A 56,597-nucleotide genomic window follows, 5' to 3' on the forward strand; every position below is an offset into this window, starting at 1 on the left:
CGTACGCCTTGAACTCGCCGAAGTACTTCGTGATCGCTGCGGTCAGCGACGTCTTGCCATGGTCAACGTGGCCAATCGTGCCAATGTTAACGTGCGGCTTGTTGCGCTCAAATTTGCTCTTTGCCATGGGTACGTTTCCTGTGGTCAAGTATGAATAATGATCAGCCGGCAGGGCCGGTTTGTGGAGCCGTTTAAGGGTTTCAGGGGATTTGCGCAAGACTTAATTGCGCGCGCCCGGACCGGCCGCCGCTGGCCTTTTCCTGCCGATATATAAGAAGCGCGCGACGCCGCTACAAGATTCGGTGCTATCGAGCTACGAATCGTAGCCGCAGCAAAACATTCAAACGCTTAGCGATGAACGTTGACTTGCTACATTAATTCGAAAAGAAGGAGGAAGCCGCTATTGGAGCGGGTAGCGGGAATCGAACCCGCGTATTCAGCTTGGAAGGCTGCTGCTCTACCATTGAGCTATACCCGCGGGCCTTCGATCCAGAAGCAGAATGGTGGAGGGAGTTGGATTTGAACCAACGTAGGCTGAGCCAACGGATTTACAGTCCGTCCCCTTTAACCACTCGGGCATCCCTCCATTATTCTGTCGGGATCTTTCGACCAAGCATTTGAGATCGTGAGACAACCAGCGACTTGGCCGTGCCGCTCTCGATCTGTGGCCGGGTATATGACTGCCCCGTTTCGTCCTGTCAACACGGGTCAGTGGAAAATTTCCGATTTTCTCCACAGCCGTAAAAATGGACCCGGCGCTGAAAACCGTTTCGCCCCACGCGCAACCTCTCTATAAGACGCCAATGAGCAAAGATCGCACCGGCGACAAGAGCGCCAAGGACACCCATTACGCCAACCTTCGGCGCGCGCATCGCGACGCCAAGCGGGAACGTGGCGAAATCCCCACGCCAAGAGAGGACAAGCGCCGCAAGGCGCCGGCCGACTGGAAGCCGCAGCCGCTCTCGCCCGAGCAGGTTCTGCTCTATGGCCTGCACACGGTTCGCGCGGCGCTGGACAATCCGGCGCGCGCGGTCATCCGCCTCAGCGTTACGCCGAACGCGGCCGCCCGCCTGGAACTCGGCGAGCTTTCGGCGCTGCCCTTCCCGGTCGAAACGGTGACGCCGCAGGATCTCGACAAGATTCTCGGTCCCGACGCGATCCACCAGGGCGTGATGCTCGAGACCCGCCCGCTGCCGCATCGCCGGCTCGAGGCTCTGCGCGACTGCCCGCTGATTCTCGTGCTCGACCAGGTGACCGATCCGCACAATGTCGGCGCCATCATGCGCTCGGCCGTCGCCTTCGATGCCGGCGCGCTGATCACCACCATGCGCCACAGCCCGACCGAATCGGGCGTGCTCGCCAAATCGGCCTCCGGCGCGCTTGAGATGATCCCCTATATCCAGATCACCAACCTTGGCGATGCCATCGAGGAACTGCATCGGCTGGGCTTCCAGACGATCGGACTTGATTCGGAAGGGCCGCAGCCGCTGGAAGGGACATTCAGCGGCGAAAAGATCGCCCTCGTTCTCGGCTCAGAGGGCAAGGGGCTTAGGCAGAAGACCCGCTCGATCGTCAACGATCTTGCCCGGCTCGACATGCCCGGCGCAATAAAGTCGCTGAACGTATCGAACGCAGCGGCGATCGCGATGTATGCGGCGCGCCAGCATCTGAAGCGCTGACATCACCAGGTGTTCCGGGCGGCCTCACCGCAAAAACACGGCGGCCGCATCCTCCGCAGCTCACAGACAACGGCGCCAAAGCCGAGGCGGTAACGCGAAACAGCGCCTGTGAAAATTTCCGCTCCGGTGGGATCGCGGAGCGCTGCGCCGTGCAGTTTCGAAAAAGATCGGAATGAGGACGGCAAGCCGCTCTTCCGCGTCAGAAACGGATCGATTGCCCCGCAAGGCTACCCGGTGTGCTCATGCCGGCCGTAGGGCAGCCTTCACGCAGTTTCTTCCAGGTCGTGACGTTGAGGTTCATCTCGCAGCGCGCGAGGTAGGCGTTGCCGTCGACACGCAGACAAGCGACCTGCCCAAGTTCGTATTTGGAACCGTCTCGATTGCGGCAGGTGCAGCCATGATCCGGCGGCGCAGCAAGGGGCGCTTCGGCGGCGAGCAAAAAGGCCACCGCAGCGGTCATGCCCCAAAGGATCGTCCGCCCGTCCATCATGAGGGCATTATAAAGCAGATATCGATGTTCGAAAACGGACAATGCCGGCTGCTTGCGCAACCGGCACCGTCCGCACGTGGGGCATACGCCCCTCCCACCGGATCACCTCGGTGATCCGCTGAATTTGGTCTTAGCTCGCCAGGCGAAGCACGCTGCCTTCGGAGATGGTCTTTTCGGCCTCGGCGATCGCAAACTGCTTGCTGTCGGCGCTGAGGTTCAGGCCTTCGGCGCGCACGAATTCGACATCGGTGATGCCAAGGAAACCGAAGACCGTCTTCAGGTAAGATTCCTGGTGATCCATGACGGCTGCCGGGCCGGCGGAGTAGTGGCCGCCGCGGGTCGAGGCGACGATGATCTTCTTGCCCTTGGCGAGGCCTTCCGGACCATTCTCGGTGTAGCGGAAAGTCTTGCCGGAGACGGCGATGCGATCGATCCAGGCCTTCAGCTGGCTCGGAATGCCGAAGTTGTACATCGGAGCGCCGATGATGACGGTGTCGGCGGCGAGGAATTCTTCCAGCATGTCGCGGCCAAGCTTGACGTCGGCAGCGAGACCCGCGTCGACGCCTTCGAGGTCGGCCGGGGCCATGATCTGGGCGCCGGTCAGATGGGGCAGCGAGCTGGCAGCGAGGTCGCGATAGGTCACCTGCGCATCCGGGCGGTCAGCCTTGACCTGCGCGGCAAGGGCAGCCGTCAGACGGCGGGAAACCGAGTGGTCGCCAAGGATACCGGAGTCGATATGAAGAACGTTCATGGGAACACCTTTGTGTTTACGTTGCGGTGATCCACATATGAGGGGAAAACAATGGCCCGATAAGCCAGCGGATATTTGACATACTGTTTCCAGACGGAAACAATCATACCCATCATCCGCACCTCGGAGACAGGACAATGCAGGATCTGAACGACCTCGGGCTTTTTGCCGCCGTCGTGCGAAACAACGGCTTCAGTGCTGCGGCACGGGACCTCAATATACCCAAATCCAAGCTCAGCAAACATGTGGCCCGCCTCGAGGAGCAGCTCGGTGTGCGGTTGCTGGAGCGCTCGACCCGCAAGCTGCGTGTCACCGATATCGGCCGGGTCTTCTATGAGCATTGCCAGAGCCTTCTCGACGGGGTGGCTGCCGCCGAAGCCGAGATCGCCGCCGTGCGCGCGGAGCCCTCGGGCACGGTGCGGCTCGCCTGCCCGCTCGGTTTCACCCCTATGCTTGCCGACATCCTGCCGGCGTTTCACCGCCGCTACCCCGGCGTCCGGCTGCTGATCACCGCCACCAACCGTCGCATCGATCTGATAGAAGAGCGGGTCGACGTGGCGCTGCGCGCCCGCGGGCAGCTCGATACGGACAACCAACTCATCATCCGCAAGTTCGGCGAGGTTCGCGAGCGGCTTGCAGCCAGCCCCACCTTCCTCGCCCGCGCCGGCGAGATCACGATCGAGAACCTCAGCCAGCACGCGACGCTGTCGATGAACGAACAGCACCCGACCGATGTATGGCGGCTGGTTTCGATCGATGGCAACACGACGGAAATCACCCATCGTCCGATCGTCGGCTGCAGCGATTTCCTGATTCTCGAACGCGCCGCGATCGAAGGGATGGGGGTCGCCCTCTTGCCTGACCATATCTGCGAGCGCGCTTTCCGCGCCGGCGTCCTTGCGCCGGTGCTGCCGGAATGGACGTCGAACGACGTCGTCGTGCACCTCGTCTTCCCGTCCCGCCAGGGCATGTTGCCGGCGACCCGGGCGCTGATCGACTATCTCGCCGAGAACCTGCTCAACGCCCTGCAGAAATGCCGCGAGGTTCCGGTGCGCATGGGACCGTCCTTCGACATCTGATGCCGCCGCGCTGCGGCTTTTCCGATCAGCAGCGGCAGATCATCAGCACGTTGCCGCCGGGATCGCGGATCGTGAACCATTGCCCGGACTGCACCGGCGTCACGATCTCGAGACGCACGGAGAGCGCCGGACCAAGCGATGCGGGAGCCGGTGATCGATCGAGCGTTGACCGCTTACTCCGACCAAGGCTCCGCATCTCATCGGCGGCAAAACTCGCCGCCGTCCGCAAGCTCGGCAAAAGACTTGGCGCCGACGTCATATCGATAGGCAATGACCTCCACTGTGCAGGCGTCCGTCGATCGCGCGCAAGCCTCCATCGAAACGCAGAGATGGTCGTTAGCACCCCAGACCTTCGCAGGGGGATTGTCATAGATGCCTTCGTAGATCGTCTGCGTCCGCTTGCCGCCGTCACGCCACTCAACCACGATCTCCGAACGAAAGTGGTCATAACCGATGTTGCTGTATCCCACGGAATAGCGGACCGCCCCCAAACCGGAAACTTGGGTCGCGCCCGAACTCATCTCCGCCCAATCGGATCCCTCCTGCGCGTTGGCAGGGCTCCAGACGACAAACCCACAAAGCAGAACGACCGCCCATCTGATCGGCGCCAGTGCCGCGGGGTTGGTAAGGCTGCTTTTGGCGGCAGCCGAAAGAACGTGTTCGATGACCAAGACCTTTCCAAGAGAGCCAGCTGACGAATGCTCGTCCTCCGTTCATCGGCGCTGGAGAAACAATCGGCGGTGGCCGAAACCACTGATTCCCTATATTTCAGGAGGATGAGAACTCTTGGAAGACTGATCATCTCCGCCGTCCTGGCGTTCCTTGTCAGCCTTATCGTCGCGGGGTGTTCCTGCCCGTCTACGGCATATTCGAGGGCGGGCCGTACAACTGCCTGAAGGATGGCATTGCGGTATGCATCGCCGGCATACCGCTGAGCGCGCTGATCTATGGGCCGCTATTTTCGATTGCCGGCGTTCTGATCGGCACACCAGTGTTCATGGCCATCTTTGCGATGCGTGACTAACTGCTCGCTTTGCGCCGACGGTGTACCCGCGGCAACACGCCGAACCTGAAATTCCGGCTCGAATAGCCGCCAAAAATTCGGAAAAAACAATGGGGAAGAAATGAAGTGGTGCCCCCAGAGAGACTCGAACTCCCGACCTACTGATTACAAATCAGCCGCTCTACCAACTGAGCTATAAGGGCACTTGCTTTGGTGGGAGTTACCATAATCTCATGTGGTGTAAAGCAAAATTGCGAATTCTCCCAATTTTTCAGATGCGTTCGGTTCCGGGCCATGCCAGAAACGATAGAGAGAGATTGCCGCTGGCGGCGCATAACATATCGAGCGGACTAGAGTTTCATGGCCCGAACGTTCACTTCCCTAGCCTTTCTCGCCTCGTCCGCGGAAGAGGCACAAAAGGCTGCGGCTGATCTCAAGGCGATCTATGGCGACCATGATCCGTCGAAGGCCGATGTGATCGTCGCGCTTGGCGGCGACGGCTTCATGCTGCAGACGCTGCATCAGACCATGAACAGCGGCAAGCTGGTTTACGGCATGAACCGTGGCTCGGTCGGGTTCCTGATGAACCGCTACAGCACGGAGAATCTGACGGACCGAATCTGCCAGGCAGTCGAGAACGCGTTTCATCCGCTGGAGATGCAGACGACCGACGTCTATGGCGAGAGCTTCACGGCACTTGCGATCAACGAGGTCTACCTTTTCCGCCAGTCCTACCAGGCGGCGAAGCTCCGCGTCCTGATCGATGGCAAGACAAGGCTGGAGGAGTTGACCTGCGACGGCCTGCTGGTCGCCACCCCTGCCGGCTCCACCGCCTACAATCTCTCCGCCCACGGGCCGATCCTGCCGCTCGAGGCCCCGCTTCTGGCGATGACCCCGGTCAGTGCCTTCCGCCCGCGCCGCTGGCGTGGCGCGCTTCTGCCGAACCATGTCACAGTCGAGATCGAAATCCTTGAGGCCGACAAGCGGCCGGTAAACGCGGTGGCCGACCATCAGGAAGTGAAGTCCGTGGTCAAGGTGAAGATCGCCGAATCGGAAAACATGACGGCGCGCATCCTCTCGGATCCCGATCATTCCTGGTCGGACCGCATCCTGGCCGAGCAATTTTCGAACTGAGCGCACGTTCTCCGCGCGACCTATGGTATCATCATGTCGGCCAGGTTTCCGCCGGCCCGCAGCAAACGGCAACCGAGCCGCCGCCTTAAGGACGACGACCCAATGCACAGATCCGCCCTCCTCGCGCTGTTCCTGTTTCTCAGCAGTGCCGGCGCCAAGGCTCAGGATGCCAACATCGTTCCGCCTGAGGCGACCTTCGTGACCAGCACCGGCTACTGGGAGGAAAGCGGAGAGCCGCTTTCATCCCTCGATCCAAACGCGGCCGCCGAGAAGCCGGGCGACGCCCGGCGCGGTTACTACAAGCTGATCGCGCTTCGCCAGGCGGATGGAACCGCCCAGATCCACCTGCAGCAGGTGGAAGCGACCCCGGCCGGCCCTGTGGTGATTTCGTCGGCGGAACTCGAAGAATTCTCCGCGCTCAAGGCCTACGTCACCGACGTCCGCCCGGAGACCTCGACCGGTGTCACCGCGCAGCCCGGCATGTTTGCGACCGTCTATCTGAAGACGGACCCGTCGGTGAAAGAGCCCGAGAGCTGGACCGTGCTCATCGACGATCTCGGCGACATCAAGATCGAGCGTGCCTCCAACTGAGCAAAAGAAAGGGCCGGATGCGAACACCCGGCCCTCTTCAATTGCACTGGTGCAGACCGTTGTCTGCCTTAGTTCAGATCATCCACGACGGCATCCGCGCCGCCGCTGACGCGGTGCGCAAGGGCGGCCTCCATGAACTCGTTGAGTTCACCGTCGAGAACGTCGCCCGGTGCCGTGCTTTCAACGCCGGTGCGCATGTCCTTGACCAGCTGATAGGGCTGCAGAACGTAGGAGCGGATCTGGTGGCCCCAACCGATGTCGGTCTTCGACGCGGCTTCGGCGTTGGCGGCCTCTTCCCGCTTCTTCAGTTCGGCCTCGTAGAGGCGCGCGCGCAACATGTCCCAGGCCTTCGCCCGGTTCTTGTGCTGCGAACGTTCCTGCTGGCACTGCACGACGATGCCCGACGGGATGTGCGTGATGCGCACGGCCGAGTCGGTCGTGTTGACGTGCTGACCGCCGGCGCCCGACGAGCGGTAGGTGTCGATACGGCAATCGCTCTCGTTGATGTCGATCTGGATCGAATCATCAACGACCGGGTAGACCCAGATCGAGGAGAACGAGGTGTGGCGGCGCGCGTTGCTGTCGTAGGGCGAGATGCGAACCAGGCGGTGCACGCCCGATTCGGTCTTCAGCCAGCCATAGGCATTGTGGCCCTTGACGAGCAGCGTCGCGGACTTGATGCCGGCCTCTTCGCCGTCCTGGATTTCCAGAAGCTCGACCTTGTACCCCTGGCGCTCGGACCAGCGGGTGTACATGCGCAAAAGCATGTTGGCCCAGTCCTGGCTTTCGGTACCGCCGGCACCCGAATGCACTTCGAGATAGGTATCGTTCTGATCCGCCTCGCCCGAGAGCATGGCTTCGACCTGCTTCTTCGCCGCTTCGTTTCTGAGATCCCGCAACGCCTGTTCGGCGTCGGCGATGATGGCGGCGTCGCCCTCTTCCTCGCCGAGTTCGATGAGTTCGATGTTGTCATTGAGTTGCTGCTCGAAACGGCGCAGGCCATTGATGCCGTCATCGAGTTGCTGGCGCTCGCGCATCAGCTTCTGCGCTTCCGAAGCGTCGTTCCAAAGCGCCGGATCTTCCGCTTTGTTGTTCAACCAGTCCAGTCGTCTTACCGCCTGATCCCAGTCAAAGATGCCTCCTCAGCAGGCTTATGGCCTGCTTGATTTCGTCGACAATGTTCTCGATTTCGCTGCGCATGATCCTGCTTCTTGTGAACCGATAGGAAAGTGAGCGTCAAATAGCGATGCCCACCGCTGATGTAAAGGCGGCGGGCATCGCGTGAAGGGGATAAGGATTAGAACAGGCCGTTGGAACCGGAGGTCACTGCCTGGTTCGCCTGCGGCGAGTTCTTGAGGATCTCTTCTGGCGGCACGTACTGGTCAAGACCGCCGATGACCGAGAAGGTGTCGGCCGGGCCGGTGCCGGGCTTGAAGGCCTCGATGATCGTGTCCGGCTCGCCCTCTTGGGCGGCCATGCCGGTCTTGCGGTTGACGGCGACCATGCTCATGCCCTCGGGCACGACGAACTTGCTCGGGCGCGTGCCCTTCACCGCTTCTGTCATGAAGTCGTTGAAGATCGGCACGGCGAGGCTGCCGCCGGTCGCGCCGCGGCCAAGCGGGGCCGGGTTGTCGAAGCCGAGATAGAGGCCTGCAACCATGTCCGGCGTGTAGCCGACGAACCAGGCGTCCTTTTCGTCATTGGTGGTACCGGTCTTGCCGGCAACCGGACGATCGAGCTTGATCTTGCCGGCAGCCGTGCCGCGCAGCACCACGCCCTCCATCATCGACGTGATCTGGTAGGAGGTCATCGGGTCGAGCACCTGCTCGCGGTTGTCGGTGAGAACCGGCTCTTCCTGGCTCTGCCAATCGCCGGCGTTGCAGTTGTCGCAGGTGCGGTCCTCGTGACGGAAGATCGTCTTGCCGTAGCGGTCCTGAATGCGGTCGATCAGCGACGGCTTGATCTGCTTGCCGCCGTTGGCGAGCACGGAATAGGCCGAGACCATGCGTAGAACAGTCGTTTCGCCCGAGCCCAGCGACATCGCAAGCAGCGGCGGCATCTTGTCGTAGATGCCGAAGCGCTCGGCATATTCGGCGACAAGGTTCATGCCCATGTCGTTGGCAAGGCGAACGGTCATCAGGTTACGCGACTTCTCGATGCCGAGACGCAGCGTCGACGGACCGGCCGAGCCACCGCCGTAGTTTTCCGGGCGCCAGACCTGGCCACCGGCGACGATCTCGATCGGCGCGTCGAGAATGACCGATGCAGGCGTATAACCGTTGTCGAGGGCGGCCGCGTAGACGAAGGGCTTGAACGACGAACCCGGCTGGCGCATCGCCTGCGTCGCGCGGTTGAATTCCGACTGGCCATAGGAGAAGCCGCCGACCATCGCCAGAACGCGGCCGGTCTGCGGGTCCATGGCGACGAGGCCACCCTGCACCTTCGGCGGCTGGCGCAGGCGGTACTCGCCCTTCTCCGGCAGCGGCTCGACATAGATGACGTCGCCGGCGCCGAAGACGCCTTCAGGCGATTTGGCCGACTTGCGGTCGCCGCTGGCGGAACGGTAGGCCCACTGCATGTTCTTGGCGGAGATATGCCCGGTGACACGCTCGGCGACGATCTTGCCCGAGGCTTCCTTCTCCGGCTGAATGCCGATCTCCGCGCCCTGTCCATCGACGGAGAGAACGACGGCAAGCTTCCACTCCGGCACGTCGTTGAAGGCAACGACAGCGCCCAGCGGCTCGCCCCAATCGCCGCCGATTTCGATCGACTTGACCGGGCCGTGGAAGCCGCGACGCTCGTCGTAGCTTAGCAGACCCGCCTGCAGCGCCTTGCGCGCGGCGATCTGCAGCCGCGGATCGAGCGAGGTGCGAACCGACAGGCCGCCTTCATAGAGGGCGTTATCGCCGTATTTCTGGATGATCTGCCGGCGGACTTCCTCGGCGAAGAAGTCGGAGGCGAAGAGATGCGCCCCGCCGCGACGCGGGTTGACGCCGAGCGGCTGCTTCTTGGCTTCTTCGCCATCGGCCTTGGTGACGTAGCCGTTCTCGACCATGCGGTCGATTACCCAGTTGCGGCGCTCAAGCGCCGCTTCGGTCTTGCGGAACGGATGATAGTTGGCCGGTCCCTTCGGAAGGGCTGCGAGATAGGCGGTCTCGGCAATGGTAAGCTCAGTCACAGACTTATCGAAATAGGTCAGCGCCGCACCGGCTATGCCGTAGGAATTCAGGCCGAAGAAGATCTCGTTGAGATAGAGTTCGAGAATGCGGTCCTTGGTGTAGGCCTGCTCGATGCGGAAAGAGAGGATTGCTTCCTTGACCTTGCGGTCGATCGTCTGGTCGGACGAGAGCAGGAAGTTCTTGGCCACCTGCTGCGTGATCGTCGAGGCGCCGACCGGGCGACGGCCGGAGCCGAAGTTCTGCAGGTTCACCGCGATGGCGCGCGCAAGACCGGTGATGTCAACGCCCGGGTGCTGATAGAAGTTCTTGTCTTCAGCCGAGATGAAGGCCGCCTTGACGCGATCCGGGATGGCCTGGATCGGCAGATAGAGACGCCGCTCACGGGCATACTCCGCCATCAGCGCGCCGTTGCCGGCGTGGAAGCGCGTGGTCACCGGCGGCGAATATTTCGCCAGCACCTCGTAATCCGGCAGGTCCTTGGTGACGACACCAAGATAGAGCGCCACGGCCCCGGCCACACCCAGCAGCAGAAACGCGCCAATCCCGAAGAAATATCCAATCAGCCTGATCATCAGTCAGATACCGGTACCTTAATTATCGTCCAATTGCCGAACCGCCCGACTGACAGTCCATGCTCTGTCCTGCCGGCTTCTATACAGCGGGCCGACCAAACTCTTTCACGAGAAATCGTCTGGCGTCGCAACGCCCCACCTAGCCCAGCTCCTCATATGGCGGGGAACTCCGAGCTTCAACTCGTTTCTCAACAAATCCGGGCGCAATTCCGGTTAGGTCCCGGATTGTGCGTAAAATAGGGCTGTTATGCGATAATCCCGTGCGCATCCCGTTGAAAAGCATAGCGCTGTTACCGGGGCGACACAAATCACTTCGTTCCCGGGCCTGCCTTCAAGCGTCAGCCGCCGCTGGCGATGGCCTGCTCGCGGTATCGCTGAACAGCGACCGCAAGACGCTCTGAAACCTTCTTGCGCCACTCCGGATCCAGCAGCAGTTTTTCGTCCTCCTTGTTCGACAGGAAGCCCAGTTCAAGCAGGATCGAGGGCACGTCCGGCGCCTGCAGCACGCGGAAGCCGGCAAAACGGTGCGGATTGTTGATGAGATTGATCTGGCCCTCGAAGGACGTAACGACGGCGCGCGCCATGTTGACCGAGAAGGCCTGCGTCTCGCGGCGCGTCAGATCGATCAGGATGTCGGCCACTTCCGCCGGCTCGCTCTGAAGCGGCACGCCGGCGATTTCGTCGGACAAATTTTCGCGGGCGGCAAGGCTTGCAGCCAGGTGGTCGGATGCCTTGTCGGAGATGGTATAGACCGTCGCGCCGCGGATGTCCTTCTGGCGCAGCGCGTCCGCATGAAGCGAAATGAAGAGATGGGCGCCTTTGTTGCGGGCGATCTGTACGCGCTGGGGAAGCGAGAGGAAGACGTCCTTGTCGCGGGTGAGGAAAGCCTCGATCCCGGCGCCCTTGTTCAGGGCCTCGACGAGATCTTTCGCGAAGGCGAGCGTTACATGCTTCTCCTCCGTCTTCGTTTCGCCGGCGAGCGCACCGGTATCGATGCCTCCATGGCCCGCATCGATCGCGATGATGAACGGCCCGCCTTCCCTCGTGGGAGCGACGGCAACCGGCCTGTCGGTCTTGGCGGCGGCGACCGATCCGGTCCACTGCTGTTCACCGAGAAGCGCATCGAAGCGCGCCTGGTCGACGCGCTCGGCATCGAGCACGAGCCGGTAGCCCTTGCCCCCCTCTTCCGCGACGACTTCCGCATGGGTTACCGCCACGGGGCCTTTCGCCGAAAGAACGATGCGGGAGTTGCCCGCCCCCATGCCGCCGTAGCGGATCGCATCGAAGAGGCCGCGCGGTTCAAGGCTGTCCGCCTTGAGGCCGAAGGCCGTTTCCGGCAGGTCGACCACGACGCGAACGGGATCGGCTACGTAGTGCAGGGAGAATTCCGGTTTGCGATCGAACTCGACGACGACGCGCGTGCGTGCATCGTCACCGGCGATCCGCGCAGCAAAGGCGAGCAAGGGCCCCGGCTCGGCGGCAACAGCCGCCGGCACGTTCAAAAGAAGACCGCCGGCAAGCAGCGATGCTCCGAGCAGAAGCCTGCCCGTGCGCGACATCAACGACAACAGCGAACCACGCATACAAACCGCCAAAGGCCTCACCTCGGGCTCTCCACCACTTTCTCAGAAAACCAAACAGCAGCCGACGCACGGCTGCTGGACGCACAGGTTGATCAATGAACCCTTATGGTTAACCAATGCTTGACAATGATCATCTTCCCCGCCCCGCCGGGACAATCGATTTACCGTTTATCGACCTACTCCACGTGGACAAGCGAATCGATCATTATTGTGGCGGCACGGGCTTTTCCCTTGCCAATGTGACATAGAAAACATAAAAGCGTCACAAGGAGAAAGTGTTGACGGGATAGAACAGTCGACCGGGCAGCCGGAGCTTCTCCAAAGCTTGGCGCCAGGGTGCGGTCGAACCGGATTGACCGGTTAACTTATCGCAATTCCGCGGTCGCAAGTGTTCATCCGCCGTCGCTGCATTTCCTCCCCGTACACTGGATCGCAAATTTCCGGCGGTGGCCGGAGTTCTTGATGGTGATTTTTCACCGACGCCCGCAAGCGGGCGCATTCATCGGGTCTTCATGAGACCTTGGACATTGGCATTCTTGTTTGGTCATTGATGTTGACTCAGCAGTATCGGTCAGAAGTAGCGCGGCCCCGGGACACACATGTTCCGGCTGTCGTCTGGCTGCTGCACCATCGCCTGCGCCAAACAGGAACTTTCATATCCGGCGCACCTTCCGACGTGTTTGGCAGTCTTCCTAAGGAAGCAGGTCTGTCTCCCGTTCCGCTGGCGCGCCGAGGAGCACAGCTTAGATGGCAGAGAAAATGCTTATCGATGCGTCTCATTCAGAAGAGACGCGCGTCGTTGTCGTTCGCGGGAACCGCATAGAAGAGTTCGACTTCGAGTCGGAACATAAGAAGCAGATCCGCGGCAATATCTATCTGGCGAAGGTCACCCGAGTGGAGCCCTCGCTCCAGGCCGCCTTCGTCGACTACGGCGGCAACCGCCACGGGTTCCTGGCTTTCGCCGAAATCCATCCCGACTACTACCAGATCCCGCTCGCCGATCGTCAGGCGCTCTTGAAGGCCGAAGCCGAAGAAGCGCGGCGTGACGACGACATCGAGCATGTCGAGACCGCCCCTGCCCCGGCAAGCGAACTTTCCGTTCCCGTAGACCTCGAAGTCGTCGCGGAAACTGAAGCCGAGCCGGTCGCAGCCGTCGCTGACGCCGCACCGGTGGTCGAAGAGGAAGCGCCGGCCGATAAGCCGAAGGCGAAGCCGAAGCGCACCCGCAAGACCAAGGCCAAGGCCGCTGAAGAAGCGGCTGCTGCATCGACCGATGGCGACGAGAGCAATGGCGGCGAAATGGCTGCCATGGTCGATACCGACGCCATTTCCGAGGATGTCGACAGCCGCCGTCGCCATGACGACGACGATGATGACGACGACAGCCACGACGGCGAAAAGGAAATCATCGAATCCGTCGGCGCCGAAGACGCCATGGAAGAAGTTCCGGATCGCCAGGTTCGCAAGCCGCGCAAGCAGTACCGCATCCAGGAAGTCATCAAGCGCCGCCAGATCCTGCTGGTTCAGGTCGCCAAGGAAGAGCGCGGCAACAAGGGCGCGGCACTGACGACCTACCTGTCGCTCGCCGGTCGCTACTCGGTGCTTATGCCGAACACCGCACGTGGCGGCGGCATCTCCCGCAAGATCACCAATCTGCAGGACCGCAAGCGCCTGAAGGAAATCGCCCGCGGCCTCGAAGTGCCGCAGGGCATGGGCGTGATCCTGCGCACCGCCGGTGCCAACCGCACCAAGGTCGAGATCAAGCGCGACTTCGAGTATCTGATGCGCCTGTGGGAAAACGTCCGCACGCTGACGCTGAATTCCACGGCCCCCTGCCTCGTCTATGAAGAAGGCAGCCTGATCAAGCGCTCGATCCGCGACCTCTACAACAAGGACATCAGCGAGATCATCGTTTCCGGTGAGGAAGGCTACAAGGAAGCCAAGGGCTTCATGAAGATGCTGATGCCCAGCCACGCCAAGGTGGTTCAGCCTTACCGTGACGTGCATCCGATCTTCTCGCGCTCCGGCATCGAAGCGCAGCTCGACCGCATGCTGCAGCCGCAGGTAACGCTGAAGTCCGGTGGCTACATCATCATCAACCAGACCGAAGCCCTGGTTTCGATCGACGTCAACTCCGGCCGTTCGACGCGCGAGCACTCGATCGAAGACACCGCTCTCCAGACGAACCTGGAAGCGGCGGAAGAAGTGGCACGCCAGCTCCGCCTGCGCGACCTTGCCGGCCTCGTCGTCATCGACTTCATCGACATGGAAGAAAAGCGGAACAACCGCTCGGTCGAGAAGCGTCTGAAGGATTGCCTGAAGAACGATCGCGCCCGCATCCAGGTCGGCCGTATCTCGCATTTCGGCCTGCTCGAAATGTCGCGCCAGCGCATTCGCGCCTCGGTGCTCGAATCGACGATGCAGACCTGCCCGCACTGCAACGGCACGGGTCACGTCCGCTCGCAGTCTTCGGTTGCACTGCACGTCTTGCGCGGCATCGAGGAACACCTGCTGAAGAACACGACGCACGACATCACCGTGCGCACCATCCCGGATATCGCGCTCTACCTGCTCAATCAGAAGCGCGGCACGATCATGGACTACGAAGCCCGCTTCGGCGTTTCGATCATCATCGAGGCTGATGCCCATGTCGGCGCACAGCACTTCGCGATCGATCGTGGCGAGCCGGTCGAAAATCCGGTCAAGATCGAACAGCTGCTGCACTTCGAGCCGGAAGAGGAAGAAGACGACGTCGTGATCGAAGAGGATCTCGACGAGGAAGAAGCAGAAGAAATTGCCGGCGAACAGCGGCAGGAACAGCCGAAGGCTGCTGCCCAGTCCGACGATCAGAACGGACGCAAGCGCAAGCGCCGTCGCCGCCGGCGCGGCAAGGGCGGCCAGCAGGCCGAAGGCAGCGCTCTCCAGGTCTCCGAATCGGCAGGCGATGCCGACGACGGTTCCGATGAGGACGAAGGCGATGACGAGGGCGTCGATGCAGACGCCGCGACCGCCGATGGCGATCAGAAGCGCAAGCGCCGCCGCCGCGGCAAGCGTGGCGGCCGCCGCAACCGTCCGGAAGGCGAAGGTGAAGGCGAAGGCGAAGGCCAGCTTGAAGCCGGTGCCGATGCGGAAGCCGGCGACGACGGCGCAGAAGAAGCCGAAACCGTAGAGGCACCGGCCGCTGCGGCCGAGGTCGAGGTGGCTGTCGCTGTTGAGGAAACGGCTGTGGTGGCCGAAGAAGCCGAGGTGGCGGACGTAAAGCCTGCCAAGCCGAAGCGCACCCGCAAGAAGGCCGTCAAGGCTGAAGAACCGGCAGTAAGCGTCGACGAAGCTGCTCTGGCAGTGATCGAAGACCAGCCTGCGGTTGCCGACCCGGCCGTCGAAGCGGTGGAAGAGGCTGCGGCCGACCTTGCCGAAACCAAGCCTGTGCGTGCGAACCGCGACCTCTCGAAAATCGCTTCCGAACCGGTGGTAACGTCGAGCGCGACGAAGCCCGAAGAGGAAGAGCCGGGCAAGCCCAAGAAGGGCGGCTGGTGGCAGCGCCGCGGCTTCTTCTAAGAAGCCGCGCGGCCAGCGCCAAACTCTGAAAACACGAAAGGCCCGGAGCGATCCGGGCCTTTTCCTTTGGGCGGATGGCAGAAGGGACTTGCCCCTGCCTGCCTGTTCAGAGCGTCACGCCAGCCAACGCGCGATCCTGTCCATGGCCTCGACCATGTCGGCCTCGGCGCCGGCATAGGAGAAGCGCATTGTGCGGTGCCCTTCCAGCGGATCGAAGTCGAATCCCGGGGTTGCCGCGACGTTGATCTCGGCGAGCATCCGCTTGGCAAAGGCCATGCTGTCATTGGTAAAGCGGGTGACATCCGCATAGGCGTAGAAGGCACCGTCCATCGGCGAGGCGATCGAGAAGCCGATCTCCGGCAACCGCTTCATGAGCATGTCCCGGTTGGCGGCATAGGCGGCCTTGTAACGGTCGAGCTCCTCATGCGCGTTGAGTGCTGCTTCTGCCGCGATCTGCGAGAGCTCGGGCGGCGAGATGTAGAGGCTCTGGGCGATGCGCTCGAAGCCGCGCACCTTGTCAGCCGGCAGCACCATCCAGCCGATCCGCCAGCCGGTCATGCAATAGTATTTCGAGAAGGAGTTGATGACGATTACCTCGTCGGTCACCTCCAGCGCGCTTGCCTCTTCGCCGGCAAAGGTCAGTCCGTGATAGATCTCGTCGGAGATGAAGGCGATCGATTCGGCCCGGCAATAGTCAGCCAGCGCCTTGAGGCCCGCCCTGCCCGTCACCGTTCCGGTCGGGTTGGCTGGGCTCGCCAAAAGCACGCCCTTCAATGGACGGCCTATTTTCGCAGCGGCACGCGAAAGACTTTCAGGCGTCAGAGTGAAGCCGGTCTCGGCATTGGCCTCGACCTCGACGACCGTCAGGCCAAGCGCTGCGAGGATGTTGCGATAGGCCGGATAGCCGGGCCTCGCGATCGCGACGCAATCGCCAGGATCGAAGAGGGCCAGGAAAGCGAGATTGAAGCCTGCGGATGAGCCGGTGGTGACCGCGACCCGCTGCGGATCGAGCGCGATGCCGTGGCGCTTTTCATAGTGCCGGGCGATTGCTGTGCGCAGCGACAAGGTGCCGAGCGCGTCGGTATAGCCGAGCCGGCCATGTTCAAGCGCTTTGCGCGCCGCTTCAAGAGCTGCCTTCGGCGCCGGGTGGGCGGGCTGCCCGACGGCCATCGAGATCACCGGGTGGCCGGCATCCCGGCGACGGGTCGCCTCCGCCAGTACGTCCATCGCATGGAAAGGTTCGACGGCACTGCGTTTTGACAAATCTACCAACGGAAAATCCTCGATATGCGGCTGTTCTCCAGCCCTTTGCCCGATGAAAATGACCTTCACAAGTCCGCGAGTGCCGTATTTCCGCCGATTTTGCCGTTTCGTTTCCGCGGCACCCACCCTATGCTGCCGGCATATTGCGGATACGAGGAATCCTGTTGTCATTCAGAACAGCCGGTTGACCCGGCGACACGCGATGGACGACACACGGGATACGCAAGGACAACGAGGTAGAAATGAACTTCAGCACCAAGATGATTGCCGCCGGGACGCTCGCAGCGCTCGTGGCCGGGGTCAGCCTGCCCCAGAACGCATTCGCGCTCGACGCGAAGCAGAAGGAAGAGATCGGCGCCTTCATCAAGGAATACCTGATCGCCAATCCGGAGATCATGCTCGAGGTCCAGGAGGCGCTGACGACGAAACAGCGCGCCAAGCAGCAGGAAGCGGCGGAAAGCGCGATCACCGAGAACAACAAGGCGATCTTCAATTCCGACTACGACATGGTGCTCGGCAATCCCAAGGGCGACGTCACCGTTGTCGAGTTCTACGACTACAACTGCGGCTACTGCAAACGCGCGCTTTCCGACATGGACGACATCCTCGCCAAGGACAAGAACGTGCGCTTCGTGCTGAAGGAACTGCCGATCCTCGGACCGGATTCGCTGGCCGCCCACAAGGTGAGCGCCGCCTTCCGCCTGGTCGCTCCGGAGAAATACGGCGACTTCCACCGGGCGCTGCTCGGCGGGGAAGACCGCGCCACGGAGGAGACAGCGCTTGCGGTTGCCGCCAAGCTCGGCGTCTCCGAAAAGGACCTGCGCGCGAAAATGGAAAAGGAGCCGCATGATGCGGCCGTGCGCGAGGCCTACAGCCTTGCCAACGACCTCGGCATCACCGGAACGCCCTCCTACGTCATCGGCAACGAAGCGGTCTTCGGGGCAGTCGGCGCCGAGGAGATCGAGGGCAAGGTCGCCAATATGCGCGAATGCGGCAAGACCGCCTGCTGACAAACCTTCCCATGACTGTGGACAAATCCCGCGGGGGCCCAAAGGGCTTTTCCTCGCGGGACCATCAGTCTATAGGTAACCCTCCATGACCGGACCGGAATCCCTTATGCCATCGACCATTTTCGTGCTGAACGGCCCCAACCTGAATGCGCTGGGCAAGCGCGAGCCGGGTATTTATGGCGGCCAGACCCTGGCCGACATCGAGGCCATGTGCAAGGCAGAAGGCAAGGCGCTCGGATTCGACGTCGATTTCCGCCAGTCGAACCATGAGGGAATGCTGGTCGATTGGCTGCACGAGGCCGGCAACGTCGCCGCGGGCGTGGCAATCAACCCGGCCGCCTATGGCCACACGTCGATCGCGCTTCACGATGCCATCCGCGCCATCGGCATTCCGGTCGTCGAACTGCACCTCTCGAACATCCATGCGCGTGAGGAGTTCCGCCACAAGTCGATGATCGCACCCGCCGTCAAGGGCGTCATCTGCGGCTTCGGCGCCCAGAGTTACATTCTTGCGCTGCATGCGCTAAAGAACCTGACAAATCCGTCGAAATAAAAAGAACACAAGAGGCTCATATTCCATGGCTGACAAGAAACCAGGTATCGACCAGGCGCTGATCCGCGATCTCGCCAACATTCTCAAGGACACCGATCTGACCGAGATCGAAGTCGAGCAGGACGACCTGCGCATTCGCGTTTCGCGCAACGGCACGCCGGTTGCCATGCCGATGGCCATGCCGCAGATGCCGGCTTACCAGATGCCCGCCGCAGCGGCCGCTCCTGCAAACGCCGTTGCTGCTCCTGCCGCCGAGAGCGCCCGTGCATCGAAGAATGCCGTGACCGCGCCAATGGTCGGCACTGCCTATCTGTCTCCCGCACCGGGAGCCCGCCCCTTCGTTGAGGTCGGCGCCACGGTCAAGGAAGGCCAGACGATCCTCATCATCGAAGCGATGAAGACAATGAACCAGATCCCGGCTCCGCGCTCGGGCAAGGTCACCGAAATCTTCGTCCAGGACGCAGCCCCCGTCGAATATGGCGAACCGCTGATCGTAATCGAATAAGGCGGCGCGGCGATGATCTCGAAAATTCTCATTGCCAATCGCGGCGAAATCGCCCTTCGCGTGCTTCGTGCCTGCAAGGAACTCGGCATCGCCACGGTCGCCGTTCATTCCACGGCCGACGCCGACGCCATGCATGTGCGCCTCGCCGACGAGAGCGTTTGCATCGGCCCGCCGCCCTCGCGCGATAGCTATCTGAACATTCACCAGATCGTCGCCGCCTGCGAAATCACCGGTGCCGACGCTGTGCATCCAGGTTACGGCTTCCTGTCGGAAAACGCCAAGTTCGCCGAAATCCTTGAAGCGCACGACATCACCTTCATCGGCCCGACGGCGGAACACATCCGCATCATGGGTGACAAGATCACCGCCAAGCAAACGGCGCAGGAACTTGGCATCCCGGTCGTTCCGGGCTCTGACGGCGAAGTGAAGCCGGAAAACGCCCTCGAAGTCGCCCGCAAGATCGGTTTCCCGGTCCTGATCAAGGCGACCGCCGGCGGCGGCGGCCGCGGCATGAAGGTCGCCCGCAGCGAGGCTGACCTCGAGGAAGCCGTTGCGACGGCCCGCACCGAAGCGCTTGCCGCTTTCGGCAACGACGCCGTCTACATGGAGAAGTACCTCTCCAAGCCGCGCCACATCGAAATCCAGATCGTCGGCGACGGCGCCGGCAATGCGGTGCATCTCGGTGAACGCGATTGCTCGCTGCAGCGTCGTCACCAGAAGGTCTGGGAAGAGGCAAACTCCCCGGCGCTCAACGTCGACCAGCGCATGAAGATCGGCCAGGTCTGCGCCGACGCCATGAAGAAGCTGAAGTATCGCGGCGCCGGCACGATCGAATTCCTCTACGAAAACGGCGAGTTCTATTTCATCGAAATGAACACCCGTCTTCAGGTCGAGCATCCGATAACCGAGGCGATCACCGGCATCGACCTGGTGCACGAGCAGATCCGCGTCGCCTCCGGCGGTGGCCTCTCGGTCCGGCAGGAAGACATCGTGTTCTCCGGACACGCGATCGAGTGCCGCATCAATGCCGAAGACCCGCGCACCTTCGTCCCATCCCCGGGCACGATCACGCATTTCCATGCGCCGGGCGGTCTTGGCGTGCGCGTCGACTCGGGTGCCTATCAGGGCTACCGGATCCCGCCTTACTACGACAGCCTGATCGGCAAGCTGATCGTGCACGGCCGTACCCGCGTCGAATGCATGATGCGTCTGCGCCGCGTGCTTGACGAATTTGTCATCGACGGCATCAAGACGACGCTTCCGCTGTTCCAGGACCTGATCAATAATCAGGACATTGCCAACGGCGACTACGATATCCACTGGCTGGAGAAGCATCTGGCCGCCACGTCCGAGTAAGGACCAGACATTGAAGGGGACGCGCAGCAAGCAGCCCGATATTACGCCGGACATGCTGCTGCGCGCCTATTCGATCGGCCTCTTCCCGATGGCCGATTCGGCTGACGACCCGGAAATCTTCTGGGTCGAGCCGGAAATTCGCGGGGTGATCCCGCTCGCAGGCTTCCACACCTCTCGCAGCCTCGCCAAAACCATCCGCCGAAAGCCCTTCGACATCCGCTTCAACACTGCGTTCGAAGCGGTCATGGACGGCTGCGCTGCCCCTGCTCCCGACCGGCCAACCACCTGGATCAACAACAAGATCCGCACGCTCTACGCGACGCTGCATACGATGGGCTATGCCCACAGCGTCGAGGCGTGGGAAGGCGACCAACTGGTTGGCGGACTTTACGGCGTTTCGCTCGGCTCGGCCTTCTTCGGCGAAAGCATGTTTTCCAGACGCACCGACGCCTCGAAGATCTGCCTCGTCCATCTGGTCGAGCGACTGAAGGCGCGTGGCTTCGAACTGCTCGATACACAGTTCACCACCGAGCACCTGAAGTCGTTTGGTGCCATCGACGTGCCAAAGGCGGAATACGAAGTGCTTCTGGCGAACGCGATGTCGTCGCCCGACCTCGCCTTCTAAGCCAAATCTCAAAGAATGGGAATACGCCGCCGCTCAGCGCTTCTGCGCGGTGTCCGGCGGCGGCAGGTCCGAGGTCGCCTTGCAGGACTGCAGCCAGACGTCATAGACCGGATGCTCGACGGCGTTCAGACCGGGGCTATCGGCAAACATCCAGCCGGTGAAGATGCGGCGGATCTTGCGGTCGAGTGTGATTTCCTCGACCTCGACGAAGGTCGTGATCTTCTGCGCTTCCGTGTCGTCACGGCTGTAGCAGACGCGCGGCGTGACCTGAAGGGCGCCGAACTGCACGGTCTCGCCGATGTAGACGTCGAAAGTGGTGATGCGGCCGGTGATCTTGTCGATGCCGGAGAACACGGCGACGGCGTTGGAAAGGCGGGCTGCGTCAACCGCTTCCGCAGATGCGACCAGCGGCAAGGCGGCAAGCAGGGACAAGCCCAAACGCCGTGTTCCTTGGCCGATTGCCTTGCGCAGATCAGAACCTGCCATAGTCGCCTGTCTCCCGCGTATCCTGTTCGTCATCGATGGATTTCAGGCGCTAACCATCAATTGTGGCCGCGCCATGATCGAGGAACCCATTCCGCGGTCCGTCGTCGTCACTGAGAACAGATTGTTCAGGAGCCGGGCGTCCAGGCGTCGTAGTCGCCGGTCACGCGGGGACGCTTGCCGGTGGCGGCAATCGAGCCCTGCGGGCGGTAGGCGTTGGCCGTTCCGGTCGGATTGACGCGGTGCGCCTTCTGCCATTCGCGCGGCGTGTACTTTTCATCAGCCGGAGAAACGTCGGTCCGGTGATGCATCCAGCCGTGCCAGCCGGCCGGAATGGCGGAGGCTTCGGCGTAGCCGTTGTAGATCACCCAGCGGCGGGTGCGGCCTTCGGAGTCCTTGCCGCCCTGGTAGTAGACATTACCGAGTTCGTCTTGACCGACCCGTTGACCGTGGCGCCAGGTGTGAAAGCGCGTTCCGATCGTCTGTTCGTTCCACCAGGTGAAAATCTGCAGCAGGAGCTTCATGGATGCCGTCCTTGACCGGCCGTTGGGAAGGCGGCCAGATACCAAAACAATGTTCCCGCTTATGCCCCGCCGCTCAGGGCTTGTCCAGTGATTCCGAGGCGGAGGCGGTCATTTCAACGGCAGCTGAAAGCCGAAGTGGCTGCGCGCAAAGCCGAGACGCTCGTAGAACCGATGCGCATCGGTGCGCACGGCGTTGGACGTGAGCCTTACCTTCTTTGCGCGCTTCTCCCGCGCCTCGCCGATCGCATGGCGCATCATGCGCTCACCGATCCCACGGCCGCGCATGTCCGCACGCGTCTGGACCGCTTCGACGATCAGGCTGGAGCTTCCACGCCCCGACAGAGACGTGTGCAGCGCGGTTTGAAAAGTGCCGACGACCTGCCCTTCAAGAACCGCGACAAAGAGCGTCTGCAGCGTCGAGGCTTCAATCCGGTCGAAGGCAGCGGCGTAGTCCGCGAAGGCCTCGGGGTCGGTCGTGTCGCCGTGGCCGCCGAGCGGATCATTGGCGAAGAGCGCGACGATCGCTCCGAGGTCCTTACGCTCGGCCTTGCGGATCAAGAGTTCGGTCGCGTCCATGGTTTCCCCGCTCACATCGTTCATCGCCCGCGGATCAAACACCCGGAGGTAACGGCGCGATGACAGAGCCGTGCCTCTCAAGCTTATCCACAGGCATGCGAAACTTCAGGCAATCGGACGGATCGCCTAGCCGAGAAGCGGCTTTTCCAGAGCGATGGCCGGCAGACCGGACGGGTCAACCGGGGTCTCGCCCACTTCGGCAAAGCCGTGCGCGCGATAGAAGGTGAGCGCGTGCAGGTTCTGCGGCTCGACCTCGACGCGCATGCGCTCGGCGTCCGGGAAGCAGGTTTCGAGTTCGGCGAAGATATCGCGACCGACGCCCTGGCGCTGGAACTTCGGAAGGACATAGAGCTGGTGCAGCACCACCGTCTTGGCTTGCGTGTCGGACATCGCCGCATAGCCCATGCCGCCCAGCTGCCTTCCATCGTCGGCAACAAGAAACTCGGCGTTCTTGCGCGCGAGCCGGGCTTTGAGCGCCGGCAGCGAATGCCAGCGCTCCGTGAGTTCGTTGACCTTCTCGACACCGTAGAAAGTGTCATAGGTCGCGTGCCACGTTTCGATCAGCAGAGCGCGAACCTTCTCCAGGTCGCGCTCGCTTGCCGTGCGCACGAAGAACATCGTTATTCCTCGATGCCGAGCTTGGCCTTGACGAGCGCCTGTACGGCCTGCGGGTTGGCCTTGCCGCCGGTCGCCTTCATCACTTGGCCGACGAACCAGCCGGCGAGCGAAGGCTTGGCCTGCACCTTGGCGACCTGATCCGGGTTGGCGGCGATGATCTCGTCGACGGCCTTCTCGATGGCGCCGGTGTCGGTCACCTGCTTCATGCCGCGCGCTTCAACGATCTCGGCCGGGTCGCCGCCCTCGTTCCAGACGATCTCGAAGAGGTCCTTGGCGATCTTGCCGGAGATGGTCTCGGCCTTGATGAGATCGATGATGCCGCCGAGCTGTGCCGGGGAAACCGGAGTCTCTTCAATGGCTTTGCCGGCTTTGTTCAAGGCACCGAGCAGGTCGTTGATGACCCAGTTGGCGGCAATCTTGCCGTCGCGCCCTTCGGCAACCGCCTCGAAATAATCGGCGATCGACTTTTCGGAGACGAGCACCGAGGCGTCATAGACCGAGAGGCCGAGGTCGCGCACGAAGCGCTCCTTCTTGTCGTCGGGCAGTTCCGGCAGGTCGGCCTTCAGCGCCTCGACGAAAGCATCGTCGAACTCCAGTGGCAGCAGGTCCGGATCCGGGAAGTAGCGGTAGTCGTGCGCGTCTTCCTTGGAGCGCATCGAGCGGGTCTCGCCCTTGTTCGGGTCGAACAGGCGGGTCTCCTGGTCGATGCTGCCACCGTCCTCAAGAATGCCGATCTGGCGGCGTGCCTCGTATTCGATCGCCTGGCCGATGAAGCGGATCGAGTTGACGTTCTTGATTTCGCAGCGCGTGCCGAAGCCCTCGCCCGGACGACGCACAGAAACGTTGACGTCGGCGCGCATCGAGCCTTCGTCCATGTTGCCGTCGCACGTGCCGAGATAGCGCACGATCGAGCGCAGCTTCGTCATGTAGGCCTTGGCCTCATCCGACGAGCGCATGTCCGGCTTGGAGACGATCTCCATCAGCGCCACGCCCGAGCGGTTGAGGTCGACATAAGACATCGACGGATGCTGGTCGTGCATCGACTTTCCGGCATCCTGTTCCAGATGCAGGCGCTCGATGCCGATCTCGACATCCTCGAACTGGCCCTGACGATCCGGCCCGACCGAAATGATGATCTTGCCCTCGCCGACGATCGGATCCTTGAACTGCGAGATCTGATAGCCCTGCGGCAGGTCCGGATAGAAATAGTTCTTGCGGTCGAAGATCGAGCGATTGTTGATCGCGGCCTTGAGGCCGAGACCGGTGCGCACCGCCTGCTTCACGCATTCCTCGTTGATCACGGGCAGCATGCCGGGCATAGCGGCATCGACCAGCGAGACGTTCGCATTCGGCGCATTGCCAAACTCCGTCGATGCGCCCGAGAACAGCTTCGAATTGGAAAGCACCTGGGCATGGACTTCCATGCCGATGATGACTTCCCAGTCGCCAGTGGCGCCGGGGATGAAGCGTTTCGGATCGGGGGTGCGGACGTCGACAATGCTCATATCATGCTCTTCTTTGAAGCCTGAATTCTTGGTTTCTCGGTAGAACAATTGGTCCGCCGGTGCAAGTTGTTCGGCTGGATCAGAAGCGCCATATGCAATCTCATGCGGACGGCGAGCCTCTCTTAACCACCGTTTAGCGCCTATCGGCAAGACTTCGCTCATGTCCATCGGCCCTGCCCTGCTCTCGTTCGCAATTCTCGTCAACTTGGCGGCCTTCGGGCTGTTCTGGTACGACAAGCAAGCGGCGCGCTCCGGCCGACGGCGGATCAGCGAGCGGACCCTGCTCACTCTCGCCTTTTTCGGCGGCAGCCCGGGAGCGATGACGGCGCGCCATATCTTCCGACACAAGACGCGTAAGGAACCCTTTCGCACGCGCCTCGCGTTGATCATCGTCTTGCAAGTGGCGCTGGCGGCCATTGGCACCCTGGCGTTGCAATGGCACCTTGACGCGCGAACGACGGCCTTTTAGGAAGGCACCGTTCTATTGGAGTTTTTATGTTCCGTTCTTCGCCTGAGTCCCGGTAAAGCCCGTCCGCGTAATCCGCTTTGATTGCGCGCACGGGCCGGAAACGTCACCCCGCATCTTCAGTAATTTGCGGAACGTTTTCCTGCGTTCATACGAACGCGATTCCGGAACATTCAGACAATGGACATCTCGCGCGCAGAACAGCGCATTCTTCATCATTTGGCCCAGGGCGGCCGCATCGAAATCACCCGCGACGACAAGGCGATCACCGAAATCCGGTGCTTCACCCGTGACGGCTGGGTCTATCCCGGCTTCGACCTCGAACTTTTCCGCAAATTGAAGCGGAAGAAGGCGATTTCATCGTCCGGCGGAAAACCCTACCGCATCACGGAACGCGGGCTGCAGCTCGTGCGCTCCGAACTTAACAACCGCTAGCGGCGAATACGAACGATACCGGGCATGCCAGCATGCCCGGTATCGTCAGATGCGCACTTTACTTTACGGAAAGCGACTTACGTCGCGTGAGCGCTCGACGGGGCAGCGCATTGCACGCGGTCGCGGCCCGCAGCCTTCGCCTGGTAGAGCGCGCGGTCGGCCGCAAGCAGCAGGCCGTCGAGACCGGTGTCGCGGGTCATGACTTCGGCAGCGCCGATGCTGATGGTGACGGCGATCCTTCCGCCCTGCTCCAGATCGATATGGAGCGCGCGCACGGCCTCGAGCAGTCGCTCGGCGACCTTGAGCGCATCAGTCGGGGATTGCCGAACCAGCACAACGGCAAACTCTTCGCCGCCAAGCCGACCGACGAGATCCTCAAAACGCAGCGTCCCGCGAACGGCGCCTGCGACCGAGACCAGCACCTGATCGCCGACGGCGTGACCATAGGTGTCATTGATCGCCTTGAAGCGGTCGATGTCGAGCATCATTACCACGGTCCCGCCTTTTCGGGCGACCGGCGCTGCGATCAGCGCGGCCGCGCGCGCCATGAAGGTCGCGCGCGCCAGGCACTGGGTCAAAAAATCATAATCGACCGCATGGGACAGGCGCCCAATCAGCGCCCGTCGTGCGGCATCGACGCTGGCGACCGCCAGCGGGCAGAGCGCAAGAAGGGTCGTCCCCAGCCGGGTGGAGGTGAGCGTCTCCTCGGCAACGCCGCTGACGCCGAGATGCAGGGCGCCGGAGGCAACGGCAATCTGCGTCAACACACAGACGATCGCCGTCAGGATCGTCACCGGGAACAAGCCATAGCTGAGCGCGCACCACAAGAGTGCCGGCACCGGGAAAGCGAAAGCGCCTGGGCCGCCGATGACGAGCGCCGCAGCGCAGGACAAGACCAGGGAGACGAACGGCCAGACGGTTGCAGAAGCAGAGGCCGTTGAAACCGTCATTCTCGTGGCACGGGATCGCAAACCGTCGTCAGGAAGCGGCGCTGCCAGGAACACCGGGAGCAGAACCACATAATTGACCAGCTCGGTGGTGAGCCAGGCGACGAATGCGTCCGCGACGGGTTTGCCGAAGGACAGGTGAACCGCGACCGCTCCGACGAGCGAGGCGCCCGTCGCCGCCAGGGAGGAGGCAGCGAACATGTAAAGGACCGAGCGCGCCCGGCGCAGGTGCCGATGCTCCGGCGAAAAGCGGCGATAGAGCAGGAAGCCGATGACGACGCCGACCAAGTTGGCCGCATTCAACGCCGCGGCTTCATAGAGATCCGCGCCGGTCACCAGGTCCGCAAGAACGTAGGCCAATGCCGCCGTCAGCCATCCAGCCGGGCTGGCGAGCGACGGTCTTCTGATGAGCAGGCCGAGCAGGATCGCATTTGCCGGCCAGATCGAAGCCAGCATGCCGACCGGGCGACTCAAGATGCCGAGCACGCAGGCGGTGAAAACGATCACGCCCAGGCCGGCAAGCCAAAACGAATGGTGGAAAGGTCTCAGAACCAACGGTCGCGGAACCGTTTTATCCAGCATCTGCAACAAGCGCCCCCCTTGCGGTGCCCCACCACCACGTCATACCCCATAATATTTCATGGGCCTAATGAATGCGGTGTGAATAGGCCAGCCGGATTTGCGCGTGGCTGCCATGCATGGGGTGGCGGGGTGTCAGTGATCCGGGCTTTGCTCCAGAGATTTGCTCAGACCGATGAAGGCAACGTCGCTGTCGAGTTGCGGCGCATAGGCGGTCGACAGCCAACTCACGCCATAACCGTGATTGCGGAAGAAGCGCACGGCGCGGTCGTTGCGCGCGTGCGTCTTGGTGGTGGCCGCGTCGAATCCGTCCGCAGCAATACGACGCTCGATCTCAGCAAGCAGCAGCCCGCCGAAGCCCCTGCCCTGGAGCTGCGGCTCGATCCACAGATCGGAGATCGCATTGTCGAAGTTCTCGCACGCCACCCAACCGCAGATGGCGCCCTCGCCTTCGACGAGCAAAACGGAAAGCCAGTGATCGAACAGAAAACGGAGAAATGCGGCCTCGGCCACGCGCCGCATCTTTTCGCCATCGGCGAGGCCCGCAATTGCCGACTGCCAGGATCTAAGGCCGATTTCGGCCAGCCGGTCGACGTCGCCGGCGCGGGCATGGCGGATGACGGGCATGACGCGGTCTCCTTCCGCGACAAGAGTGGCTTTCAATGCAACCGAAGAAGAAAGGGCGGTACCTCGTCGGTACCGCCCCTCAAGAGATTACCACCACTTGGTGGGTGTGAAGCGGCCGGCCGCCTGTTCGATCACATGCGCCGTCTTGAACAGCGTCTCTTCCTCGAACGGCTTGCCGATCAGCTGCAGGCCAAGCGGCAGGCCCTTGTGGTCGAGACCGCCGGGAACGGCGATACCGGGAAGGCCGGCCATGTTCACCGTTACCGTGAAGATGTCGTTGAGGTACATCTTGACCGGATCGGATGCCAGATCCTCGTCGGCGATGCCGAAGGCAGACGACGGCGTCGCCGGCGTCAGGATGGCGTCAACGCCGGCATGGAACGCCAGTTCGAAGTCGCGCTTGATCAGGGTGCGCACCTTCTGCGCCTGCAGATAGTAGGCATCGTAGTAGCCGGCCGAAAGCACGTAGGTGCCGATCATGATGCGGCGCTTGACTTCGTGACCGAAGCCGGCGGCGCGCGTCTTTTCGTACATGTCGACGATGTCCTTGCCGTCGACGCGCAGGCCGTAGCGAACGCCGTCATAGCGGGCAAGGTTCGAGGAGGCCTCGGCCGGAGCGACGATGTAGTAGGCCGGCAGCGCGTATTTCGTGTGCGGCAGGGTGATGTCGACGATCTCGGCACCGGCTTCCTTCAGCCAGGCAATGCCCTGCTGCCAGAGCGCTTCGATCTCTTCCGGCATGCCATCGACGCGGTATTCACGCGGAATGCCGATCTTCATGCCCTTGATCGACTTGCCGATCGCGGCTTCGTAATCCGGCACCGGCAGATCGACCGAGGTCGTGTCCTTGGCGTCGACGCTTGCCATCGACTTCAGGAGGATCGCGGCATCGCGCACGTCACGGGCGATCGGGCCTGCCTGGTCGAGCGACGAGGCGAAAGCGACGGTGCCCCAGCGCGAGCAGCGACCATAGGTCGGCTTGATGCCGACGGTGCCGGTGAAGGCTGCCGGCTGGCGGATGGAGCCGCCGGTATCGGTGGCGGTCGCGCCGGCGCAGAGATGCGCGGCAACGGCTGCGGCGGAACCACCGGAGGAGCCACCCGGCACGAGATCCAGATTGGAGCCCTTGGCGCGCCACGGGTTCTTGACCGCGCCGTAGTAGGAGGTCTCGTTCGACGAGCCCATGGCGAACTCGTCCATGTTCAGCTTGCCGAGCATGACGGCGCCGTCGCTCCAGAGGTTCTGGGTCACGGTCGATTCGTAGCGCGGCGCGAAACCGTCGAGGATGTGGCTGCAGGCCTGGGTGTGCACGCCTTCGGTGGCGAAGAGGTCCTTGATGCCGAGCGGGATGCCTTCGAGCGCACCGGCCTTGCCGGCGGCGATACGCGCATCCGAGGCCTTGGCCATCTCTCGTGCCTTTTCGGGCGTGACGGCGATGTAGGCGTTGATCGCCTCATTGGCGGCATCGATCGCGCCGAGATAGGCATCGGTCAGTTCGACGGCGGTGATGTCCTTCGCGGCGAGCTTGGTGCGGGCTTCGGCAATCGTCAGGCTGGTAAGGTCGGTCATGGTAAAATCTGGCTTTCGCAATCAGAAACGTCGGGGCGGCTGGCGGGAGATTACTCGACCACCTTCGGAACGAGGAAGAAATTGCGATCGGAATTCGGCGCATTGGCAACGATGTCGTCGGCCTTGTTGCCGTCCGATACGGTGTCCGTCCGCTTCTTCATATCCATCGGCGTGACCGAGGTCATCGGCTCGACGCCATCGACATTCACTTCGGAGAGCTGCTCGACGAAACCGAGGATGCCATTGAGCTCACCCATCATCCGTTCGGCTTCTTCTTCGCTGACGGCGATACGGGCAAGGCGCGCGACGCGCTTCACGGTGGCAAGGTCTACGGACATGATCGTCTCCGGTAACTGGAACTTCCCCCGCTATAATGGCGCAGGGCGAGCCACGCAACGGGGGAATTGCCGGAGGACCGGGCCTCTCGTCAAAAGGCCCGGCGCAACATCAGATCTCGACGACGCCGCCGACGTGCGGCGTCGCCACCTTGGTCGACGCGCTTTCCATGCCGGCAACGAAGGTTTCCGGGGTCTGGTCGATGATCGGGAACGAGCCGTAATGGCAGGGGATGGCTGTCGAGAACTTGAAGAAGCGCTGGCAGGCCAGGGCCGCAACCGCCCCGCCCATGGTGAAACGATCGCCAATCGGCACGATGCCGATCTCCGGCTGATGCAGCTCGTTGATCAGCGCCATGTCGGAGAAGATGTCCGTATCACCCATGTGATAGAGCGTCGGCTCGTCCTCGAAATGCAGCACCAGGCCGTTGGCATTGCCGAGCGAGTGCGAGACGCCGTCCTCGGTCAGCTGCGCCGACGAATGCAGCGCGTTGACGAAGGTCGTCGAGAAACTACCGAGATTGATCGTGCCGCCGGTGTTCCCCATTTCCAGCGCCTTGACGCCATGCCGGCCGAGCCAGGCGGCAAGGTCGGCATTGGCAACGACCGTCGCGCCCGTCTCCTTGGCGATCGCAATGGTATCGCCGACATGGTCGCCGTGACCATGGGTCAGGAGAATGTGGGTGAGCCCGGCGGTCGCGTCCCGGCGCTCCTCGTCGCGGAACGCCGGATTGCCGGTAAAGAAGGGGTCGATCAGGATTTTGGACTTTGCCGTTTCGATGTGAAAGGCGGCATGGCCGAGCCATTTGATCTTCATGACGATCTCCCTGATGATTTGTCTGTCGCAACAGCATATGGATCAGACAACTCTCCGCGCAAAGATCGAATCGACAATCCCATGGCAATTCTCACCATCGAAGAACTCGCAGCCCAGCTACAGCCGAACCAGGCGATTGCAGGCCTCGACCTCGGCACGAAAACGATCGGCCTCTCGGTCTCCGATCTCGGTCGCCGCTTTGCGACCCCGCGCGAGGTGATCCGTCGGGTCAAGTTCGGCGTGGACGCGGAGGCGCTGCTGTCGGCAGCGACGAAAGAAAAGATCGCGGCCTTCGTCATCGGCCTGCCCGTCAATATGGACGGCAGCGAGGGGCCGCGCTGTCAGGCGACCCGCGCCTTCGTGCGCAACATGGAACAGAAAACGCCCCTGCCCTTCGCCTTCTGGGATGAACGGCTTTCGACCGTCGCGGCCGAGCGGGTGCTGATCGAGATGGACGTGTCACGACGCAAGCGGGCCGAACGCATCGATTCGGCCGCGGCCTCGTTCATTCTTCAGGGCGCGCTCGACAGGCTGGCGTCGCTGGCAAGAGACGGCCTCTCTGACTGAGGGGCCACGGCACCGAAGCGGCGACGATACCACGCCGCGATCTGGCGGCGCTTGCGAAAGCCGACGATGGCGAAAACGATCAGGCTGTCGACGACGATCGCGCGGGCTACGAGCGGCGGAATGGTTTCCGGCGGGATGCCGAGGACATTGCCGTAGATCTGGAACACCAGATCATGGGTTTGGCGCGTCAGCATAAAGAAGCCGAAGCTCATGTCGTAGTACGACAGGCCATACCAGGAGCCCAGCAGCAGGATCGGCCCGCCCCAAAGGATCAGAAACCACTTCATGCGGCTCCCCTTTCCGAGATCTGCCGAAAGACAACTGGGTAAATCGCGCGGTCAGCCAGCACGACGGCCACAAGAACCATCGCGGGAACTGCGATATCTAGCGCCAGTCCGGCAAAAAACATCATCATGATGATCATAAGACCAGTTCTCACCGAACCGCTCCATTCCGGAATCCATTAAAATGCCGGATCAATCTCCGCCCTTGCGGCGACCCGCGCAACGTAAACCATTTGTTAAGGTTAATTTTCACAGGGCAGTCCGGTCGCGGATCCTTGAAGGCGGGACACTCCCGTTTGATCGCCGCCTCGTGCCACTAGCGCATTCCGGTCGGCGATGATTTGAGGTAGCGATAGACGTCCCGCACGCAGGCCCTCCCCCATGACCGTCGTCTTTGAAAGCATCCTTCCCGTCTTCCTCCTGGTTCTGCTTGGCGCCTGGCTCAAGCGTTCGACCTTGATCGATCAGGGTCTTTGGCTCGGGCTCGAGCAATTCGGCTACTTCATCCTTTTCCCGTCGCTGTTGTTTTCGACGCTCGCCCAGGCCGATTTTGCCGGATTGAAGGCCGATGCGACGGCTATAGCTACGATCGGCAGCGTCAGTTTGATGTCGGTCTTCGTGCTGCTGTTGTGGCCGATGCTGCGGAACCGCCAGGTATCAGGTGCGTCCTTCACCTCGGTCTTCCAGACGGCGACACGCTGGAATGGGTTCATGGCGCTGGCGATCGCGCAGAAACTCTATGGCCCGATCGGCCTGACACTGACCGCCCTGGTGATGACGCTCGTGATCATCCCGATCAATCTCTACAATATCGGTGTTCTCGTCTGGTTCGGTGGTGGCAATCGCGACTTCCGCCGCTTCTTCGCCAAGATCGTCTCCAATCCGCTGATCGTCGCCTCGGTGCTCGGTATTCTCGTCAACATGATCGGATTGAAGATCTACGGCCCAGTGATGGCCACGATCGATATGCTGGCAAGCGCCTCGCTCAGCCTCGGCCTGGTGATGGTCGGTGCGGGCCTGCGGGCATCCGATGCGCTGAAGCCCAGCAGGACGGCGTTGCTCGCGGTCTTCCTCAAGCTGATCGTGATGCCGGTCTTCATGGTGAGCGCGAGCTACCTGCTCGGCATTCGCGGCGATGCTCTGCTGGTCATCGCGCTCGGCGCGGCCGTGCCGACCGCGATGAACGGCTATCTACTGGCCAAGCAGATGGATGGCGACGCCGAACTCTATGCGGCGGTCGCGACCGTCCAGACGGTCGTTTCGTTCTTCACGATACCGCTCGTGCTCTGGCTGACGGCTTACGCCGCAGGGGGCTGACGGCTTACGCCGGACGTCCTGCGGCTCAGGCCGCAGGGGGATAGAGAAGGTCCAGGATGTAGGCGGAATCGAAGCGCGAATCGAGCATGCCGTAGGTCGAGCGCCACCCGGCAGCCAGGCGCGATTCGAGGAAGGCGTCGGCAATGCGACCGGCACCGAGACGGTAGAGCTCGGCGGCAGCGGCCGCGAGCGCCAGTTGCTCGACCAGCATGCGGGCCGCACCCTCATCACGCTCGCACAGCGACATGGCCGCCCGCAGCACGTCGATCGTCTTGCGACCGGACGGGCCGAGATCGCGGGCCAGCACGACGAAGAGCTGCTCGAACAGATCCTTGCCCTTGGCGAGAACCCGCAGCACATCCAGCGCCATGACGTTACCGGAGCCTTCCCAGATGGCATTCACAGGCGCTTCGCGGTAGTGGCGCGCCAGTGCCCGCTCTTCCACATAGCCGTTGCCGCCGAGGCACTCCATCGCCTCATAGATCAGAGCCGGCGCGATCTTGCAGGCCCAGTATTTCGCAACCGGCGTCATGATCCGCGCGTAAGCCGCGTCTTCCACGCTGCTGCGCGCCTTGTCGAAGGCTTCGGCCAGGCGGAACGAAAGTGCGCTTGCCGCGGCAACGTCGAGCGCCATGTCGGCGAGCACCCGCGTCATCATCGGCTGGCTGACGAGCGGCTTGCCGAAAACCTTGCGGCCGCGCGTATGATGTACGGCTTCGGCAAGCGAGGCGCGCATCATGCCGGCGGAAGCGAGCGCGCAGTCGAGCCGCGTCAGCGTCACCATGTCGAGGATCGTGCGGAGGCCGGCATCCGGCGCGCCGAGAATGAAACCGAACGTGTCTGAGAACTCGACCTCGGAAGACGCATTGGAGCGGTTGCCGAGCTTGTCCTTCAGCCGCTGGAACCGCAGGCCGTTGGCGCTGCCGTCTTCCAGGAGCCTCGGCACCAGGAAGCAGGCAAGCCCTTCGCGGGTCTGCGCCAGCATGACGAAAGCGTCGCTCATCGGCGCCGACATGAACCACTTGTGGCCATTCAGCCGATAGATGCCCTCGCCCACCCGTTCGGCCGTCGAAGTGTTGGCGCGCACGTCGGTGCCGCCCTGCTTCTCGGTCATGCCCATGCCGACGGTGACGGCCGACTTCTGCATCCACGGACGGTTGGTGGAATCGTACTTTCGCGACAGGATCTTCGGCGCCCACTCCTTCTGCACCGCCGGCGACGCAGTGATCGCTGCCAGCGATGCACTGGTCATCGTCAGCGGGCAGAGATGACCGCATTCGAGCTGCGCCGTCAGATAGAAGCGGATCGCCCGCGTCTTGTGCGACTGGCTGCGCTCGTCCGGCAGATTTTCCCAGGCGGACGCGTGCAGGCCCGAGGACATCGAGCGGCGCATCAGCGCATGCCAGGCCGGGTGGAACTCGACGACATCGAGACGCTCGCCGCGCGGCCCGTGGGTCTTCAGCTTCGGCGGACCTTCGTTCGCCATGCGCGCCAGTTCCTGGGCCTCCGGCGAGGTGACGTAGCGGCCGAGCACGTCGAACTCATCGCGCAGCGTCTTGCTCATGCCCGATGTGATGTCGACCACCAGCGGATCGGAGCGATAGGCGTTGACACCGGACCAGGGCTTGGGCTGGTTGAGCTCGGCGAGTTTCTGTTCAGTCCGGTTCATCTGATTCATGGGCCGGTTCTAGCGCAAGTTTCTCGACCACGGAACGGGGCGAAGAAAAGATAGGATCGCCGTTGCAAGTTTTCTGCGGACTGAACCGCGCAAGCCTTGCCGTGCCGGGGACCAGGTCTTATAGAGCGACCACATTTCCAGAGCGCAAGGGCGGCCCATGATCACTTTCCCGCATCGCCACCTGCTCGGCATCAAGGGGCTCACGGAGCAGGATATCACCTATCTGCTCGATCGCGCCGATGAAGCCGTCCAAATCTCCCGTCAAAGAGAAAAGAAGACGTCGACGCTTCGGGGTCTGACGCAGATCAACCTCTTCTTCGAGGCCTCGACCCGCACGCAATCTTCCTTCGAACTTGCCGGCAAACGCCTTGGCGCCGACGTGATGAACATGTCGGTCGGCAATTCCTCGGTGAAGAAGGGCGAAACGTTGATCGACACGGCGATGACGCTGAACGCCATGCACCCGGACGTTCTGGTCGTGCGCCACTCCTCGGCCGGTGCCGCAGCCCTTCTCGCACAAAAGGTCTCCTGCTCCGTCGTCAACGCGGGCGACGGCCAGCACGAGCACCCGACGCAGGCGCTACTCGACGCGCTGACGATCCGCCGCGCCAAGGGCAAGCTCTCGCGCATCATCGTGGCGATCTGCGGCGACGTGCTTCACTCGCGCGTTGCGCGCTCCAACATCCTGCTCCTGAACCAGATGGGCGCACGGGTTCGGGTCGTCGCACCGGCGACGCTGCTTCCCTCCGGGATCGCCGACATGGGCGTCGAAGTCTACCACTCGATGGCCGAGGGCCTGAAGGATGCCGATGTCGTCATGATGCTGCGCCTGCAGCGCGAGCGCATGGCCGGGTCCTTCGTGCCGTCTGTACGCGAATACTTCCACTACTACGGGCTCGATGCGGAAAAGCTGAAGGCAGCCAAGGCGGATGCGCTTGTCATGCATCCCGGGCCGATGAACCGCGGCGTCGAGATCGCCTCGGAAATCGCCGACGGGCCGCAGAGCGTGATCGAACAGCAGGTTGAGATGGGCGTTGCCGTGCGCATGGCGGTTATGGAAACGCTGCTTCTCTCGCAGAACCAGGGGCCGCGCACATGACCAGACCACTCGTTCTGAAGAACCTTCGCATCGTCGATCCCTCGCGCAATCTCGATGAAGTCGGCACTGTTATCGTCGGCGACGACGGCCTTATCCTTGCTGCCGGTGCCGATGCCCAGAACCAGGGCGCGCCGGATGGCGCCTTCGTCAAGGACTGCGCCGGCCTCACCGCCGTTCCGGGCCTCGTCGATGCCCGCGTCTTCGTCGGCGAACCGGGAAGCGAACACCGCGAGACCTTCGAGTCCGCATCGCGGGCCGCCGCTGCCGGCGGCGTCACCACCTTCATCGCCATGCCGGAGACCGACCCTGTCATCGACGACATCGCGCTCGTCGAGTATGTGAAGAAAACGGCGCGCGACAAGGCGCTGGTCAACGTACACCCGGCCGCAGCGCTGACCAAGGGTCTTGCCGGCGAAGAGATGACCGAGTTCGGCCTGCTTCGCGAAGCGGGTGCTGTCTGCTTCACCAATGGTCGTCGCTCGATTCACGACACGCTGGTCCTGCGCCGCGCCATGACCTATGCGCGCGAATTCGGCGCCGTCATCTCCCTTGAGACGCGCGACAAGTATCTCGGTGCCAACGGCGTCATGCACGAGGGCCTGCTTGCAAGCTGGCTCGGCCTTTCCGGGATCCCGCGCGAAGCGGAGATCATTCCGCTCGAGCGCGACCTGCGCATCGCCGGACTGACGCGTGCCGCCTATCACGCCGCCCAGATCTCGGTTCCCGAATCGGCCGCCGCGATCCGTACCGCACGCGAGCGTGGCGCCAACGTCACCTGCGGCGTGTCGATCAACAATCTCGCGCTCAATGAGAACGACATCGGCGAATACCGGACATTCTTCAAGCTTTCGCCGCCGCTGCGCAGCGAGGACGACCGCGTCGGGATGGCCGAGGCACTGGCCGACGGCACGATCGATATCATCGTCTCCTCGCACGACCCGCAGGACGTCGACACCAAGCGGCTGCCCTTTGCCGATGCTGCCGATGGGGCGATCGGCCTGGAAACGCTGGCCGCGGCCGCGCTTCGCCTGCATCACAGCGGCCAGGTTCCGCTGATGCGCCTGATCGATGCGATGTCGACGCGGCCGGCGGCGATCTTCGGTCTCGACGCCGGTACGCTGAAACCCGGCGCCAAGGCCGATATCACCGTCCTCGATCTCGACGAGCCTTGGGTGCTTTACGAAGAGGCGATCGTTTCTCGCTCCAAGAATACGCCGTTTGAAAATGCGCGCTTTACCGGGCGGGTCGTGCAAACCTATGTTGCCGGCAAGCTGGTGCATTCGGCCTAAGCCGAAAGCGGTCGCGCGGGAGGGGAACCGGTGGATCTATTGTCCTGGCAGCTTGGGCTGCCCTTTACGCTCTTAAGCCTTGCCTTCGGCTATCTCCTTGGCTCGATCCCGTTCGGACTGATCCTGACGCGCATGGCCGGGCTCGGCGACGTGCGCAAGATCGGCTCCGGCAATATCGGCGCGACCAATGTGCTGCGAACCGGCAACAAGAAGCTTGCTGCCGCAACGCTGTTGCTCGATGCCCTGAAAGGCTCCGCCGCAGCGTTCATCGCATCCTACTGGGGCGTCGAGGCGGGAATCGCCGCGGGCTTTGCCGCCTTCATTGGCCATCTCTACCCGGTCTGGCTTGGCTTCAAGGGCGGCAAGGGTGTCGCCACCTATATCGGCGTCCTGCTCGGCCTTGCTCCCCTCATGGTGCTTGCCTTCGCGGTCATCTGGCTCGGCATGGCGAAAATCAGCCGCTACTCCTCATTGTCCGCCCTGGTTGCAACGGCTATCATTCCGGTTCTACTTTACGCGGCAGGCAACGAGAAGGTCGCCCTCCTCTTTACCGCCATGACGGTCATCACCTGGGTGAAGCACCGCGCCAACATTCGGCGGCTGCTCGCCGGCACGGAAAGCAAGATCGGAGACAAGGGATAATGTCTGAGGCCAGCGCAGGACGAAACGGAGTGGCGCTGACCGAACGACAGAAGATATCCTGGCTCCGGTTGATCCGCAGCGACAATGTCGGCCCCATCGCCTTCCGCGACCTGATCAACCATTTCGGCACCGCGGAAAATGCGCTCGACGCCTTGCCTGAACTGTCGCGGCGCGGTGGAACCAGGCAGACCTATCGTGTGGCTTCTGTAAGCGAGGTCGAACGGGAACTCGAAGCTGCCCGACGCCATGGCGCTGTCTTCATCGGCATCGGCGAAGCAGCCTACCCCTCGGCACTCAGGCAGATCGACGGTGCTCCCCCTCTGCTCGCGATGAAAGGCGATCTCAGCGCGGCTGGCCGCCCGTCGCTCGGCATTGTCGGCTCGCGCAACGCGTCGGTCAGCGGCGCAAAGTTTGCGGCGATGATTGCGTGCGACGCCGGCCGCGCCGGTTATGTCGTGACCTCAGGTCTTGCGCGCGGCATCGATACGGCCGCCCACCGCGCCAGCCTTGATACCGGCACGATCGCTGCCCTTGCCGGCGGTCTCGACCGTCCCTATCCGCCCGAGAACGTCGGCCTGCTCGAAGAAATCACGGCCGGTCGGGGCCTCGCGATCAGCGAAATGCCTTTCGGCTGGGAGCCACGGGCGCGCGACTTTCCGCGCCGCAACCGGCTGATCGCCGGCATCAGCCTCGGCGTTGCGATCGTCGAGGCCGCGCACCGCTCCGGCTCGCTCATCACCGCGCGCTACGCCGCCGATTTCGGCCGGCTCGTTTTTGCGGTTCCCGGCTCGCCGCTCGATCCGCGCTGCCATGGCACCAACGATCTCCTGAAACAGGGCGCGATCGTCACGACCGGCCCGGGTGACGTGATCGAGGCGCTGGCGCCACTCAGCCAGCTGGAGCTGCCGCTGCCGGGCGTGCGGGAACCGGATGGTCAGGCGCGGGTTGGTGTTCCGGCGAGCGCGAGCGACGGCGACCGCGCCGCGGTCAGCACCGCGCTCGGCCCGACGCCGGTCGAGATCGACGATATCGTCCGCCACACCGGGCTTTCGCCGGCTCAGGTCTATCTGCTTCTGCTGGAACTTGATCTGGCCGGTCGGCTTGATCGCCATGCTGGCGGCCTCGTGTCGCTCGCGACGCCCGAATGATGACAAGCCACAGCCACAGGCGGGCACGCCAGCGGGACCAATCACACGTTTCAGATCGCAGATTCCGCGTGTTTCCGCATGGTTCGCCCACTGGCTTCTCTTCGTTATTTTGGGCGAACCCCCTTGACCCCGTTCGAATCCCTGTCCATTTCGGGGCGTCGATATCAGGCGAAGTACGGCGCAAACGGCGCTGACGCCGAACCAGGACCGGTTGTCTCAGAAAATGACGATGAATGTTGTAGTGGTGGAATCGCCTTCCAAGGCAAAGACGATCAACAAGTACCTGGGCCCCGGCTACAAGGTACTGGCTTCGTTTGGTCACGTGCGCGACCTGCCGGCGAAGGACGGTTCGGTCCGTCCCGACGAAGACTTCGAGATGTCCTGGGAAGTCGACAGTGCCTCGGCGAAACGCATGAAGGACATCGCCGACGCGGTCAAATCCGCCGACGGCCTCATTCTCGCAACCGACCCGGATCGCGAAGGTGAAGCGATTTCCTGGCATGTGCTTGACCTTCTGAAGAAGAAGAAGGTGCTCGGCGACAAGCCGGTCAAGCGCGTGGCCTTCAACGCCATCACCAAAAAGGCCGTTCTCGAAGCAATCGCTCATCCGCGCGACATCGACACCTCGCTGGTCGACGCTTACCTGGCGCGCCGCGCACTCGACTATCTCGTCGGTTTCAACCTCTCGCCGGTGCTCTGGCGCAAGCTGCCGGGCGCCCGCTCGGCTGGCCGCGTGCAGTCGGTGACGCTGCGCCTCGTCTGCGATCGTGAAAACGAGATCGAGCGCTTCATCTCCGAGGAGTACTGGAACATCTCGGCGCTCTTGAAGACGCTGCGCGGGGACGAGTTCGAGGCGCGTCTCGTTTCGGCCGATGGCAAGCGTCTTGCGCCGAAGGCTGTCGGCAACGGCGAAGAAGCAAATCGTCTCAAGACCCTGCTCGATGGCGCCGCCTATGTGGTCGATAGCATCGAAGCAAAGCCGGTCAAGCGCAACCCGTCGCCGCCTTTCACCACCTCGACACTGCAGCAGGCCGCCTCCTCCAAGCTCGGCTTCTCCGCTTCGCGCACCATGCAGGTCGCGCAGAAGCTCTATGAAGGCGTCGACATCGGCGGCGAGACGGTCGGTTTGATCACCTATATGCGTACCGACGGCGTGCAGATGGCGCCGGAAGCGATCGAAGCCTCGCGCCTTGCGATCGCCAGCCAGTTCGGCGACCGCTATCTACCGGAAAAGCCGCGCTTCTATTCGACCAAGGCGAAGAATGCCCAGGAAGCGCACGAGGCCATCCGCCCGACCGATTTCAACCGGACGCCGGACCAGGTTCGCCGTTTCCTCGATGGCGACATGCTCAGGCTCTACGACCTCGTCTGGAAGCGCGGCATCGCCAGCCAGATGGCATCGGCCGAGATCGAGCGTACGACCGCGGAAATCACTGCGGACAATGGCGGCCAGAAGGCCGGTCTGCGCGCCACCGGCTCGGTTATCCGCTTCGACGGCTTCATCGCTGCCTATACGGATGCCAAGGAAGACGGCGAACAGACTGATGACGGCGACGAGGATGGCCGCCTGCCGGAGATCAATGCGCGCGAAAACCTCGCCAAGCAGAAGATCAATGCCTCGCAGCATTTCACTGAGCCGCCGCCGCGCTATTCCGAAGCAAGCCTGATCAAGAAGATGGAAGAGCTCGGCATCGGCCGTCCCTCCACCTATGCCGCCACCGTCACGACCCTGCTCGATCGCGACTACATCACCAACGACAAGCGCAAGCTCATCCCCCAGGCCAAGGGACGGCTGGTGACGGCGTTCCTGGAAAGCTTCTTCACACGCTATGTCGGCTACGACTTCACCGCGTCGCTCGAAGAAAAGCTCGACCAGGTCTCCGCCGGCGAGGTCAACTGGAAAGACGTGCTTCGCGACTTCTGGAAGGATTTCTTCGCCCAGATCGAGGAAACCAAGGAACTGCGCGTCACGAACGTGCTCGACGCGCTGAACGAGGAACTGGCGCCGCTGGTCTTCCCCAAGCGCGAAGACGGCGGCGATCCGCGCATCTGCCAGGTCTGCGGCACCGGCAAGCTGTCGCTGAAGCTCGGCAAGTACGGCGCCTTCGTCGGCTGCTCGAACTATCCGGAGTGCAACTTCACCCGCCAGCTTTCCTCCGACAGCAACGGCGAGGAGGCGGCGGTCTCGAACGAACCGCAGGCGCTCGGCAAGGATCCGCATACCGGCGAGGAAATCACGCTCAGGAGCGGCCGCTTCGGCCCCTATGTCCAGCGTGGCGACGGCAAGGAAGCCAAGCGCTCGAGCCTGCCTAAGGGCTGGACGCCGTCGACGATCGACCACGAGAAGGCGGTCGCGCTGCTGTCGCTGCCGCGCGATATCGGTGCCCATCCGGAATCCGGCAAGATGATCTCAACCGGGCTTGGCCGCTACGGACCGTTCGTGCTGCACGACGGCACTTATGCCAACCTCGAATCGATCGAAGACGTCTTCTCGATCGGCCTCAATCGCGCCGTCTCGGTTCTCGCCGACAAGCAGTCGAAGGCCGGGGCCGGCCGGGGCCGCACCGCTGCCGCGTCGCTCAAAGAACTCGGTGACCATCCCGACGGTGGCCCGATCACCGTTCGTGACGGCCGTTACGGCCCCTATGTCAACTGGGGCAAGGTCAACGCCACCCTGCCGAAGGGCAAGGATCCGCAGTCGGTAACGGTCGAGGAGGCACTTGTGCTGATCTCGGAGCGTGCTGCCAAGGGCGGAACGGCCAAGGGGAAGGCGACCAAGGCCAAGACGACCAAGGCAGCGGCGAAGTCCGAGGACGGCGCCAAGGCGACCAAGGCTAAGGCCAAGGCGCCCGCCAAGAGCAAAACAAAGACGGCCGCCAAGGCCAAGAAGGACTGATCTTGACCAGAATACCGCGCGACCCGACCAAACAGTCCGGCAAGAGAAGCCAGGGCAAGAAGCCTGCTCGCGCGGCAAAGGCCGGATCGGCCCAGCCAAGCGAACCGATCATCCACGGCGCGGTCCCGCCGCGTGACGTGCTGATGCGCTTCATCGCTGAAAACCCGGACCGCGCCTCCAAGCGCGAAATCGCCAAGGCTTTCGGCCTGAAGGGCGAGACCCGTGTCGAACTCAAGGCCCTGCTGAAGTCGCTGGAAGTCGACGGCCTGGTCGAAAAGAAGCGCAAGTCGCTGGTGCGTCCGGGCGCCCTGCCCCCGGTGACCGTGCTCGACATCACCATCCGCGATGTCGATGGCGAGCTGATCGGCCGCCCGGCCGAATGGCTCGACGACGACGGCGTCGCACCGGCGGTGCTGATCAAGCAATCCGCCGTCGCCAAGGGCAAGGGCAAGGCTCCGGTCGGCGGTCTCGGCGACCGCGTTCTCGCCAAGATCTTCCCGGCCAAGGAACGGGGCGGCCCGGCCTATACGGCGCGCATCATCAAGGTGCTGGACAAGCGCAAGGATGCCGTGCTCGGCGTTTTCCGCTCGACGCCCGGCGGCGGTGGCCGCCTGATGCCGATCGAAAAGCGCGGCGAGGAAATACTTGTTGATCCGGAGTTCACGGGCAACGCTGAGGACGGCGATCTGGTCGAGGTGCAGCTGTCGCGTCTCGGCCGTTACGGTCTGCCGCGCGCGCAGGTGCAGACCGTCATAGGTTCGGTCGCCTCGGAGAAAGCGATCTCGATGATCGCCATCCATGCCCACGGCATTCCCCACGTTTTCCCGGAACGGGTGATCGAGGAGGCGAACGCCGCAGGCCCCGCCACCATGGCGCACCGCGAGGACTGGCGCACGCTGCCGCTGATCACCATCGATCCGGCCGACGCCAAGGACCATGACGACGCCGTTTATGCGGAGCCGGATCCATCCGAGGACAATCCCGGCGGCGTCATCGTCACGGTGGCGATTGCCGACGTCTCCTACTACGTGCGTCCGAAGTCCGCTCTGGACCTTGAAGCGCTGAAGCGCGGCAACTCGGTCTACTTTCCCGATCGGGTCGTGCCAATGCTGCCCGAGCGCATCTCCAACGACCTCTGCTCGCTCAAGGAAGGCGTCGATCGCCCGGCGCTTGCCGTGCGCATGCGCTTCTCCAAGGAAGGCCGGAAGGCCGGCCATACCTTCCATCGCATCATGATGAAGAGTGCGGCAAAGCTCTCCTACCAGCAGGCGCAGGCAGCGATCGACGGCAATCCGGACGACAAGACCGGGCCGATCCTCGAGACGATCCTGAAGCCACTCTGGGAAGGCTATCGCATCCTCACGCGCGGCCGCGACCGGCGCCAGCCGCTCGAGCTCAACATGCCCGAGCGCAAAATCATCCTGAAACCCGACGGTACGGTCGACCGTGTCTTCGTTCCCGAACGCCTCGACGCGCACAAGCTGATCGAGGAAATGATGATCCAGGCGAACGTTGCCGCCGCCGAGACGCTGGAGCAGAAGCGCCAGGTGCTGATCTACCGCGTCCACGACCAGCCCTCGCTTGCCAAGCAGGAAAGCCTGCGCGAATTCCTGGCGACTCTCGACATCTCGCTCGTCAAGGGCGGGAACATGCGCTCGAACCACTTCAACGGCATTCTCGCCAAGGCCGAAGGCAAGCCCTTCGAGACCATGGTCAACGAGATGGTGCTGCGCTCGCAGAGCCAGGCGATCTACAGCCCCGAGAACATCGGGCACTTCGGCCTCAACCTTTTGAAGTACGCGCATTTCACGTCTCCAATCCGGCGCTATGCCGACCTGATCGTGCACCGGGCGCTGGTTGCCTCGCTCGGCCTTGGCGAAGGCGGGCTGACACCGCAGGAAGAGGCCGTACTCGACGACATCGCCGCCGAGATCTCGACTTTCGAGCGCCGTGCCATGGCGGCCGAGCGCGACACGGTCGACCGACTGATCGCGCATCATCTCAACGGTCGCGTCGGGGAGGAATTCGACGGCCGCGTTTCCGGTGTCACCAAGGCGGGACTCTTTGTCACCCTGCCGGCCTATGGCGCCGACGGCTTCGTTCCGATATCAACACTTGGACGCGACTACTTCATCTACGATGAGGCGCATCAGGCGCTTTCCGGCGAGAAGACTGGGCTCGGCTATCGCCTGGGCGATCCGGTACGTGTCAAGCTCGTCGAGGCCGTGCCGCTTGCGGGTGCGCTCCGCTTCGAGATGATCAGCGAAGGACGCAAGATGCCGACGGCAACGCGCTCCTTCCACAAGTCCGGTCGCAGGGATCGCACCGGCGCCCGGAAGAAGCCGGGAACACGGCCGCCGCGCGGCCGGCGATAGGGTCCCGATAGGACAGAGGAATGCACATGAAAGCGGCGTCAGGCGAAACACTTCATCTGGGCGGGTCCAAAAGCGACGAGCGCTCCGTTGGTCTTTCGATGAAGCGCGGCTTTCTCGGCCGCTGTCCAGCGTGCGGCAGCGGCAAGCTGTTTCGCAGCTACCTCAAGTCGGTTGAGACGTGCGCGGCCTGCGGCGAGCGCATGGACCACCACCGCGCCGACGACTTCCCGCCCTATATCGTCGTCACGATCGTCGGCCACCTCGTGCTTGCCGGCTACATGGCGACCGACCTCATCCTTCCGCTCAACAGCTGGCAGCATCTCGCCATCTGGGCACCGATCACCGTCATCAGTTCGCTGGCGCTGCTGCAGCCTGTAAAAGGCGCCGTCATCGGCCTGCAATGGGCGCTGAAGATGCATGGCTTCGGCGGACACGAAGATGCGCCTGAGGACGTGTTGCCCCCGAGAGACGAACGGGCATGAGGCCGGCGCGGGAGACGGGCAACGAACCCAAGCCTCCGCGTCCCGCGACCATGCGGCCCCGGGATGCCGCTTCGATCATGCTGCTCGATCGCGTTGGCGGCCGCGTGCGTGTGCTTATGGGGCGGCGCCACAGTGCGCACGCCTTCATGCCGGATCTCTATGTGTTCCCCGGCGGACGCCGCGATACCGGCGATCATCGAATTGGCTTCGGCTCCGATCTCCATCCCTCCGTCCTGCGAACGCTGAAGGTGGCCGGCGCGCGCGGACTGTCGGATGCCCGGGCGCGCGCGCTCGCGCTTGCCGCCCTGCGTGAACTTTACGAGGAAGCCGGCATCGCCATAGGCGCGCCGCTTCCTTCGGCCGAAGCTCCCGTTCCCTTTCTTCCCGATCTTGCAAAGTTGCGCTATATGGCTCGGGCCATCACCCCTCCAGGCAACACGAGGCGGTTCGATACGCGCTTCTTCGCCGTGTTCGCCGACGAGGCCGAAATCGATCCCACGCGGTTCCTGGACAGTCGGGAGCTTCAGGATTTGCAGTGGATCGATGTGAACGTTACTCCGTCGCTACGGATACCTGACATCACCGCGGTCATCCTCGCGGACCTCAGGAACGGACTGGACGCCGATCCTTCGCTGCCCTGCGAACGACCGGTTCCACTCTATACCTCGCGCCATGGGCGCTTCGTGCGCACATTGCTCTAAGGATCCGCGTCAGATGTCACAGCCATCGCCCGGTACGGCTGCACCGGTTGAGGAAATTCACTGGCGGTCGCTGATCGCGGCCGTTGCTGCCATCAGCGCGGTCGGCATCGCCATCGGCCTCGGCCTGCCGCTGCTATCCATCATCATGGAGAAGCGCGGAATTTCCTCGACCCTCATCGGCTTGAATTCCGCCATGGCGGGCCTGGCATCGATGGTGGCTGCCCCCTTCACGACGAAGTTCGCCCACCGGCATGGCGTAGCGCCAACGATGCTCTGGGCCGTGCTGATCGCGGCCACCAGCGCGCTCGGCTTCTATTACATCACCAATTTCTGGCTCTGGTTCCCGCTCCGAATCGTCTTCCACGGGGCGATCACCGTCCTGTTCATTCTTTCCGAGTTCTGGATCAACGCGACGGCCCCGCCGAGCAAGCGCGGTTTCGTGCTGGGGATCTACGGCACATTCCTGTCGCTTGGGTTCCTGACCGGCCCGCTGCTGTTTTCAATCCTCGGCAGCGAAGGCCTCCTGCCCTTCCTCGTCGGCGCCGGCGTCATCCTCTTGGCATCCGTGCCGATTTTCCTCGCGCGCGACGAAAGCCCCGTCATCGACGAGAAGCCCGAGCGGCATTTCCTGCGCTACGTCTTCCTCGTGCCCACGGCGACGGCTGCCGTCTTCATCTTCGGCGCGGTCGAATCAGGCGGCCTCTCGCTGTTCCTCATCTTCGGGACGCGGTCCGGTTTCAGCGAATCGCAGGCAGCGCTTCTGCTAACGGTCATGGGGGTCGGCAATTTCATCTTCCAGATCCCGGTCGGCATGCTCTCCGACAGGGTCAAAGACCGGCGCACACTGCTCTCGGCGATGACGCTGATCGGTCTTATCGGCGCGCTGTTCCTGCCGCTGTTGGTCGAGAGCTGGTTCCTGATGGCAATCGTGCTGTTGTTCTGGGGCGGCTGTGTCTCCGGCCTCTACACGGTCGGCCTCAGCCACCTGGGCTCACGGCTTCAGGGCGCGGATCTCGCCGCCGCCAACGCGGCCTTCGTGTTTTCCTACGCCGTCGGTACCGTCGCTGGACCGCAGGCGATCGGCGCGGCAATGGACGCCACCGGCAACAACGGTTTTGCCTGGGCGATCGCCGGCTTTTTCGGTCTCTATGTCGCGCTTTCGGTGGTCAGGATCGTTTTGAAACCAAAACGGTCTTGACTTTTCGGCCGCGATTTGTAGTTTCGCGCCAACCTTGCCCGTGGCCCGCAACCGGTTGTCCACGGCTTTCATTGTTACAAAGGCAGGACGACCATGGCAAAAGCCACCACCATCAAGATCAAGCTGCTTTCGACAGCCGACACGGGTTTCTTCTACGTCACGACCAAGAACAGCCGTACGATGACGGAAAAGATGACGAAGACCAAGTACGACCCGGTCGTCAAGAAGCACGTCGAATTCAAGGAAACCAAGATCAAGTAAGATCGCCGGTTTTCGGGAATTGAAGGGCGCCGACCGCAAGGTCAGGCGCCCTTTCCTTTTAGGCCAATGCCTTGAGCATCTCGCGTAGGCGCTGAGTGAAACGGGTTCCACGCCAGGGGGAGGAAACGGCTCGCCCGCCCCTGCTATTCCCCCAGAATCAAAACGCCGCCCCGAAGGCGGGACGGCGTGTCGGAAAGGGGGTCGGCTGGCCTCTGACTGCGGCACGAGGATTCCGCGGACGCCAAAAGCCAACCGACCGACCCCACGACCCAGGAGATGCGGCGGACCTGAGCATCATGGGGTAACGAATATCGCAGAAGGCTGAATGCCCCCTCTTTCATGAGCATCACCTGAAAATAAAAAAAAATCAACGAATTCTTAATGCGCGGAGCGGTGCCGCTCGGCGCATGGTTAATTCTGTATCAGACCTGGACAGGCACACTGCATGATCTCTGCTGCCACCCAAACTCCCCGGTAGCAACAGGTGACGCGAGAATACAACTTTGAATGCAGGCCGCAAGAGGCGGGCAAAGAAATTCCCTGGGGTGCTTTGAGGCCAGAAACGCAGGAGGCGCGGCTCAGGCGGCGGCTGCCACCACCCGATTTCGGCCTTCGTGCTTGGCCTGATAGAGCGCCATATCGGCGCGCTTCAGCAGCGCTTCGGCCGTGTCGCTGCCGGGCCTGAGCGTGGCAATCCCCATGGACGCGGTGACCTTCAGGGGGCCGTCCGCCTGCGGGATCGCAAATGGCAGGCTTTCGATGATCGTGCGCAGACGCTCGGCGACACCGGCCGCCATTTCGGCTGACGTATCCGGCATCACCACGATGAACTCTTCACCGCCGAACCGGCAGGCAAGGTCGGCACCCCGCACCGTCGTGCGGATGCGATTGGCGAATTCCCGCAAGACTTCGTCGCCAACGTCATGGCCGTAGGTGTCGTTAACCTGCTTGAAGCGGTCGATATCGGTCATGCAGATGGACAGCGGCCGACCGCGCGCAGCAGCCCGATCCATCAGCAGTTTCAGGTGCGTGTCGAAATAGCGCCGGTTATGCAGCCCGGTGAGGCCGTCGGTGACGGCAAGCTCGATGGTTTGCTGCACGCTCGACCGCAGCCTGTCATTGCAGTGCTTGCGCCGGATCTGGGTCATCGACCGGGCAATCAGTTCATTGGGATCGACCGGCCGCATCAGATAGTCCGTCACGCCCAGATCGAGCGCGCGGACGACCAACTCGTCGCTGCCCTGCTCGGCGATCAGCAGGATAGGGATGAAACGGGTGCGCTCCAGCGAACGCAACTGCGAGCAGAGCCGCAACGGATCGTAGTCGTCGAAATTCGCATTGACGATGACGAGGTCGAAATTGTTCTCCGCCGCCTCGAACAATGCCGCCTGCGGATCGGAGATGACCGAGACCTCGGCAATCGGCTTGAGGGCGCGCTGCAGCCGCTCCTGCGACGAGCCGCGGCCATCGACGAGCAGGACGTTGCCGGGCTCGTCAGGCCGGTCCGCCCGGCCAACATCTTCAAGCCCGATCGTCTGCGCCGTCTGGGCCCGCAGGCGCAGCTCATCGCTGACGTTCTTCAGCCGCACCAGGCTCTTCACCCGCGACATCAGCTGCAGATCGTTGACGGGCTTCGTCAGGAAATCGTCGGCGCCGGCCTTCAGACCTCGCACGCGATCAGAAGGCTGGTCAAGCGCGGTGACCATGACAACCGGGATATGTGCCGTCTTCGGGTTCGCCTTCAGCCGCTCGCAGACTTCGAAACCATCGAGACCGGGCATCATGATATCGAGCAGCACCAGGTCGATGGGCGTCTTTTCGCAGAGCGCCAGGGCGGCATAACCGTCACTGGCCGTCAGCACGTCGAAGTACTCGGCAAGCAACCGGGCTTCGAGCAGCTTCACATTGGCCGGAACGTCATCGACAACAAGAATACGCGCAGTCATATCAATTTTCCCGCCGCTCAGGCATCGCCCAGGTAGGTTTTGATCGTCTCAATGAACTTCGGTACGGAGATCGGCTTGGAGACATAGGCTTCGCACCCGCCTTGGCGGATCCGCTCCTCGTCGCCCTTCATCGCAAAGGCGGTCACGGCGATGACCGGGATGACGTGCAGCTCATCGTCTTCCTTCAACCACTTCGTCACTTCCAGACCGGAAACCTCCGGCAGCTGAATGTCCATGAGAATGAGATCGGGCCGATGCTTGCGCGCGAGCTCGAGCGCCTCCATGCCGTTGCGAGTCTGGATCGTCGCATAGCCGGAGGCCTCAATCAGGTCGCGGAAGAGCTTCATGTTCAGCTCGTTGTCCTCAACAATCATCACCTGTTTGGGCATGTCGATCCCTTGCTGTCCATCGTCACCTTGCAAGTCTCCTCAGGACAATTAACGTGCGGAGCCGACGACTCGACCCATTTCCTCAACGTCAGAGATAGGCCTATTTGGTTGAAAAATAGGTAACTCCGCACGTAAAAACCATACGGGGACAAACCATTGAAGAGCGCCGACGAAATCGCCATCGACATTCTCTCCTGGCTTGCCGGCGAGCCTGAGCTTCTGTCCCGCTTTCTGGCGCTGACCGGCACGGACCCAACGGCGTTGCGCAACGCGATTGCCGAACCCGGCTTCATGGGCGGGCTCGTCGCCTTTCTGATGGACCATGAGCCGACCCTGATGGCATTCTGCACGGCGACCGGTACGGCGCCTGAAGACGTCGTGCGCGCCCATATGGCACTTTCCGGCCACGCAGGCTTCGAGGATTGAGGGTGGCAAACGCGCCGACAGCTCACAGCATCACGCTTGGAAACCGCCCGCTGATCGTCAGCGACATCGATGATGTCGTGCTTGAATTCATCAATCCGTTCAAAGCGTTCCTTGGGAGCTGCGGCCATGTCCTGCTGCCCCGATCGTTTCGCCTGACCGGCAACATCATCACCCACGCGGACGAGCAGCCGGTGACGGAGCCAGAGGTCAAGATCCTGCTCGACACCTTCTACGGCTCGCAGGATCGTTGGCAAACGCCCGCCGCCAAGGTCGTCGAGACCCTGGCCGCATTGTCGGAGGAAGCCGATATCGTCTTTCTGACTGCGATGCCGCCGCAGCACGCCGCCGTTCGTCGCGCTCTTCTTGACCGGCTCGGCCTGCCCTATCCGCTGCTTGCGTCCGAAGAGCCGAAGGGGCCGATCGTCCAAAAACTTCACGGCAGCCGTACCGTCCCCCTCGTCTTCATCGACGACATGCTTCGCAACCTGCGATCGGTGAAGGATCACGCGCCGACCTGCCTGCCGATAAACCTCATGGCCGACTCGGAGTTCAAGGCGCTCGCGCCGAAGCTCGACGCCGACATCCGCGCCGTCGCAGACTGGCCGGAGGCAGCCGCAGCCATTCGCGCGCACTTCCGCGGCTAGCCCGGATCGGCTGTCCGTCGGCGCAAATTCAGCCGCGCCGGCGCTGCGAAAGACGCGCACGGTGATCCTTTTCAACGGCGACAATTGCATTGTGATTTCCAATCGCGCCTCCTTGAGACTCGCTAGAGTAGAGCTTAAGGTCGCAATGTTCAATATTTGTTCCCGATATGCTCGACAGCGCTGCTCACTCTCCAGGCTTCTGCCGCGACTGCCTCAAGGAACAGGCGGCGTCGGTGCGGCGCTGCCTTGCCTGCGGCAGCCCGCGCATTCTGCGGCATGCGGAGCTCTATGACCTGACGCTGGCGCACATCGACTGCGACGCCTTCTATGCCTCGATCGAGAAGCGCGACAACCCGGAGCTTGCGGACAAGCCGGTGATCATCGGCGGCGGCAAGCGCGGCGTGGTCTCCACCGCCTGCTACGTCGCCCGCATTCACGGCGTGCGCTCGGCCATGCCGATGTTCAAGGCGCTGGAAGCCTGCCCCCAGGCCATCGTCATCAAGCCCAATATGGAGAAATACGCCCGCGTCGGCCGCGAGGTGCGCACGCTGATGCAGGAACTGACCCCGCTGGTGCAGCCGCTGTCGATCGACGAAGCCTTCCTCGAACTCAGCGGCACGGAGCGGCTGCATCACGATCCGCCGGCACGCACGCTCGCGCGGCTCGCCCGCCGGATCGAGCAGGAAATCGGCATCACCGTCTCGGTCGGCCTCTCCTACTGCAAGTTTCTCGCCAAGGTGGCGTCCGACCTGCAAAAACCGCGCGGCTTTTCCGTCATCGGCCAAGCCGAGGCGCTGGAGTTCCTGCGCGAGAAGCCGGTGACCCTGATCTGGGGCGTCGGCAAGGCCTTTGCCGCCACGCTGGAGCGTGACGGCGTGCGCACGATCGGGCAATTGCAGACCATGGAGGAAGGCGACCTGATGCGGCGCTATGGCACCATGGGGCAGCGGCTCTTTCGCCTATCGCGCGGGCTCGACGAAAGAGCGGTCGAAATCGACGGCGAAGCCAAGAGCGTTTCCGCAGAGACGACGTTCAACGAGGATATCGCGCGCTATGACGACCTGGTCACGCATCTGCGGCGCCTCAGCGAGCAAGTGGCCCACCGGCTGCGAAAGTCGGAACTCGCCGGCCAGACGGTCGTTCTCAAGCTCAAAACCGCCGACTTCAAGATCCGCACCCGCAACCGGCGCCTGGATAGCCCTACCCGCCTTGCCGACCGCATTTTCCGCATCGGCCTGCAACTTCTCGAAAAAGAGGCGGACGGAACGAAGTATCGGCTGATCGGCATCGGCGTCAGCGATCTCTCCGCCCCGGATCTCGCCGATCCGCCCGATCTCGTCGATCCCGCGGCCACCAGGCGCGCTGCGGCCGAGGACGCGATCAACAAGCTGCGCGACAAATTCGGCAAGGCGAGCGTCGAAACCGGCTACACTTTCGGCACCAGAAAACGCGATCCGTGAGACCGCAAGCGTGCTTGCCCGAGCAGGCACGCTTCGCAAAGCGATCACGCAACCTTGATCGACAGCCCACACAGCAGGATGAATTCCTTAAAGATTGAAGGCTAGGTTTGTTCGCCAAGTCACGTGTTGGGTTGAGTGTATGGTATCGCGTTTCGCTCTCACCGCCAGCGTCGTCGCACTGCTTTTGTCGCCGGCTACCGGCTTTGCAGGCAGTCGCGGGCCGCTGCAGATCATCGTCTCGAAAGATCAGCAATCGCTCGTCGTCTATGACGGCGACGCTGTCATTGCGACATCACCGGTCTCGACCGGCAAGGCGGGCCACGCGACGCCATCGGGCATCTTTTCTATCCTGGAAAAGCGGCGTCATCACAAATCGAACATCTATTCGAACGCTCCGATGCCGTTCATGCAGCGGCTCACCTGGTCGGGCATTGCTCTGCATGGCTCCAACCATGTGCCGGACTATCCGGCGTCCCATGGCTGCGTGCGGTTGCCGAGCGAATTTGCTGCCTCGCTCTACAAGTTGACCGAGCGCGGCGTGCACGTGCTGATCTCCGACCGGCAGATAACGCCCTTGGAGGTCAAGAGCGCCCTACTCTTCCGCCCGGCCCCGATCGATCTCCAGCCGCCGCTTTCCGACGTGCCGCTCAGACCGGCGATCAGCCAGGCCGGCGATGCGCCGGTGGAAGTGGCGATGCGGGAGCCGCCCGGCGGCGCCAATTCGGCGCGATCCACCGAGGAGCCGATCCGTATCCTGATCACCCGCAGCGATACCCGCGACACCATGCGCGAGGTTCAGACGTCCCTGGATTTCCTCGGCTACGCGCCGGGCGCGATCGACGGCCATGCCGGGCCGGCGACGATTGCGGCCCTGCGTGCCTTCCAGGCAAGCGAAGGCATCGACGGCGACGGCAAGCTGACACCGGACCTGACCGACCGGCTCCTGCGCAAGGCCGGACGTACGCCGCCGCAAAACGGCAAGATCCTCGTGCGGCAAGGGTTCAAGCCGCTCTTTGAAGCCGGGCTTACGATCGACAAGCCGGAAGAGGCGCTCGGAACGCATTTCCTCCAGTTCCGGCACAATGAAGATGAAGGTGCCGAAGGCAAATGGTTCGGCGTCTCGCTCGAGGACCACCTGCCCGCCTCGACGAAGAAGCGGCTCGGCATCTCCACGGAGGCCGATCCCTTCGCCTATAACGGCATCCAGCGCACGCTGGCGCGCATGACGATCTCCGACGATGTGCGCAGGCGCGTGGAAGCGTTGCTCGCCGAGGGCTCGTCGCTCTCGATTGCCGATGTGGAAAGCGGGTTGGAGACCGGTCAGGGCACCGACTTCATCACCATTACTCGGACGCGTCCCGGCGACTGATCCGCCAGACCGGCAGACAAGCATCCGGCCAGCGTCCCGCCGCGGGTCGATAGGTTCCAAGCCGGCTCAATCGCCGCTCCACTGCAATTCAGCGGAGCCCCGCCTCGGATTACACCAGTTCGACGTCGATGACGCCCGGCGCCGAGCGCAATGCTGCAGCGATCTCCGGCGAAATCCGGAACTTCTCGTTCAGTTCAACCTCGATCTCGCGCTGGCCATTGTCCTTGATGACGACGAAGGAGACGAGCCCGTCGCCCTTCGTGTTGAGGTGCGAGGCGATCGACTTCAGCGGTCCGGAATCGCGCACATAGACGCGCAGCGCCTTCTGCAGTTGCAGCGATTCTTCTTCGAGCGAACGCAGCGTCTGGATGCGCAGGCCGATGCCTTCCGGCCGCTCTTCCGCAGCCACGGTCATGACCAGTGATTTGCCGGGCTCGAGCAGGTCTCGATACTGGTGCAGCATCTCGGAGAACAGTACCGCCTCGAACTGGCCGGAGGAATCCGAGAAGGCAATGATGCCCATCTTGTTGCCGGTGCGCGTCTTGCGCTCCTGCTTCGAGGTTACGGTTCCGGCGAGCCTTCCGGCCGTCGCCCCCTTCTTCACAGCGCCTGCGAAATCACCGAAGGTCTGCACGCGCATCTTGGCGAGCAGCGCATTGTAGGTGTCGAGCGGATGGGCAGACAGATAGAAGCCCAGAACCTGGAATTCGCGGTGCAGCTTTTCCGAGGCAAGCCACGGCGTGTAGGTCGGAAGCGCAATGCGCTCCGGCCCGGTGGCCGCCCCTGCGCCGAACATGTCGCTCTGCCCGCTCGTCTTGTTTTCCTGAGCCCGCTGGGCAAACCCGAGAACACGATCGAGCCCGCCGACCAGCTCCGCTCGGTCGTAGCCGAAGCAATCGAAGGCGCCGGCGGCAATCAGGCTTTCAAAGACACGACGGTTGAGCAGCTTGGGGTCGATCCGGAGGCAGAAGTCTTCGAGGCTTGCGAAGGCCTTGTCGCCACGAACCTCGACGATGTGCTCGACCGCTGACTCGCCCACGCCCTTGATCGCTGCAAGCGAGTAATAGATGCGGCTTTCGCCCGTCTGGAAGTGCCGGAACGAGGTCTGTACCGAGGGGGCTATCACCTCGATGCCCAGACGCTTGGCATCCTGGCGGAAGTCGTTGACCTTTTCGGTGTTGGACATGTCGAGCGTCATCGACGCCGCCAGGAACTCCACCGGATAGTGCGCCTTCATGTAGGCGGTCTGATAGGACACGATGGCGTAGGCTGCCGCGTGCGACTTGTTGAAGCCGTAGTTGGCGAACTTGGCGAGGAGGTCGAAAATGAGGTCGGCCTGCGGCTTCGACACCTCGTTCTTGACGGCGCCGTCGACGAAACGGGCGCGCTGCTTGTCCATCTCCTCCTTGATCTTCTTACCCATGGCGCGGCGCAGAAGGTCGGCCTCGCCCAGCGAGTAGCCAGAAAGCACCTGGGCGATCTGCATCACCTGCTCCTGGTAAACGATAACGCCCTGCGTTTCCTTGAGCAGGTGGTCGATCTTCGGATGGATCGACTCGACCTCTTCCTCGCCATGCTTACGGGCGTTATAGACCGGGATGTTCTCCATCGGGCCCGGGCGATAGAGCGCCACGAGTGCGATGATGTCCTCGATGCAGTCGGGCCGCATGCCGATCAGCGCCTTGCGCATGCCGGCACTTTCCACCTGGAACACGCCGACCGTTTCGCCGCGCGACAGCATCTCGTAGGTCTTCAGATCATCGAGCGGGATGCTCGCGAGATCGACCTCGATGCCGCGCTGCTTGACGAAATCGACCGCGACCTTCAACACCGTCAGCGTCTTCAGGCCGAGGAAGTCGAACTTGACGAGACCGGCCTGCTCGACCCACTTCATGTTGAACTGGGTGACCGGCATGTCGGAGCGCGGATCGCGATACATCGGCACCAGCTGCGACAACGGCCGGTCGCCGATCACGATACCGGCGGCGTGGGTCGAGGCGTGGCGGTAAAGGCCTTCGATCTTCTGGGCGATATCGAGAAGGCGGGCGACCACCGGCTCCTTCTCGGCCTCTTCCTGCAGGCGCGGCTCCTCCTCGATCGCCTTGGAAAGCGGCGTCGGGTTGGCGGGGTTGTTGGGCACCAGCTTGCAGATCTTGTCGACCTGACCATAGGGCATTTCGAGCACGCGACCGACGTCTCGCAAGGCGGCACGGGCCTGCAGCGAACCGAAGGTGATGATCTGCGCCACCTGTTCGCGACCGTACTTGCGCTGCACGTAGCGGATCACCTCTTCGCGCCGGTCCTGGCAGAAGTCGATGTCGAAGTCGGGCATCGAGACGCGCTCGGGATTGAGGAAGCGTTCGAACAGCAGCGAGAAGCGCATCGGATCGACGTCGGTGATCGTCAGCGCATAGGCGACGAGCGAGCCGGCGCCCGAGCCGCGACCCGGCCCGACGGGGATGTCGTGCTGCTTGGCCCATTTGATGAAGTCGGCAACGATCAGGAAGTAGCCGGGGAACTTCATGCGCTCGATGACGCTCAATTCGAAGGCCAGGCGCTCGCGGTATTCCTCTTGGGTGTAGCCGGGCGCCATACCCAGTCTCGCGAGACGGTCTTCGAGGCCCTCCTCCGCCTGGCGACGCAGTTCGTCCGACTCGGCGCGCTCGGCCTCCTCCGGATCCGCCGTCGCGCCGGTAAAGCGCGGCAGGATCGGCCCACGGGTCTTCAGCATGAAGGAGCAGCGCCGGGCGATCTCGATCGTGTTTTCCAGTGCCTCGGGCAGATCGGCAAACAGCGCCGCCATTTCTTTGCGGCTCTTCAGATAGTGGTCCGGTGTCAGGCGGAACCGGCTGTCGTCCGACACCATGGCGTTGTGCGCTACCGCCATCAGGGCGTCATGCGCCTCATAGTCGGAGGGCGACGGGAAGAAGGCTTCGTTGGTGGCGACAAGCGGAATATCGAACTTGTAGGCAAGCTCGATCATCCGGCTCTCGTGCCGCCGGTCATGGCCACCGTGGCGCTGCAGCTCGATATAGAGCCGATCGCCAAAGAGATCATGCAAGGCTTCGAGACGCGCTTCGGCGAGCGCCGTGGAGCCCGCCTTCATGGCGATATCCACCGGGCCACCGGACGCGCCGGTCAGCGCAATCAAGCCCTCGGTGCCGCATTCGGCAAGCCAGGAGCGCGTAATGCGCGTCGCCTGGCTGCCCTCGCCGCTCAGATAGGCACGGCTGACGAGATCGACGAGGCGCGTATAGCCGTCATCGGTGGCGGCGATGAGCACGATCGATGGCAGCTTGGCGAGCTGATGCCCGTGGCCGCGCCGATCCCCCTCGGTCTCGTCCTCCATGTCGATCGACAGCTGGCAGCCGGTGATCGGCTGCAGCCCGTCACCGGCTGCCTTCTGCGAGAATTCGAGGGCTGCGAAGAGATTGTTGGTGTCGGCGATCCCGATCGCCGGCTGGTTATCGGCGACCGCCTTGCCGACGACCTTCTTCAGCGGCAGAGCGCCTTCGAGCAAGGAGAAGGCAGAGTGGACGCGCAGATGCACGAATTGCGGATCCGTGCCGAGCGCCTCACTCGATGCTGCCTTGCTGTCGTCTGCCATTGTCGCACCCTGATTCCTGTCCAGTCGGAAGGATATCCCGTTTATCGCCCGTCATGTCCAGATTCCCCTGGCATGTCGTCCCCTTATTCAACGGGGATGAGACGCTTTGCGGAGGTGCTTGAGAGAAGATGTTGACGCCCGCCTTCAGAGGCCGAGCGCAATGAAAGAGATGCTTGCGATGAACAGGCTCATCGACGCGAAGGCGGCGAGGTCACGAACAAAATCAGTCATAACATGGCTCCTTTTCCGTTATGTTTTTACTTTGTTCCATTTTTGTTCACGCGTCAAGCAGTGCACAGGCATTCTGTTCACGATGGTTAACATCGCGCCCGAATGCAGGTTAACTGATGACGAAGCCGCTTGAGGAAAGCGCGGCGCCCGCATATCAAGAGGAACGACCACGCGGA

Annotated in this window: 53 protein-coding genes and 3 tRNA genes; 29 read left to right on the plus strand and 27 right to left on the minus strand. The window is 62.6% G+C overall.

The window, feature by feature from the left end; genetic code table 11:
• The 3 genes from IB262_RS04455 to IB262_RS04465 form a co-directional block, all read right to left on the minus strand.
• The coding region (locus IB262_RS04455) for a GTP-binding protein (RefSeq protein WP_244520023.1) at positions 1 to 127 on the minus strand (127 nt) is incomplete at its 3' end.
• A gap of 277 nt (positions 128 to 404) precedes the next feature.
• Positions 405 to 478: transfer RNA gene (locus IB262_RS04460), tRNA-Gly, on the minus strand.
• Positions 479 to 501: 23 nt separating this feature from the next.
• A tRNA-Tyr gene (locus IB262_RS04465) sits at positions 502 to 586 on the minus strand.
• 217 nt (positions 587 to 803) lie between these two features.
• On the opposite strand from IB262_RS04465, the gene IB262_RS04470 reads away from it, so the two are divergent.
• Entirely contained in the window at positions 804 to 1,679 is an 876-nt protein-coding gene (locus IB262_RS04470; protein ID WP_090294791.1) for an RNA methyltransferase, read from the plus strand.
• Between the two features lie 199 nt (positions 1,680 to 1,878).
• Here the strand turns inward: IB262_RS04470 and IB262_RS04475 are convergent, their stop codons facing one another.
• On the minus strand, positions 1,879 to 2,139 hold the full coding sequence (locus IB262_RS04475) for a hypothetical protein (protein ID WP_226020708.1): 261 nt from the start codon (positions 2,137 to 2,139) through the stop codon (positions 1,879 to 1,881).
• 160 nt (positions 2,140 to 2,299) lie between these two features.
• A complete protein-coding gene (locus IB262_RS04480) occupies positions 2,300 to 2,920 on the minus strand; it encodes an FMN-dependent NADH-azoreductase (RefSeq protein WP_034795463.1) in 621 nt (206 codons plus the stop codon).
• A 137-nt stretch (positions 2,921 to 3,057) separates the two neighbouring features.
• On the opposite strand from IB262_RS04480, the gene IB262_RS04485 reads away from it, so the two are divergent.
• A complete protein-coding gene (locus IB262_RS04485; protein ID WP_192493406.1) occupies positions 3,058 to 3,999 on the plus strand; it encodes a LysR family transcriptional regulator in 942 nt (313 codons plus the stop codon).
• A 197-nt stretch (positions 4,000 to 4,196) separates the two neighbouring features.
• Here the strand turns inward: IB262_RS04485 and IB262_RS04490 are convergent, their stop codons facing one another.
• Positions 4,197 to 4,670, minus strand: coding sequence for a hypothetical protein (locus IB262_RS04490; protein ID WP_210337609.1), 474 nt, complete (start codon positions 4,668 to 4,670; stop codon positions 4,197 to 4,199).
• Positions 4,671 to 4,843: 173 nt separating this feature from the next.
• Here IB262_RS04490 and IB262_RS04495 point away from each other — a divergent pair, with 173 nt between their 5' ends.
• The gene (locus tag IB262_RS04495; RefSeq protein WP_210333139.1) at positions 4,844 to 5,023 is read left to right on the plus strand and encodes a hypothetical protein; all 180 of its coding nucleotides are present in this window, start codon (positions 4,844 to 4,846) and stop codon (positions 5,021 to 5,023) included.
• A gap of 106 nt (positions 5,024 to 5,129) precedes the next feature.
• Here the strand turns inward: IB262_RS04495 and IB262_RS04500 are convergent.
• Positions 5,130 to 5,205, minus strand: a tRNA-Thr gene (locus tag IB262_RS04500).
• A gap of 157 nt (positions 5,206 to 5,362) precedes the next feature.
• Here IB262_RS04500 and IB262_RS04505 point away from each other — a divergent pair.
• Complete coding sequence (locus IB262_RS04505) at positions 5,363 to 6,136, plus strand: NAD kinase (protein ID WP_034795458.1); 774 nt, start codon at positions 5,363 to 5,365, stop codon at positions 6,134 to 6,136.
• A gap of 102 nt (positions 6,137 to 6,238) precedes the next feature.
• Positions 6,239 to 6,727, plus strand: a complete 489-nt coding sequence (locus IB262_RS04510) for a hypothetical protein (RefSeq protein WP_112976616.1) — start codon at positions 6,239 to 6,241, stop codon at positions 6,725 to 6,727.
• 68 nt (positions 6,728 to 6,795) lie between these two features.
• On the opposite strand, the gene prfB is transcribed toward IB262_RS04510, so the two are convergent.
• The 3 genes from prfB to IB262_RS04525 form a co-directional block, all read right to left on the minus strand.
• Positions 6,796 to 7,927, minus strand: a protein-coding gene (gene prfB, locus IB262_RS04515) for a peptide chain release factor 2 (RefSeq protein WP_110818441.1) whose coding sequence is annotated in 2 segments (ribosomal slippage) — positions 6,796 to 7,857 and positions 7,859 to 7,927 — 1,131 coding nt in all. Because the reading frame shifts where the segments join, the coding sequence is not laid out codon by codon here.
• A 97-nt stretch (positions 7,928 to 8,024) separates the two neighbouring features.
• Positions 8,025 to 10,478 carry a penicillin-binding protein 1A gene (locus IB262_RS04520; protein WP_034795452.1) on the minus strand — a complete coding sequence of 818 codons (2,454 nt, stop codon included), beginning with the start codon at positions 10,476 to 10,478 and terminating at the stop codon, positions 8,025 to 8,027.
• Between the two features lie 338 nt (positions 10,479 to 10,816).
• Positions 10,817 to 12,037: an N-acetylmuramoyl-L-alanine amidase gene (locus IB262_RS04525; protein WP_051659335.1), complete on the minus strand. Its 1,221-nt coding sequence runs from the start codon at positions 12,035 to 12,037 to the stop codon at positions 10,817 to 10,819.
• A gap of 771 nt (positions 12,038 to 12,808) precedes the next feature.
• On the opposite strand from IB262_RS04525, the gene IB262_RS04530 reads away from it, so the two are divergent.
• Positions 12,809 to 15,619, plus strand: a complete 2,811-nt coding sequence (locus IB262_RS04530; protein ID WP_112976605.1) for a ribonuclease E/G — start codon at positions 12,809 to 12,811, stop codon at positions 15,617 to 15,619.
• 114 nt (positions 15,620 to 15,733) lie between these two features.
• On the opposite strand, the gene IB262_RS04535 is transcribed toward IB262_RS04530, so the two are convergent.
• Positions 15,734 to 16,891, minus strand: a complete 1,158-nt coding sequence (locus IB262_RS04535; protein WP_089045752.1) for an aminotransferase class I/II-fold pyridoxal phosphate-dependent enzyme — start codon at positions 16,889 to 16,891, stop codon at positions 15,734 to 15,736.
• A gap of 233 nt (positions 16,892 to 17,124) precedes the next feature.
• Between IB262_RS04535 and IB262_RS04540 the strand changes: the two genes are divergently transcribed.
• The 5 genes from IB262_RS04540 (at position 17,125) to aat (ending at position 20,931) form a co-directional block, all read left to right on the plus strand.
• Positions 17,125 to 17,892 (plus strand): DsbA family protein, encoded by a 768-nt coding sequence (locus IB262_RS04540; RefSeq protein ID WP_034795449.1) that lies wholly within the window; start codon positions 17,125 to 17,127, stop codon positions 17,890 to 17,892.
• Positions 17,893 to 17,998: 106 nt separating this feature from the next.
• Positions 17,999 to 18,445 carry a type II 3-dehydroquinate dehydratase gene (gene aroQ / locus IB262_RS04545; protein WP_034795448.1) on the plus strand — a complete coding sequence of 149 codons (447 nt, stop codon included), beginning with the start codon at positions 17,999 to 18,001 and terminating at the stop codon, positions 18,443 to 18,445.
• Between the two features lie 25 nt (positions 18,446 to 18,470).
• A complete protein-coding gene (gene accB / locus IB262_RS04550; protein WP_043614150.1) occupies positions 18,471 to 18,950 on the plus strand; it encodes an acetyl-CoA carboxylase biotin carboxyl carrier protein in 480 nt (159 codons plus the stop codon).
• A 12-nt stretch (positions 18,951 to 18,962) separates the two neighbouring features.
• Positions 18,963 to 20,306, plus strand: a complete 1,344-nt coding sequence (gene accC / locus IB262_RS04555) for an acetyl-CoA carboxylase biotin carboxylase subunit (protein ID WP_034795446.1) — start codon at positions 18,963 to 18,965, stop codon at positions 20,304 to 20,306.
• Between the two features lie 10 nt (positions 20,307 to 20,316).
• Positions 20,317 to 20,931: a leucyl/phenylalanyl-tRNA--protein transferase gene (aat, locus tag IB262_RS04560; RefSeq protein WP_034795444.1), complete on the plus strand. Its 615-nt coding sequence runs from the start codon at positions 20,317 to 20,319 to the stop codon at positions 20,929 to 20,931.
• Between the two features lie 33 nt (positions 20,932 to 20,964).
• On the opposite strand, the gene IB262_RS04565 is transcribed toward aat, so the two are convergent.
• The 5 genes from IB262_RS04565 to gatB form a co-directional block, all read right to left on the minus strand.
• Positions 20,965 to 21,417, minus strand: a complete 453-nt coding sequence (locus IB262_RS04565) for a DUF2155 domain-containing protein (protein ID WP_034795441.1) — start codon at positions 21,415 to 21,417, stop codon at positions 20,965 to 20,967.
• Positions 21,418 to 21,542: 125 nt separating this feature from the next.
• Positions 21,543 to 21,938: an NADH:ubiquinone oxidoreductase subunit NDUFA12 gene (locus IB262_RS04570; RefSeq protein WP_034795438.1), complete on the minus strand. Its 396-nt coding sequence runs from the start codon at positions 21,936 to 21,938 to the stop codon at positions 21,543 to 21,545.
• Positions 21,939 to 22,046: 108 nt separating this feature from the next.
• Positions 22,047 to 22,538, minus strand: a complete 492-nt coding sequence (locus IB262_RS04575; protein WP_246802587.1) for a GNAT family N-acetyltransferase — start codon at positions 22,536 to 22,538, stop codon at positions 22,047 to 22,049.
• Positions 22,539 to 22,640: 102 nt separating this feature from the next.
• A complete protein-coding gene (locus IB262_RS04580) occupies positions 22,641 to 23,132 on the minus strand; it encodes a GNAT family N-acetyltransferase (RefSeq protein WP_112976606.1) in 492 nt (163 codons plus the stop codon).
• Between the two features lie 2 nt (positions 23,133 to 23,134).
• Entirely contained in the window at positions 23,135 to 24,637 is a 1,503-nt protein-coding gene (gene gatB / locus IB262_RS04585; RefSeq protein WP_034795650.1) for an Asp-tRNA(Asn)/Glu-tRNA(Gln) amidotransferase subunit GatB, read from the minus strand.
• Positions 24,638 to 24,797: 160 nt separating this feature from the next.
• Here gatB and IB262_RS04590 point away from each other — a divergent pair, with 160 nt between their 5' ends.
• A complete protein-coding gene (locus IB262_RS04590; protein ID WP_112976607.1) occupies positions 24,798 to 25,106 on the plus strand; it encodes a DUF1294 domain-containing protein in 309 nt (102 codons plus the stop codon).
• 177 nt (positions 25,107 to 25,283) lie between these two features.
• Entirely contained in the window at positions 25,284 to 25,538 is a 255-nt protein-coding gene (locus IB262_RS04595) for a YjhX family toxin (protein WP_034795416.1), read from the plus strand.
• A 77-nt stretch (positions 25,539 to 25,615) separates the two neighbouring features.
• Here the strand turns inward: IB262_RS04595 and IB262_RS04600 are convergent, their stop codons facing one another.
• From IB262_RS04600 to IB262_RS04620, 5 genes are all read right to left on the minus strand, one after another.
• Entirely contained in the window at positions 25,616 to 27,067 is a 1,452-nt protein-coding gene (locus IB262_RS04600; RefSeq protein WP_112976608.1) for a GGDEF domain-containing protein, read from the minus strand.
• A gap of 132 nt (positions 27,068 to 27,199) precedes the next feature.
• Positions 27,200 to 27,691, minus strand: coding sequence for a GNAT family N-acetyltransferase (locus IB262_RS04605; protein WP_060522219.1), 492 nt, complete (start codon positions 27,689 to 27,691; stop codon positions 27,200 to 27,202).
• An 87-nt stretch (positions 27,692 to 27,778) separates the two neighbouring features.
• Positions 27,779 to 29,260, minus strand: a complete 1,482-nt coding sequence (gene gatA, locus IB262_RS04610; protein ID WP_060583558.1) for an Asp-tRNA(Asn)/Glu-tRNA(Gln) amidotransferase subunit GatA — start codon at positions 29,258 to 29,260, stop codon at positions 27,779 to 27,781.
• A gap of 50 nt (positions 29,261 to 29,310) precedes the next feature.
• Entirely contained in the window at positions 29,311 to 29,598 is a 288-nt protein-coding gene (gene gatC, locus IB262_RS04615; protein WP_034795408.1) for an Asp-tRNA(Asn)/Glu-tRNA(Gln) amidotransferase subunit GatC, read from the minus strand.
• 109 nt (positions 29,599 to 29,707) lie between these two features.
• Complete coding sequence (locus IB262_RS04620; RefSeq protein WP_034795392.1) at positions 29,708 to 30,412, minus strand: metal-dependent hydrolase; 705 nt, start codon at positions 30,410 to 30,412, stop codon at positions 29,708 to 29,710.
• Positions 30,413 to 30,493: 81 nt separating this feature from the next.
• Between IB262_RS04620 and ruvX the strand changes: the two genes are divergently transcribed.
• Entirely contained in the window at positions 30,494 to 30,979 is a 486-nt protein-coding gene (gene ruvX / locus IB262_RS04625) for a Holliday junction resolvase RuvX (protein ID WP_034795390.1), read from the plus strand.
• Here the strand turns inward: ruvX and IB262_RS04630 are convergent.
• Both IB262_RS04630 and IB262_RS04635 read right to left on the minus strand, forming a co-directional pair.
• Positions 30,925 to 31,266, minus strand: a complete 342-nt coding sequence (locus IB262_RS04630; RefSeq protein WP_112976609.1) for a DUF6105 family protein — start codon at positions 31,264 to 31,266, stop codon at positions 30,925 to 30,927. The genes ruvX and IB262_RS04630 overlap by 55 nt on opposite strands.
• Entirely contained in the window at positions 31,263 to 31,403 is a 141-nt protein-coding gene (locus IB262_RS04635; RefSeq protein ID WP_089045732.1) for a hypothetical protein, read from the minus strand. The genes IB262_RS04630 and IB262_RS04635 overlap by 4 nt, the downstream gene beginning before the upstream one ends.
• A gap of 241 nt (positions 31,404 to 31,644) precedes the next feature.
• On the opposite strand from IB262_RS04635, the gene IB262_RS04640 reads away from it, so the two are divergent.
• Positions 31,645 to 32,580 carry an AEC family transporter gene (locus tag IB262_RS04640; protein WP_060583557.1) on the plus strand — a complete coding sequence of 312 codons (936 nt, stop codon included), beginning with the start codon at positions 31,645 to 31,647 and terminating at the stop codon, positions 32,578 to 32,580.
• 25 nt (positions 32,581 to 32,605) lie between these two features.
• Here IB262_RS04640 and IB262_RS04645 read toward each other — a convergent pair whose 3' ends face one another.
• Positions 32,606 to 34,258: an acyl-CoA dehydrogenase family protein gene (locus tag IB262_RS04645; RefSeq protein WP_034795383.1), complete on the minus strand. Its 1,653-nt coding sequence runs from the start codon at positions 34,256 to 34,258 to the stop codon at positions 32,606 to 32,608.
• Positions 34,259 to 34,415: 157 nt separating this feature from the next.
• Here IB262_RS04645 and IB262_RS04650 point away from each other — a divergent pair, with 157 nt between their 5' ends.
• The 10 genes from IB262_RS04650 (at position 34,416) to rpmG (ending at position 46,349) form a co-directional block, all read left to right on the plus strand.
• Entirely contained in the window at positions 34,416 to 35,357 is a 942-nt protein-coding gene (locus tag IB262_RS04650) for an aspartate carbamoyltransferase catalytic subunit (protein WP_034795379.1), read from the plus strand.
• Positions 35,354 to 36,646 (plus strand): dihydroorotase, encoded by a 1,293-nt coding sequence (locus IB262_RS04655; RefSeq protein ID WP_090294505.1) that lies wholly within the window; start codon positions 35,354 to 35,356, stop codon positions 36,644 to 36,646. Before IB262_RS04650 ends, IB262_RS04655 begins: the two co-directional genes overlap by 4 nt.
• Positions 36,647 to 36,676: 30 nt before the next feature.
• A complete protein-coding gene (plsY, locus tag IB262_RS04660) occupies positions 36,677 to 37,288 on the plus strand; it encodes a glycerol-3-phosphate 1-O-acyltransferase PlsY (RefSeq protein WP_034795374.1) in 612 nt (203 codons plus the stop codon).
• Positions 37,288 to 38,436: a DNA-processing protein DprA gene (gene dprA, locus IB262_RS04665; protein WP_112976611.1), complete on the plus strand. Its 1,149-nt coding sequence runs from the start codon at positions 37,288 to 37,290 to the stop codon at positions 38,434 to 38,436. Before plsY ends, dprA begins: the two co-directional genes overlap by 1 nt.
• Before the next feature lie 229 nt (positions 38,437 to 38,665).
• Positions 38,666 to 41,332, plus strand: a complete 2,667-nt coding sequence (topA, locus tag IB262_RS04670) for a type I DNA topoisomerase (protein ID WP_112976618.1) — start codon at positions 38,666 to 38,668, stop codon at positions 41,330 to 41,332.
• Positions 41,333 to 41,334: 2 nt separating this feature from the next.
• On the plus strand, positions 41,335 to 43,707 hold the full coding sequence (gene rnr / locus IB262_RS04675) for a ribonuclease R (RefSeq protein WP_112976612.1): 2,373 nt from the start codon (positions 41,335 to 41,337) through the stop codon (positions 43,705 to 43,707).
• 26 nt (positions 43,708 to 43,733) lie between these two features.
• A complete protein-coding gene (locus IB262_RS04680; protein ID WP_034795645.1) occupies positions 43,734 to 44,189 on the plus strand; it encodes a DUF983 domain-containing protein in 456 nt (151 codons plus the stop codon).
• Positions 44,186 to 44,890, plus strand: a complete 705-nt coding sequence (locus IB262_RS04685; RefSeq protein WP_060583546.1) for an NUDIX hydrolase — start codon at positions 44,186 to 44,188, stop codon at positions 44,888 to 44,890. The genes IB262_RS04680 and IB262_RS04685 overlap by 4 nt, the downstream gene beginning before the upstream one ends.
• Positions 44,891 to 44,903: 13 nt before the next feature.
• On the plus strand, positions 44,904 to 46,088 hold the full coding sequence (locus IB262_RS04690) for an MFS transporter (protein WP_034795359.1): 1,185 nt from the start codon (positions 44,904 to 44,906) through the stop codon (positions 46,086 to 46,088).
• Between the two features lie 93 nt (positions 46,089 to 46,181).
• Positions 46,182 to 46,349 carry a 50S ribosomal protein L33 gene (gene rpmG, locus IB262_RS04695; protein ID WP_034795357.1) on the plus strand — a complete coding sequence of 56 codons (168 nt, stop codon included), beginning with the start codon at positions 46,182 to 46,184 and terminating at the stop codon, positions 46,347 to 46,349.
• A gap of 578 nt (positions 46,350 to 46,927) precedes the next feature.
• Here the strand turns inward: rpmG and IB262_RS04700 are convergent.
• Both IB262_RS04700 and IB262_RS04705 read right to left on the minus strand, forming a co-directional pair.
• On the minus strand, positions 46,928 to 48,295 hold the full coding sequence (locus IB262_RS04700; RefSeq protein WP_034795354.1) for a PleD family two-component system response regulator: 1,368 nt from the start codon (positions 48,293 to 48,295) through the stop codon (positions 46,928 to 46,930).
• Between the two features lie 17 nt (positions 48,296 to 48,312).
• The gene (locus IB262_RS04705; protein ID WP_003537642.1) at positions 48,313 to 48,684 is read right to left on the minus strand and encodes a response regulator; all 372 of its coding nucleotides are present in this window, start codon (positions 48,682 to 48,684) and stop codon (positions 48,313 to 48,315) included.
• Between the two features lie 156 nt (positions 48,685 to 48,840).
• Here IB262_RS04705 and IB262_RS04710 point away from each other — a divergent pair, with 156 nt between their 5' ends.
• From IB262_RS04710 to IB262_RS04725, 4 genes are all read left to right on the plus strand, one after another.
• The gene (locus tag IB262_RS04710; protein WP_034795349.1) at positions 48,841 to 49,110 is read left to right on the plus strand and encodes a DUF3572 domain-containing protein; all 270 of its coding nucleotides are present in this window, start codon (positions 48,841 to 48,843) and stop codon (positions 49,108 to 49,110) included.
• A 2-nt stretch (positions 49,111 to 49,112) separates the two neighbouring features.
• Positions 49,113 to 49,754 (plus strand): hypothetical protein, encoded by a 642-nt coding sequence (locus tag IB262_RS04715; RefSeq protein ID WP_089045728.1) that lies wholly within the window; start codon positions 49,113 to 49,115, stop codon positions 49,752 to 49,754.
• A gap of 167 nt (positions 49,755 to 49,921) precedes the next feature.
• Positions 49,922 to 51,214, plus strand: a complete 1,293-nt coding sequence (locus IB262_RS04720; protein WP_112976613.1) for a DNA polymerase IV — start codon at positions 49,922 to 49,924, stop codon at positions 51,212 to 51,214.
• Between the two features lie 139 nt (positions 51,215 to 51,353).
• Positions 51,354 to 52,583: a L,D-transpeptidase family protein gene (locus IB262_RS04725; RefSeq protein WP_112976614.1), complete on the plus strand. Its 1,230-nt coding sequence runs from the start codon at positions 51,354 to 51,356 to the stop codon at positions 52,581 to 52,583.
• 109 nt (positions 52,584 to 52,692) lie between these two features.
• On the opposite strand, the gene dnaE is transcribed toward IB262_RS04725, so the two are convergent.
• Entirely contained in the window at positions 52,693 to 56,190 is a 3,498-nt protein-coding gene (gene dnaE / locus IB262_RS04730; RefSeq protein ID WP_112976615.1) for a DNA polymerase III subunit alpha, read from the minus strand.
• Between the last annotated feature and the right edge of the window lie 407 nt (positions 56,191 to 56,597).

This window comes from Ensifer sp. ENS02, assembly GCF_014851885.1.
Lineage (GTDB): Bacteria > Pseudomonadota > Alphaproteobacteria > Rhizobiales > Rhizobiaceae > Ensifer > Ensifer adhaerens.

Bases quoted from the DNA above. Each gene is read 5' to 3' on its own strand.
- IB262_RS04480 (WP_034795463.1), bottom strand. From the start codon at position 2,920: ATGAACGTTCTTCATATCGACTCCGGTATCCTTGGCGACCACTCGGTT.
- IB262_RS04680 (WP_034795645.1), top strand. From the start codon at position 43,734: ATGAAAGCGGCGTCAGGCGAAACACTTCATCTGGGCGGGTCCAAAAGC.
- IB262_RS04645 (WP_034795383.1), bottom strand. From the start codon at position 34,258: ATGAATCAGATGAACCGGACTGAACAGAAACTCGCCGAGCTCAACCAG.
- gatB (WP_034795650.1), bottom strand. From the start codon at position 24,637: ATGAGCATTGTCGACGTCCGCACCCCCGATCCGAAACGCTTCATCCCC.
- accC (WP_034795446.1), top strand. From the start codon at position 18,963: ATGATCTCGAAAATTCTCATTGCCAATCGCGGCGAAATCGCCCTTCGC.
- aroQ (WP_034795448.1), top strand. From the start codon at position 17,999: ATGCCATCGACCATTTTCGTGCTGAACGGCCCCAACCTGAATGCGCTG.
- IB262_RS04690 (WP_034795359.1), top strand. From the start codon at position 44,904: ATGTCACAGCCATCGCCCGGTACGGCTGCACCGGTTGAGGAAATTCAC.
- accB (WP_043614150.1), top strand. From the start codon at position 18,471: ATGGCTGACAAGAAACCAGGTATCGACCAGGCGCTGATCCGCGATCTC.
- IB262_RS04635 (WP_089045732.1), bottom strand. From the start codon at position 31,403: ATGATCATCATGATGATGTTTTTTGCCGGACTGGCGCTAGATATCGCA.
- IB262_RS04685 (WP_060583546.1), top strand. From the start codon at position 44,186: ATGAGGCCGGCGCGGGAGACGGGCAACGAACCCAAGCCTCCGCGTCCC.
- dnaE (WP_112976615.1), bottom strand. From the start codon at position 56,190: ATGGCAGACGACAGCAAGGCAGCATCGAGTGAGGCGCTCGGCACGGAT.
- IB262_RS04570 (WP_034795438.1), bottom strand. From the start codon at position 21,938: ATGAAGCTCCTGCTGCAGATTTTCACCTGGTGGAACGAACAGACGATC.
- IB262_RS04475 (WP_226020708.1), bottom strand. From the start codon at position 2,139: ATGACCGCTGCGGTGGCCTTTTTGCTCGCCGCCGAAGCGCCCCTTGCT.
- IB262_RS04525 (WP_051659335.1), bottom strand. From the start codon at position 12,037: ATGTCGCGCACGGGCAGGCTTCTGCTCGGAGCATCGCTGCTTGCCGGC.
- IB262_RS04725 (WP_112976614.1), top strand. From the start codon at position 51,354: ATGGTATCGCGTTTCGCTCTCACCGCCAGCGTCGTCGCACTGCTTTTG.
- IB262_RS04565 (WP_034795441.1), bottom strand. From the start codon at position 21,417: ATGGCAGGTTCTGATCTGCGCAAGGCAATCGGCCAAGGAACACGGCGT.
- IB262_RS04485 (WP_192493406.1), top strand. From the start codon at position 3,058: ATGCAGGATCTGAACGACCTCGGGCTTTTTGCCGCCGTCGTGCGAAAC.
- IB262_RS04605 (WP_060522219.1), bottom strand. From the start codon at position 27,691: ATGCCCGTCATCCGCCATGCCCGCGCCGGCGACGTCGACCGGCTGGCC.
- gatC (WP_034795408.1), bottom strand. From the start codon at position 29,598: ATGTCCGTAGACCTTGCCACCGTGAAGCGCGTCGCGCGCCTTGCCCGT.
- rpmG (WP_034795357.1), top strand. From the start codon at position 46,182: ATGGCAAAAGCCACCACCATCAAGATCAAGCTGCTTTCGACAGCCGAC.
- IB262_RS04510 (WP_112976616.1), top strand. From the start codon at position 6,239: ATGCACAGATCCGCCCTCCTCGCGCTGTTCCTGTTTCTCAGCAGTGCC.
- IB262_RS04640 (WP_060583557.1), top strand. From the start codon at position 31,645: ATGACCGTCGTCTTTGAAAGCATCCTTCCCGTCTTCCTCCTGGTTCTG.
- IB262_RS04520 (WP_034795452.1), bottom strand. From the start codon at position 10,478: ATGATCAGGCTGATTGGATATTTCTTCGGGATTGGCGCGTTTCTGCTG.
- IB262_RS04700 (WP_034795354.1), bottom strand. From the start codon at position 48,295: ATGACTGCGCGTATTCTTGTTGTCGATGACGTTCCGGCCAATGTGAAG.
- IB262_RS04650 (WP_034795379.1), top strand. From the start codon at position 34,416: ATGATCACTTTCCCGCATCGCCACCTGCTCGGCATCAAGGGGCTCACG.
- IB262_RS04470 (WP_090294791.1), top strand. From the start codon at position 804: ATGAGCAAAGATCGCACCGGCGACAAGAGCGCCAAGGACACCCATTAC.
- IB262_RS04575 (WP_246802587.1), bottom strand. From the start codon at position 22,538: ATGAACGATGTGAGCGGGGAAACCATGGACGCGACCGAACTCTTGATC.
- gatA (WP_060583558.1), bottom strand. From the start codon at position 29,260: ATGACCGACCTTACCAGCCTGACGATTGCCGAAGCCCGCACCAAGCTC.
- IB262_RS04580 (WP_112976606.1), bottom strand. From the start codon at position 23,132: ATGTTCTTCGTGCGCACGGCAAGCGAGCGCGACCTGGAGAAGGTTCGC.
- IB262_RS04595 (WP_034795416.1), top strand. From the start codon at position 25,284: ATGGACATCTCGCGCGCAGAACAGCGCATTCTTCATCATTTGGCCCAG.
- IB262_RS04505 (WP_034795458.1), top strand. From the start codon at position 5,363: ATGGCCCGAACGTTCACTTCCCTAGCCTTTCTCGCCTCGTCCGCGGAA.
- IB262_RS04530 (WP_112976605.1), top strand. From the start codon at position 12,809: ATGGCAGAGAAAATGCTTATCGATGCGTCTCATTCAGAAGAGACGCGC.
- IB262_RS04655 (WP_090294505.1), top strand. From the start codon at position 35,354: ATGACCAGACCACTCGTTCTGAAGAACCTTCGCATCGTCGATCCCTCG.
- IB262_RS04620 (WP_034795392.1), bottom strand. From the start codon at position 30,412: ATGAAGATCAAATGGCTCGGCCATGCCGCCTTTCACATCGAAACGGCA.
- IB262_RS04705 (WP_003537642.1), bottom strand. From the start codon at position 48,684: ATGCCCAAACAGGTGATGATTGTTGAGGACAACGAGCTGAACATGAAG.
- IB262_RS04720 (WP_112976613.1), top strand. From the start codon at position 49,922: ATGCTCGACAGCGCTGCTCACTCTCCAGGCTTCTGCCGCGACTGCCTC.
- topA (WP_112976618.1), top strand. From the start codon at position 38,666: ATGAATGTTGTAGTGGTGGAATCGCCTTCCAAGGCAAAGACGATCAAC.
- ruvX (WP_034795390.1), top strand. From the start codon at position 30,494: ATGGCAATTCTCACCATCGAAGAACTCGCAGCCCAGCTACAGCCGAAC.
- dprA (WP_112976611.1), top strand. From the start codon at position 37,288: ATGTCTGAGGCCAGCGCAGGACGAAACGGAGTGGCGCTGACCGAACGA.
- IB262_RS04590 (WP_112976607.1), top strand. From the start codon at position 24,798: ATGTCCATCGGCCCTGCCCTGCTCTCGTTCGCAATTCTCGTCAACTTG.
- IB262_RS04540 (WP_034795449.1), top strand. From the start codon at position 17,125: ATGAACTTCAGCACCAAGATGATTGCCGCCGGGACGCTCGCAGCGCTC.
- IB262_RS04630 (WP_112976609.1), bottom strand. From the start codon at position 31,266: ATGAAGTGGTTTCTGATCCTTTGGGGCGGGCCGATCCTGCTGCTGGGC.
- IB262_RS04600 (WP_112976608.1), bottom strand. From the start codon at position 27,067: ATGCTGGATAAAACGGTTCCGCGACCGTTGGTTCTGAGACCTTTCCAC.